The 57,158-nt window shown below is 72.0% G+C and carries 48 protein-coding genes and 1 pseudogene; 31 read left to right on the top strand and 18 right to left on the bottom strand.

Annotation, left to right across the window (positions count from 1 at the left end):
* The first annotated feature begins 121 nt into the window (after positions 1-121).
* Entirely contained in the window at positions 122-634 is a 513-nt protein-coding gene (locus tag ABT342_RS19685) for a DoxX family protein (protein WP_351575072.1), read from the top strand.
* Between the two features lie 521 nt (positions 635-1,155).
* Here the strand turns inward: ABT342_RS19685 and gnd are convergent.
* Entirely contained in the window at positions 1,156-2,598 is a 1,443-nt protein-coding gene (gnd, locus tag ABT342_RS19680; protein ID WP_351575069.1) for an NADP-dependent phosphogluconate dehydrogenase, read from the bottom strand.
* A gap of 276 nt (positions 2,599-2,874) precedes the next feature.
* Between gnd and ABT342_RS19675 the strand changes: the two genes are divergently transcribed.
* Positions 2,875-4,173: a peptidoglycan DD-metalloendopeptidase family protein gene (locus tag ABT342_RS19675; RefSeq protein WP_351575066.1), complete on the top strand. Its 1,299-nt coding sequence runs from the start codon at positions 2,875-2,877 to the stop codon at positions 4,171-4,173.
* On the opposite strand, the gene ABT342_RS19670 is transcribed toward ABT342_RS19675, so the two are convergent.
* The gene (locus tag ABT342_RS19670) at positions 4,054-5,010 is read right to left on the bottom strand and encodes a DMT family transporter (RefSeq protein ID WP_351575063.1); all 957 of its coding nucleotides are present in this window, start codon (positions 5,008-5,010) and stop codon (positions 4,054-4,056) included. The two genes, ABT342_RS19675 and ABT342_RS19670, sit on opposite strands and share 120 nt — an antisense overlap.
* A gap of 171 nt (positions 5,011-5,181) precedes the next feature.
* The gene (locus tag ABT342_RS19665; RefSeq protein WP_351575060.1) at positions 5,182-5,838 is read right to left on the bottom strand and encodes a carbonic anhydrase; all 657 of its coding nucleotides are present in this window, start codon (positions 5,836-5,838) and stop codon (positions 5,182-5,184) included.
* 236 nt (positions 5,839-6,074) lie between these two features.
* On the opposite strand from ABT342_RS19665, the gene ABT342_RS19660 reads away from it, so the two are divergent.
* Positions 6,075-7,595: an SDR family NAD(P)-dependent oxidoreductase gene (locus tag ABT342_RS19660; protein WP_351575057.1), complete on the top strand. Its 1,521-nt coding sequence runs from the start codon at positions 6,075-6,077 to the stop codon at positions 7,593-7,595.
* Between the two features lie 303 nt (positions 7,596-7,898).
* Positions 7,899-8,069 carry a hypothetical protein gene (locus tag ABT342_RS19655; protein ID WP_351575054.1) on the top strand — a complete coding sequence of 57 codons (171 nt, stop codon included), beginning with the start codon at positions 7,899-7,901 and terminating at the stop codon, positions 8,067-8,069.
* 89 nt (positions 8,070-8,158) lie between these two features.
* Here ABT342_RS19655 and ABT342_RS19650 read toward each other — a convergent pair whose 3' ends face one another.
* The 3 genes from ABT342_RS19650 to ABT342_RS19640 are packed head-to-tail and all read right to left on the bottom strand — an operon-like array spanning position 8,159 to position 11,003.
* Positions 8,159-9,595, bottom strand: a complete 1,437-nt coding sequence (locus ABT342_RS19650) for a lipase maturation factor family protein (RefSeq protein WP_351575051.1) — start codon at positions 9,593-9,595, stop codon at positions 8,159-8,161.
* The gene (locus ABT342_RS19645) at positions 9,562-10,140 is read right to left on the bottom strand and encodes a DUF1990 domain-containing protein (protein WP_351575048.1); all 579 of its coding nucleotides are present in this window, start codon (positions 10,138-10,140) and stop codon (positions 9,562-9,564) included. The genes ABT342_RS19650 and ABT342_RS19645 overlap by 34 nt, the downstream gene beginning before the upstream one ends.
* The gene (locus tag ABT342_RS19640) at positions 10,137-11,003 is read right to left on the bottom strand and encodes a YndJ family protein (protein ID WP_351575045.1); all 867 of its coding nucleotides are present in this window, start codon (positions 11,001-11,003) and stop codon (positions 10,137-10,139) included. The genes ABT342_RS19645 and ABT342_RS19640 overlap by 4 nt, the downstream gene beginning before the upstream one ends.
* 180 nt (positions 11,004-11,183) lie before the next feature.
* Here ABT342_RS19640 and ABT342_RS19635 point away from each other — a divergent pair, with 180 nt between their 5' ends.
* From ABT342_RS19635 to ABT342_RS19620, 4 genes are all read left to right on the top strand, one after another.
* Positions 11,184-12,626: a DUF6777 domain-containing protein gene (locus ABT342_RS19635; protein ID WP_351575042.1), complete on the top strand. Its 1,443-nt coding sequence runs from the start codon at positions 11,184-11,186 to the stop codon at positions 12,624-12,626.
* Between the two features lie 75 nt (positions 12,627-12,701).
* Positions 12,702-14,777, top strand: a complete 2,076-nt coding sequence (locus ABT342_RS19630; RefSeq protein ID WP_351575039.1) for a SpoIIE family protein phosphatase — start codon at positions 12,702-12,704, stop codon at positions 14,775-14,777.
* A gap of 109 nt (positions 14,778-14,886) precedes the next feature.
* Positions 14,887-16,248 carry a wax ester/triacylglycerol synthase family O-acyltransferase gene (locus tag ABT342_RS19625; RefSeq protein WP_351575036.1) on the top strand — a complete coding sequence of 454 codons (1,362 nt, stop codon included), beginning with the start codon at positions 14,887-14,889 and terminating at the stop codon, positions 16,246-16,248.
* 327 nt (positions 16,249-16,575) lie between these two features.
* Positions 16,576-17,451, top strand: a complete 876-nt coding sequence (locus ABT342_RS19620; RefSeq protein WP_351575033.1) for an Fpg/Nei family DNA glycosylase — start codon at positions 16,576-16,578, stop codon at positions 17,449-17,451.
* On the opposite strand, the gene ABT342_RS19615 is transcribed toward ABT342_RS19620, so the two are convergent.
* Complete coding sequence (locus ABT342_RS19615; protein ID WP_351575030.1) at positions 17,434-18,033, bottom strand: anti-sigma factor family protein; 600 nt, start codon at positions 18,031-18,033, stop codon at positions 17,434-17,436. The genes ABT342_RS19620 and ABT342_RS19615 overlap by 18 nt on opposite strands.
* A 196-nt stretch (positions 18,034-18,229) precedes the next feature.
* Between ABT342_RS19615 and ABT342_RS19610 the strand changes: the two genes are divergently transcribed.
* The 5 genes from ABT342_RS19610 (at position 18,230) to ABT342_RS19590 (ending at position 23,058) form a co-directional block, all read left to right on the top strand.
* Complete coding sequence (locus tag ABT342_RS19610; RefSeq protein WP_351575027.1) at positions 18,230-19,054, top strand: LytR/AlgR family response regulator transcription factor; 825 nt, start codon at positions 18,230-18,232, stop codon at positions 19,052-19,054.
* A 284-nt stretch (positions 19,055-19,338) separates the two neighbouring features.
* A complete protein-coding gene (locus ABT342_RS19605; protein WP_351575024.1) occupies positions 19,339-19,608 on the top strand; it encodes a hypothetical protein in 270 nt (89 codons plus the stop codon).
* 81 nt (positions 19,609-19,689) lie between these two features.
* A complete protein-coding gene (locus tag ABT342_RS19600; protein ID WP_351575021.1) occupies positions 19,690-20,070 on the top strand; it encodes a hypothetical protein in 381 nt (126 codons plus the stop codon).
* Positions 20,071-20,098: 28 nt separating this feature from the next.
* A complete protein-coding gene (locus ABT342_RS19595) occupies positions 20,099-21,838 on the top strand; it encodes a sodium/solute symporter (RefSeq protein WP_351575018.1) in 1,740 nt (579 codons plus the stop codon).
* Entirely contained in the window at positions 21,838-23,058 is a 1,221-nt protein-coding gene (locus ABT342_RS19590) for a sensor histidine kinase (RefSeq protein ID WP_351575267.1), read from the top strand. The genes ABT342_RS19595 and ABT342_RS19590 overlap by 1 nt, the downstream gene beginning before the upstream one ends.
* 186 nt (positions 23,059-23,244) lie before the next feature.
* On the opposite strand, the gene ABT342_RS19585 is transcribed toward ABT342_RS19590, so the two are convergent.
* The 3 genes from ABT342_RS19585 to ABT342_RS19575 form a co-directional block, all read right to left on the bottom strand.
* The gene (locus ABT342_RS19585; RefSeq protein WP_351575015.1) at positions 23,245-23,823 is read right to left on the bottom strand and encodes a hypothetical protein; all 579 of its coding nucleotides are present in this window, start codon (positions 23,821-23,823) and stop codon (positions 23,245-23,247) included.
* 203 nt (positions 23,824-24,026) lie between these two features.
* On the bottom strand, positions 24,027-24,575 hold the full coding sequence (locus ABT342_RS19580) for a sigma-70 family RNA polymerase sigma factor (protein WP_351575012.1): 549 nt from the start codon (positions 24,573-24,575) through the stop codon (positions 24,027-24,029).
* A gap of 224 nt (positions 24,576-24,799) precedes the next feature.
* Positions 24,800-26,236, bottom strand: a complete 1,437-nt coding sequence (locus ABT342_RS19575) for an amino acid permease (RefSeq protein WP_351575009.1) — start codon at positions 26,234-26,236, stop codon at positions 24,800-24,802.
* Between the two features lie 172 nt (positions 26,237-26,408).
* Between ABT342_RS19575 and lysX the strand changes: the two genes are divergently transcribed.
* The gene (gene lysX / locus ABT342_RS19570; protein WP_351575006.1) at positions 26,409-29,723 is read left to right on the top strand and encodes a bifunctional lysylphosphatidylglycerol synthetase/lysine--tRNA ligase LysX; all 3,315 of its coding nucleotides are present in this window, start codon (positions 26,409-26,411) and stop codon (positions 29,721-29,723) included.
* A 98-nt stretch (positions 29,724-29,821) separates the two neighbouring features.
* Complete coding sequence (locus ABT342_RS19565) at positions 29,822-30,670, top strand: polysaccharide deacetylase family protein (RefSeq protein ID WP_351575003.1); 849 nt, start codon at positions 29,822-29,824, stop codon at positions 30,668-30,670.
* Positions 30,671-30,755: 85 nt separating this feature from the next.
* Here the strand turns inward: ABT342_RS19565 and ABT342_RS19560 are convergent, their stop codons facing one another.
* Positions 30,756-31,418 (bottom strand): class F sortase, encoded by a 663-nt coding sequence (locus tag ABT342_RS19560; protein WP_351575000.1) that lies wholly within the window; start codon positions 31,416-31,418, stop codon positions 30,756-30,758.
* Positions 31,419-31,744: 326 nt separating this feature from the next.
* On the opposite strand from ABT342_RS19560, the gene ABT342_RS19555 reads away from it, so the two are divergent.
* Positions 31,745-32,596: a hypothetical protein gene (locus tag ABT342_RS19555; protein WP_351574997.1), complete on the top strand. Its 852-nt coding sequence runs from the start codon at positions 31,745-31,747 to the stop codon at positions 32,594-32,596.
* A 129-nt stretch (positions 32,597-32,725) separates the two neighbouring features.
* Here ABT342_RS19555 and ABT342_RS19550 read toward each other — a convergent pair whose 3' ends face one another.
* The 3 genes from ABT342_RS19550 to ABT342_RS19540 form a co-directional block, all read right to left on the bottom strand.
* Positions 32,726-33,280, bottom strand: a complete 555-nt coding sequence (locus ABT342_RS19550; protein ID WP_351574994.1) for a hypothetical protein — start codon at positions 33,278-33,280, stop codon at positions 32,726-32,728.
* A gap of 205 nt (positions 33,281-33,485) precedes the next feature.
* Positions 33,486-34,250 carry a bestrophin-like domain gene (locus ABT342_RS19545; RefSeq protein WP_351574991.1) on the bottom strand — a complete coding sequence of 255 codons (765 nt, stop codon included), beginning with the start codon at positions 34,248-34,250 and terminating at the stop codon, positions 33,486-33,488.
* Positions 34,251-34,460: 210 nt separating this feature from the next.
* Entirely contained in the window at positions 34,461-34,973 is a 513-nt protein-coding gene (locus tag ABT342_RS19540) for a hypothetical protein (protein WP_351575284.1), read from the bottom strand.
* Positions 34,974-35,167: 194 nt separating this feature from the next.
* On the opposite strand from ABT342_RS19540, the gene ABT342_RS19535 reads away from it, so the two are divergent.
* The 6 genes from ABT342_RS19535 (at position 35,168) to ABT342_RS19510 (ending at position 41,914) form a co-directional block, all read left to right on the top strand.
* Positions 35,168-36,157 carry an SCO0930 family lipoprotein gene (locus ABT342_RS19535; RefSeq protein ID WP_351574988.1) on the top strand — a complete coding sequence of 330 codons (990 nt, stop codon included), beginning with the start codon at positions 35,168-35,170 and terminating at the stop codon, positions 36,155-36,157.
* Between the two features lie 269 nt (positions 36,158-36,426).
* Positions 36,427-37,239, top strand: a complete 813-nt coding sequence (locus tag ABT342_RS19530; RefSeq protein ID WP_351574985.1) for an SAM-dependent methyltransferase — start codon at positions 36,427-36,429, stop codon at positions 37,237-37,239.
* Positions 37,236-39,407, top strand: a complete 2,172-nt coding sequence (locus tag ABT342_RS19525; RefSeq protein WP_351574982.1) for a putative bifunctional diguanylate cyclase/phosphodiesterase — start codon at positions 37,236-37,238, stop codon at positions 39,405-39,407. Before ABT342_RS19530 ends, ABT342_RS19525 begins: the two co-directional genes overlap by 4 nt.
* Before the next feature lie 820 nt (positions 39,408-40,227).
* On the top strand, positions 40,228-40,563 hold the full coding sequence (locus tag ABT342_RS19520) for an ArsR/SmtB family transcription factor (RefSeq protein ID WP_351574979.1): 336 nt from the start codon (positions 40,228-40,230) through the stop codon (positions 40,561-40,563).
* Positions 40,563-41,303: a cation efflux transmembrane domain-containing protein gene (locus ABT342_RS19515; RefSeq protein ID WP_351574976.1), complete on the top strand. Its 741-nt coding sequence runs from the start codon at positions 40,563-40,565 to the stop codon at positions 41,301-41,303. The genes ABT342_RS19520 and ABT342_RS19515 overlap by 1 nt, the downstream gene beginning before the upstream one ends.
* The gene (locus ABT342_RS19510) at positions 41,300-41,914 is read left to right on the top strand and encodes a methyltransferase family protein (RefSeq protein WP_351574973.1); all 615 of its coding nucleotides are present in this window, start codon (positions 41,300-41,302) and stop codon (positions 41,912-41,914) included. Before ABT342_RS19515 ends, ABT342_RS19510 begins: the two co-directional genes overlap by 4 nt.
* Positions 41,915-42,250: 336 nt before the next feature.
* On the opposite strand, the gene ABT342_RS19505 is transcribed toward ABT342_RS19510, so the two are convergent.
* Positions 42,251-43,162, bottom strand: coding sequence for a LysR family transcriptional regulator (locus ABT342_RS19505; protein ID WP_351574970.1), 912 nt, complete (start codon positions 43,160-43,162; stop codon positions 42,251-42,253).
* 84 nt (positions 43,163-43,246) lie between these two features.
* Between ABT342_RS19505 and ABT342_RS19500 the strand changes: the two genes are divergently transcribed.
* From ABT342_RS19500 to ABT342_RS19490, 3 genes are read left to right on the top strand one after another with little or no spacing between them, the layout of a single operon-like run.
* A complete protein-coding gene (locus ABT342_RS19500) occupies positions 43,247-43,951 on the top strand; it encodes a succinate dehydrogenase cytochrome b subunit (protein ID WP_351574967.1) in 705 nt (234 codons plus the stop codon).
* Between the two features lies 1 nt (position 43,952).
* A complete protein-coding gene (locus ABT342_RS19495) occupies positions 43,953-45,899 on the top strand; it encodes a fumarate reductase/succinate dehydrogenase flavoprotein subunit (protein ID WP_351574964.1) in 1,947 nt (648 codons plus the stop codon).
* 59 nt (positions 45,900-45,958) lie between these two features.
* Positions 45,959-46,705: a succinate dehydrogenase/fumarate reductase iron-sulfur subunit gene (locus ABT342_RS19490; protein WP_351574961.1), complete on the top strand. Its 747-nt coding sequence runs from the start codon at positions 45,959-45,961 to the stop codon at positions 46,703-46,705.
* Between the two features lie 212 nt (positions 46,706-46,917).
* On the opposite strand, the gene ABT342_RS19485 is transcribed toward ABT342_RS19490, so the two are convergent.
* Together ABT342_RS19485 and ABT342_RS19480 are read right to left on the bottom strand one after the other, a co-directional pair.
* Positions 46,918-49,296, bottom strand: a complete 2,379-nt coding sequence (locus tag ABT342_RS19485; protein ID WP_351574958.1) for an ATP-binding cassette domain-containing protein — start codon at positions 49,294-49,296, stop codon at positions 46,918-46,920.
* Positions 49,297-49,384: 88 nt separating this feature from the next.
* Positions 49,385-50,386 carry an MsnO8 family LLM class oxidoreductase gene (locus ABT342_RS19480; RefSeq protein ID WP_351574955.1) on the bottom strand — a complete coding sequence of 334 codons (1,002 nt, stop codon included), beginning with the start codon at positions 50,384-50,386 and terminating at the stop codon, positions 49,385-49,387.
* A 102-nt stretch (positions 50,387-50,488) separates the two neighbouring features.
* Here ABT342_RS19480 and ABT342_RS19475 point away from each other — a divergent pair, with 102 nt between their 5' ends.
* The gene (locus ABT342_RS19475; protein WP_351574952.1) at positions 50,489-50,986 is read left to right on the top strand and encodes a phosphatase domain-containing protein; all 498 of its coding nucleotides are present in this window, start codon (positions 50,489-50,491) and stop codon (positions 50,984-50,986) included.
* 96 nt (positions 50,987-51,082) lie between these two features.
* Here the strand turns inward: ABT342_RS19475 and ABT342_RS19470 are convergent, their stop codons facing one another.
* Positions 51,083-51,316: a dodecin gene (locus tag ABT342_RS19470; protein WP_351574950.1), complete on the bottom strand. Its 234-nt coding sequence runs from the start codon at positions 51,314-51,316 to the stop codon at positions 51,083-51,085.
* Positions 51,317-51,505: 189 nt separating this feature from the next.
* On the opposite strand from ABT342_RS19470, the gene ABT342_RS19465 reads away from it, so the two are divergent.
* The 5 genes and pseudogenes from ABT342_RS19465 to ABT342_RS19445 all read left to right on the top strand — a co-directional run.
* Positions 51,506-52,768 (top strand): extracellular solute-binding protein, encoded by a 1,263-nt coding sequence (locus ABT342_RS19465; protein ID WP_351574949.1) that lies wholly within the window; start codon positions 51,506-51,508, stop codon positions 52,766-52,768.
* A gap of 429 nt (positions 52,769-53,197) precedes the next feature.
* Positions 53,198-54,268, top strand: a pseudogene (locus ABT342_RS19460) (serine hydrolase domain-containing protein); the annotation flags it as partial.
* Positions 54,262-55,497, top strand: coding sequence for a pyruvate dehydrogenase (acetyl-transferring) E1 component subunit alpha (gene pdhA, locus ABT342_RS19455; protein WP_502965580.1), 1,236 nt, complete (start codon positions 54,262-54,264; stop codon positions 55,495-55,497). The pseudogene ABT342_RS19460 and the gene pdhA, both read left to right, overlap by 7 nt.
* Complete coding sequence (locus tag ABT342_RS19450; protein WP_502965577.1) at positions 55,494-56,480, top strand: alpha-ketoacid dehydrogenase subunit beta; 987 nt, start codon at positions 55,494-55,496, stop codon at positions 56,478-56,480. The genes pdhA and ABT342_RS19450 overlap by 4 nt, the downstream gene beginning before the upstream one ends.
* Before the next feature lie 38 nt (positions 56,481-56,518).
* A partial coding sequence (locus ABT342_RS19445) for a biotin/lipoyl-containing protein (RefSeq protein WP_351575261.1) occupies positions 56,519-57,158 on the top strand: 640 nt, incomplete at its 3' end.

Raw genomic sequence — 57,158 nt, 5'->3', positions numbered from 1 at the left:
GCGTTCCTCGTGGGCCCCCGCGGACCCGGTCACCCGGGCGGCCCAGCAACGCTGCGGCAGGGCTCCGCCCGGCGCGGAGAGTGGGAGGCGTACCGGTCACCCCCCACCATCGGGAGAACCCATGACTTGCCTCAACCGGCGCGATCTCGGCCTGCTCGCCCTGCGCGTGGGGACCGGAGCGGTACTCGCCGCCCATGGCACACAGAAACTGTTCGGCTGGTTCGGGGGCAGCGGGCTCGAAGGCACCTCCAGGGCGATGGAGGCCATGGGGTTCCGCCCCGGGAAGCACGCGGCCGTCGCCGCCGGGCTCGGCGAGGCGGGCGGGGGAGCGCTGCTCGCCCTCGGACTGGCCACTCCGGCGGCCGGGGCGGCGGCCGCCGGTGCCATGGCGGGAGCGGTCTCCGTGCACTACCCCGCAGGTTTCTTCGCCCAGGCCGGGGGCTACGAATACCCCGCGTTCCTCGGCTTCACCGCGGCGGCCCTCGGTCTCACCGGTGCGGGCCGCTACTCCCTCGACCATGCCACCGGCCACCGCCTCGACCAGGCGTGGACCGTCGCGGTCGCCTTCGTCGGCAGTGCGCTGGCCGCGGCCGTGGTGCTCAACAAGCGCGCCGCCGAGCAGGAAGAGGAGTAGCCGTACAGCTCGCCAGGGTGCGTCGCCGGGCGTGACTGGACCCGGCGCGCGGGGGCAGGCGCATGGCGAGAACCTGGAGCCGTAGGGCCCCATCGACCCCGGGAGCCTCGTATGACGCAACCGCAGCCACCTCCGCCACCGCCCATCCCGCCCCCGGACCCTCTCGGCCCGCACCCGGGCCCTGCCCCCGGTCCGGTCCCCCCGCCGGAACCGCCCCCCGGCCCTCCGCCGGAGCCCATCCCCAGCCCCCCGGGCCCAGCCCCGGTCCCGGAGCCGGAGCCTTCCCCTCCACCGGGCTGAGGGGGCGCGCCTGCGGCGGGCTTGACTCCCCCTTCGCCCTGCGGGCGTGGGGGGACCCTCAGACGGGCTGGGTTTCCCAGCCCCTCCGGCGTTTGAGGAGCGCGGTCCGGGGCGGAGCCCCGGCGGGGGTTCGGGGCGGAGCCCCCGCAAAACGGGGGCTGGGGCAGAGCCCCAGTTGCGGGAAGGGGCGGGGCGGGGAAAGAAGCCCGCCGCACGCGCGGCTACTCGCTGCGCATCTCCGACCGGTCCCCGCCCCACAGCGTGTGGAACGACCCGTCACGATCCGTCCGCCGATACGTGTGCGCGCCGAAGTAGTCGCGCTGCCCCTGCGTCAACGCCGCCGGCAGCCGCCTCGCCCGCAGCGCGTCGTAGTATGCGAGCGCCGCCGAGAAGCCGGGCGTCGGGACGCCCTGGCGCGCGGCCTCCGCGACCACCGCGCGCCAGTCGTCCTGGGCGGCGCCGATCTCGTCGGCGAACTGCTTGTCGGACAGCAGGCTCGGCAGATCCCGCTGCGCGTCGTACGCCCCGCGGATCCGGTCCAGGAACGCCGCCCGGATGATGCAGCCCGCCCGCCAGATCGAGGCGACCGCGCCCAGGTCGATGCCCCAGTCGTAGGCGTCGCTGCCGGCCCGGATCTGGTGGAAGCCCTGCGTGTACGACACGATCTTCGACGCGTACAGGGCCTGCTCGACCTGCTCGGCGAAGCGCGCCGCGGCCTCCTCGCCGAGTGCCTGCGGCACCGGCCCGGGAAGGCCGCGTGAGGCCTCCCGCAGCTCGGCGTGCCCGGAGAGCGAGCGGGCGAACACGGCCTCCGCGATGCCGGAGACCGGGATGCCGAGGTCCAGCGCGATCTGGACGGTCCAGCGTCCGGTTCCCTTCTGCTCGGCCCGGTCCGCGACGATGTCGACGAACGGCTTCCCGGTCGCGGCGTCCGTATGCGCCAGCACCTCCGCCGTGATCTCGATCAGATACGAGTCGAGCCGACCCGTGTTCCAGCCGCGGAAGGTCTCGGCGATCCGCGCGGGGGAGTAGCCCGCCACCTCGCGCAACAGGTGGTACGCCTCGGCGATCAGCTGCATGTCCGCGTACTCGATGCCGTTGTGCACCATCTTCACGAAGTGACCCGCACCGTCGGGGCCGATGTGCGCGGTGCAGGGGGTGCCGTCCTCGGCCTTCGCGGCGATCTTCTCCAGGAGCGGGCCGAGCGAGGCGTACGACTCCTCGGATCCGCCCGGCATGATGCTGGGCCCGTGCAGCGCGCCCTCCTCACCGCCCGAGATGCCCACACCCACGAAGTGGATCCCGCGTGCGCGCAGTTCGCGCTCGCGCCGCCGGGTGTCGGCGAAGTGCGCGTTGCCGCCGTCGATGATGACGTCACCGGGCTCGAGCAGCGGGGCGAACTCCTCGATCACGGCGTCCGTCGGGTCGCCCGCCTTGACCATGATGACGAGCCGTCGTGGCCGCTCAAGGGCCGCGACGAACTCCTCCGGGCTCTCGGCCGGCACGAAGGAGCCCTCGTCACCGAACGCCTCGACCAATTCGCGCGTCCTCGCGGTGGTCCGGTTGTGCACGGCGACGGTGAAGCCGTTGCGCGCGAAATTGCGGGCGAGATTGCGGCCCATGACCGCGAGCCCGGTGACGCCGATCTGGGCGGTACCACTCATGCGTGTGCTCCAGGAGTCCTTGTGTCGGTGGTGGTGTTCGTCGTGCTCGTCGAGTCGTCGGCAGTGCCCCTCCGCATGGCCAGTATCAATACGGACGGGGGATGGGGGGCGTTCATGGAGAGCGAAGTCGCCCGCGCGGCGCAGGATTCCCGGGTTCCGCCAAATGGCCTCATCTTTACGCCACTTGGCGCCCTGTCCAGCCCCGTCCGAGCCCCTTGTCATGGCCTGTTCCGAGCGTCTAGCTTTGCGGCTGCTGATGTGTTCCAGGGGGGACCTATGACCGTTCGCGGACGTCACCGTCGCTACCAGCCCAGCCGGATCAACCGGGCCTCGCTCACCGTCACGGCGGGCGGTGCGGGCATGGCCCTGCCGCTGATGGGCGCGGGCACGGCGAACGCGGCGTCCGTCGACGTCTGGGAAAAGGTCGCGGCCTGCGAGTCCACCGGGAACTGGCAGATCAACACCGGAAACGGTTATTTCGGCGGGTTACAGTTCAGCCAGTCCACGTGGGAGGAATACGGCGGAACGGCCTACGCCCCGCGTGCCGATCTCGCCGACAGGGACCAGCAGATCGCCGTCGCCGAGAAGGTCCTCAAGGGGCAGGGCCCGCGCGCCTGGCCGGATTGCTCGGTCCGCGCCGGACTGACCCGGGGCGGCGAAGCTCCCGACATCTCACCGCAGGGGCACCCGCAGCGAGGGACCAAGGCCGCACCGGCCGCGCGCACCCAGCAGGCGGCGACCCCCACGACGGTCCCCAACCAGCGCCGCGAGAGCTACACGATCGCGAGCGGCGACTCCCTCTCCGGCATCGCGGCCGCCGAGCGCGTCAAGGGCGGCTGGCGGGCCCTGTACGAGGCCAACCGCGAGGTCGTCGGCGACGACCCCGATCTCATCCACCCCGGCCAGAAGCTGCTCCTGCGGGTCTCGGCGCCGAAGCGGCCCGCGCCCGCGACCCCGCCGAAGGGTTCGGCGCGGCCCCAGAGCCCCCCGAAGTCCCAGCCCTCGAAGTCCCAGCCCCCGAGGTCCGAGGCCCCGAGCACCCGGCCGCCCACGTCTCAGCCGTCCCGGCCGCCCGTATCCCGCGCCCCGAAGCCCACGGCGCAGCCGCGCCAGAAGGCGCGCACCGAGCGCACCGAGCGCACGGCCCGCACCGAGCGCCCCGCCGCCCGCGCAACCTTCAGCGCACCCGTGTCCGCGAGCCCCGGCACCCCCTACCGCGAGGCGGGATCGTCCTGGTCCAGCGGCTACCACACGGGCGTCGACTTCGCGGTGCCCACCGGCACCTCGGTGAAGGCCGTTGCCTCCGGCCGGGTCGTCTCGGCCGGCTGGGCGGGCGCGTACGGCTACCAGATCGTCATCCGGCACACGGACGGCAGGTACAGCCAGTACGCCCACCTCTCGGCGCTCACGGTCCGCGAGGGGCAGCAGGTGAACAGCGGCCAGCGGATCGCCCGTTCAGGATCGACCGGCAACAGCACCGGTCCGCACCTCCACTTCGAGGTGCGCACGGGGCCTGGGTACGGCTCCGACATCGATCCGCTCGCCTATCTCCGGTCGGGCGGTGTCAGGATCTGAACCGCTCCCGCCCGCCGGCGTCCGCTCCATCGTCAGCAGCACCAGCCCGGCGGCGGCGACGGCCGCGCAGGCGAGGGCGACGACCGTGCCCGTGAGGCCGTAGCGGAAGCGCTCCCCGAAGAGCGCGACCCCCACGGCCGCCGCGACGACCGGATTGACCACCGTCACGGTGGCCAGCGGTGCGGCGAGCCCCGCGCCCCGGTACGAGGCCTGGGACAGCAGCAGCCCCAGCGTCGCCAGTCCCGCTATCACCAGCAGACTGGGCAGCAGGCCCGCCACCGAGCCGTCGGACCACTGCACGGCGACGGTCTTCGTGAACACCGAGGCCACCCCGAAGGCCACCCCCGCCGCACCCGCGAGCACCACACCGCGCACCACGGGCCGCCGCACCCGGTGGGCAACGAGGAACAGCGCGGCGCTCGCGCCGAACGCCGCCGCGGCCAGCACCAGCCGTTCCTCCCCGGCCGGGGCTCGGGACTCCGTGCTCCCGGTCAGGGCCAGCAGCCCGGCCAGGCCCACCGTCGCCATCACCGCGCCCCGCCAGGCGGCCGCCCCCGCCCTGCGCCGCACGAACACCGCCGCCATCGGCAGGGCGAAGACCATGGTCAGCGCGCCGAGCGGCTGCACCAGGCTCAGCGGGCCGTACGCCAGCGCCCCGACGTGCAGCAGTCCGCCCAGCCCGTTGAGCACGAGGCCCGTCCACCATCCGGCACTGCGCAGCGGCGCGTACGCCCTGCCGGGCGCGGTGTCGGCCACGCGCTCCTGCACGATCGCCGCGGCCGCGTAGGCGACGGCCGAGACCAGCGACAGAAGCACGGACAGTGCGAGGGAGCTCATGGGCTCAACGATCTCCCTCGCACCGCCCCGAGTCGTCGTCCTTGAGCAGTTACTTGGTCATACTGCCGACGGAGTAGACGGAGCACGGCGTACGACGTGAGGTGTGCGACCCCCGTAGGGGACCCGCAGCGTGCGCCGGGGCGTGCGCCGGAACCGGCACCGAAGTGCCGGTCAGAAAGAGGCGAACCGGACCTTGCCGGTGTCCAGGTCGAAGCGCGCCCCAGCGACCGCGGCGCCTTCGAAGGCATGGTCGGCGGCGAGTGTCCGGCGTACCCGCGCCACGTTCGCCCGCACGGTGTTCTCCACCCAGTCGCCGGGGCGGCCCTGGGTCTCGCGCGCGGAGGGGGCGATGTCGTTCACGACCCTGGCGAGATGGCCGGTCGGGGACTCGCCGGTCCTCACGTGCTCCACCGCGGCGGACACGGCCCCGCACCGCTCGTGGCCGAGGACGAGTATCAGGGGTATGTGGAGCTCCTCGACGCCGTACTGGATGCTGCCGAGCACGGCCTCGTCGAGGGCCTGCCCCGCGGACCGTATGACCAGCAGGTCCCCGAGCCCCTGGTCGAAGACCAGCTCGGGCGGCACGCGCGAGTCGATGCAGCCGAGGACGACGGCGAAGGGGTGCTGGGACACGGCGACGTCGCGCCGCCGGGCGGCGTCCTCGTGCGGATGCCGCTGCACGCGTGCCGCCCACCGGGCGTTGCCGGCCCGTAACCGGGCCAGCGCCTCGTCGGCGGTCGCGGGGCGGGCGCCCGGCGAAACGTGGGGGGTGGCGGGAGTCGCAGCGCGGGCGGAGGGCAGTGCCACGGTCATCGCCGCGGCCGTCATGCCGAGTACTGCTCGGCGGTTTCGAAGATTCACATGGCCCAGGTGATGTCGACCGGACCATGACATGTATCGGATTTGATCGATGCGATACCAGATTTTGATCGAAGCGAAGCGCTTTCGCGACGCAGCGTAGCCATTTGGGTGAGTGCCCGTGGCTGACGTAAAGTTCCGCTTTTGGAAACTTCACGCGGGACTCAGGGCACGCGGGACTCAGGACACAGGGAACGGCAGCGGCGATGACGGTGACACAGGACGGCCCCGGCCAGCAGTGCGGGCCGGGCCAGGAACCGGACCAGGAGTACGGGCCGGGCATCGACCCCGAGCGTATGGCCGTCTGCCTGAGCGTTCTCGAAGAGCTCGACGCGCTCGAGGTCGACCACCCCGACGCGATCACGGTCCGCCGGGCCACCGCCGGGATCTACCGGACCGTGAAGCAGCGCCGCCGCCAGGAGCGCCGCGCCGCCAAGACCGCCAACGACAAGGCCGTCACCGAAGCCACCGCCACCGGCTCCGCGCAGCGCATCGACGACGAGACCGAGGGCATCCTGCCCTCCTCGGTCACGGAGGCCGGCCGGATCGCCGGGATACTCCAGCGCCCGCGCTCCTGCTACGTCTGCAAGACGCGGTACGTCGAGGTCGACTACTTCTACCACCAGCTCTGCCAGGACTGCGCCGCCGAGAACCGCGCCAAGCGCGACGCCCGCGCCGACCTGACCGGCAAGCGCGCCCTGCTCACCGGCGGCCGCGCCAAGATCGGCATGTACATCGCGCTGCGGCTGCTGCGCGACGGCGCCCACACCACGATCACCACGCGTTTCCCCAAGGACGCCATCCGGCGCTTCAAGGCCATGGACGACTCGGCGGACTGGATGCACCGCCTGGAGGTCGTCGGCATCGACCTGCGCGACCCCGCGCAGGCGGTCGCCCTGGCGGAGCAGGTCGCCGAGCAGGGCCCGCTGGACATCCTCATCAACAACGCGACGCAGACCGTGCGCCGCCTGCCCTCCGCCTACGCCGCCCTGGTCGAGGGCGAGAGCGCTCCGCTGCCCGCCGGTGAGCTGCCCGCCCACCACGTGATCGGCGCCTTCAACTCCGGCGCGGTCGGTGATCTCGGAAGGTCGGCCGCGCTGCCCGTCGGCGTCAGCGGCCTGGACGCGCAGAAGGTCGCCGACCTCGCCCTGGTCGCCGGCAACGCCAGCGTCGAGCGGCACCGCGACGGCAGCGCCATCGACGCGGGCGGCCTGGTGCCGGACGTCGTCGACACCAACACCTGGGTGCAGAGCATCGAGCAGATCTCCCCGGTGGAGCTCCTCGAGACCCAGCTGTGCAACTACACGGCACCGTTCATCCTGATCAGCAAGTTGCGGCCGATCATGGCCGAGGCTGCGAGGAAGGCGTCCAGCGGCCGCGCCTACGTCGTCAACGTCTCGGCGATGGAGGGCGTCTTCGGCCGTGGCTACAAGGGCGCGGGGCACCCGAACACCAATGCCGCGAAGGCCGCGATGAACATGGTGACGCGGACCAGCGCCCAGGAGATGTTCCAGACCGACGGCATCCTCATGACCTCCGTCGACACCGGCTGGATCACCGACGAGCGCCCGCACTTCGACAAGCTGCGCCTGGCCGACGAGGGCTTCCACGCCCCGCTCGACCTGGTCGACGGCGCCGCCCGCGTCTACGACCCCGTGGTGCGCGGCGAGGCGGGCGAGGACCTCTACGGCTGCTTCCTCAAGGACTACGCCCCGGGGAACTGGTAGCTCTCACCCGTTTGGCCGTAACCCCCGGGCGCGCAGGGCCGTCCGGGGGTTTCCTGTACCCGATGGGCCGTCACCTCTTCGGGTTTTCCTGTACAGAAACACCCAATGTGACGTACCCCATCGAGCGCGGACGCGCTCATTTGGTTACCCTGGACCGAACGGACGGCCGCCAAGGGCCCACGAAACCCTCCTCGGCCGCCCTGGGACAGGCTCACAACCGCGGCCGCGATCCCGCCCGAGAAACGGCGCCACCGCGACCGGACTGCCCTTGTCCCCCTGTTACGCGACACAAAGGAGTGCGCGGTGACACCCGAAATGACCAAGAACGAAGACCGGCCGGCGGAACGCGGCGATCGGGCCCGGCGGCCCGATGAGCTCGGCAGCCTCGAAGTCTGGGCCAGGTCCGCCCCGATCCGGCTTGCCGGATACGAGGACGACCTCGCGGAGCCGCACATTCTGCCCGGCGTCGACTGAGCGTCCACTGGGCGACCACTCGGCGGGCTGTCGGCCGCTGTGCCCCTCGTACCCCCCGGTTTCCTGACGGACCGGGGGGTACGGCCCGTTCACACGCTCCGCCCGGCCGGAGCGTGCGTCGTGCTCAGCCGGGTCGGCGGCAGGTAGTCACGCAGATAGCGCCGCTGCCACCAGGCGCCCGTGGCCCTCAGCTGCCGCCACGTCGTGTACTCGTAGTGGTAGAGGCGGGCCCGGACGTACAGCGGCGGGGCGTCGGGGAAGGGGTTGCGGCGCAGCAGCCGCAGTGTGTCGGGGTCGTTGTCGAGCAGCCGCTCGACGAAGGCGCCGAACCAGGGGCGGGCGTAGCCGGGGGAGAGCGCCGCGAACCACATCAGCCAGTCCAGGCGCAGATGGTACGGGGCGAACTGGCGGGGCCAGTGTCGGATATCCCCCGGTTTGCCATGGAACTCGTACTCGCGCCACACCGTACCGGCGCGCAGCACCGGCTCGTCCGTGCCCTCCATCACGACCTCCAGCCGGACCCGCCCCACGGTGCCGAACGCGCCGTACGTGTTGACCAGGTGCAGCGGATCGAAGGAACGGTTCATCGCCTGGCTCCTGGAGAGCAGATTGCGCGCCGGGCGGTAGCTGAGGGCCAGCACCAGCACGGTCACCGCGATCACGAGGACCTCGTACCAGAGCGGCGGCGCCGGGAGCGGATGCGGCCCGGCGAGCAGGGAGCCGTCGACGGCGGACAGCGCCAGGACGATCGTCAGCCAGTTCAGCCAGGCGAAGTTCCCCGAGACGACCAGCCAGAGCTGGGTGAGGATGATCAATCCGGCCGCCACGCTCGCGATCGGCTGCGGGGTGAACAGGAGGACCGGCACCAAAAGTTGCGTGACGTGGTTCGCCCCGGCCTCCACCCGGTGCAGCGGGCCCGGCAGATGGTGGAAGAACCAGCTCAGTGGGCCGGGCATCGGCTGGGTCTCGTGGTGGAAGTACAGGCAGGTCAGTCTGCGCCAGCATTCGTCGCCGCGGATCTTGATCAGTCCGGCGCCGAACTCCACCCGGAACAGCAGCCAGCGCAGCAGCCACAGCACCAGCACGGGCGGCCCGGCCCGCTCGTTGCCCAGGAAGATCGCGAGGAAGCCCGTCTCCAGCAGCAGGGATTCCCAGCCGAAGGCGTACCAGGTCTGTCCCACGTTGACGATCGACAGGTACAGCGCCCACAGCACCGCCCACCACAGCATCGCGGTCCACAGCGGAAGGTGATCGGCCGCGCCGCCCACCAGCGCCGCCGCGAGCACCGCCCCGGACCAGGCCATGGCCGCGAAGAACCGGTCGGAGTAGTGGAGTTGGAAGATGCTGGGCGCCCGTCGCATCGGTACGAGGCGTACGTACTCGGGCACCGGGAGCATGCCGCGCGCGCCGATCAGGGCGCGGAACTGGAGAGCGGCGGCCACGAAGGCGACGAGGTAGACGGCGGCCAGCGTCCGCTGGAAGACCAGCCTGCTCAGCCAGTAGTCGGGTGCCGTGAACCACTCCATCGCGGACCTCCGGTACCTCCAGTATCGGCCGGGTTCGCGATCCGCCGCAGCGTGGTGCCGAGCCGGCGGGCGTACAGCCGTTGAAGTACGGGAACGAGGGGTCCGGCGAGCCGCGTGTACCAGCGGGCGGGCCTGCTGAAGGCCATTACGGTGAACCAGACCGAACCGTCGTCCCGGAGCTCCACGACGAAGGATTCCTCGCCGCGCTCCGGATGGCCCACCCGGGTGCCGTAGGCGAAGCCCGTGCGGTCCCCTTCGTACTCCGCCCAGATCACCCGGCACGGGGCCCTGAACCGGAGCGGCCCGAGGCCCAGGGACACCTCGACGGCCGCGCCGGGCTCGGCGTGCGGCGAGGTGGCCCGCACGCGCGCGCCCGTCGCCCGGTGCATGTGGAAGGCGGTGACCGCGGCTCCGGCGGCCTCGAAGGCCGCGCGGCCGCTGCCGATGCGGGTGCGGTGGTGGAGGTGGTGGTAACCGTCGGGGAGCGGGCCGACGCGGGTGGCACCGACTTCCCGGTAGTTGAGTGCGGCAGTGCTGCTCTTCACGCGCTGATCTCCTCGGAGTGTGCGTCCCGGGGCTTGTCCGGTGTCGGCATGTGGGGGGTCAGCCGCCGCCAGGCCAGCATCGAGCAGAGCGCGAAGCCCAGCGCGTTGCCGAGGCCGTGGGTGGCGGCCATCCAGCTCAGGTTCGGATGCGGCAGCCCGGTCGCCTCGCCCACCGCCCAGCTCAGCGCCAGCAGCATCGTCGCCACCAGCACCGCGGCCGACACCGCGAGGAGCCGTCGGGTGAGCGGTCCATCCTGGCTCGTCCGTACGTCACGCCAGGTCAGCAGGCCGACGGCCCACATTCCGGCGGTCAGCACCAGCGCTCCGACCAGTTCGGCCCAGTCGTCGACGAAGTACCCCGCGAGGACCAGCAGGGTGCCGAGCGGCACGCTGAGCGCGGCGAAGCGGCCCGCCGGGCCGTCGGCCGTGCGGCAGACCAGCCCGGCCACCAGTGCGGCGGCGAATCCGGCGTAGTGGAAGTGGGGCACGGTCAGGGCCAGGATCTCCAGATCGAAGCCGAAGAGCCGGTGCCCCGCACGCTCGGCCACCAGCGCGCTGCCGGCGACCGCCGGGGTGACCAGGGCAGTCAGTACGGCGATCTCGGCGGGGTGCAGTGAGCGCGTACGGGCGTACCGGGCCGGGGCGTGCAGGGCGAGCGCCAGGGTGGCGAGCGCGTACGTCGTGGCCAGGGCGGTGGCGAGGGCGCCACGCGGCAGCCACAGCGCGAGCGCGCCCGGGGCGGCGAGCAGCGGCCACAGGTGGCGCAACAGCACCGGACCGGGGTCGCCGATCAGGCGCAGGCCCATCGGCACGATCACCAGCATGCCCAGCATCACGATCACGTTGACAAGTGCGCTGCTCATGCCGGACTCCCTGCTCGAACGCCGCTTGAACGTGTTCAATTCCTTGCGTGAGCCTATGGCAATTCTTGAACGCGTTCAAGTCGCGCGATGGTCCGGGATGAGGCAGAAGAGAGATCAACAAGCGAGATCAACGAGAGAAATCGCTCCGGGCGAAGTCGACCAGGCGGGAGATCGCGGGACATGTCTGCCAACTCACCGATGCGTGGCCGGTATGCCGGCCGAGCGGCACTGCCGGCGGGGCTGTCGGCCGTCGTGCTGCTGACGGGCTGCTCCATCGGCGCCGACGAGGGCCAGGGCGGCGCGTCGCCGTCCCAGCAGGTCCATCTCCAGCCGTACGGCGAACAGGGGCCGGACCCGTTCACCCCGTCGACGGCGACCACCACGGCCGCCATGGGCGTCGCCGGCGGGGGCTCGGGGGGCGACGCGTCCCCCGGGCGGCCGCTGCGCGCGGTGCCGGGTTCCACGCCCGGCCTGTACGGCGGCACCCGTTCGGTCGCGAGCTGCGACGTCGAGCAGCAGATCCGCTTCCTCGCGGCCGACCGCACCAAGGGCCGCGCCTTCGCCCAGGGGGCCGGCATCGGGCAGGAGGACATCGCGGGCTTCCTCCGGGGGCTCACCCCGGTGCTCCTGCGCGCCGACGCCCGGGTCACCGGCCACGGCTACCGCGACGGCGCGGCTCACCGCCACCAGGCCGTACTCCAGGCCGGCACCGCCGTGCTGGTCGACGAGCACGGCTCACCACGAGTCCGCTGCGCCGCCGGAAACCCGCTCGCCCCGCCCGTGGTCGAGGACACGGCGGTGCAGCCACAGGGCAAGCCGTGGAGCGGCTACGACAGCGGCCGGGTCGTCGTCATCACCCGCGCGGCCCAGGCGCTGGACAGTCTCGTGATCGTCGACATCGCGGCCAACGCCTGGCTGGAGCGCAAGAGCGGGACGGACGGCGAGGCGGACAAGAAGCCCGACGTGCCGCCGTCGTACGCGCCGGGCCTGCATGTCACCGAGGCGCCGCGCACCTCCCGGCCCGAGGGCGGGGCGGGCGCCCGTCAGGACGGGTCGAGCCCGAAGCCGGCGCGCCCCGACGGGACGGACGCACGGCCGGACGCGCCGCGCCCGGAGCCGGAGGCCGGTGGCGGATCCGGCGACCTCGACGGAGGCGAGTCACTCGTCCAGCCGGACGAGCAGGGCGGGTCCGAGCCGCTCGATCCGGATGCGCTCGGTCCCGACGCGGAGGAGGGCGGCGAGTCCGGGGCGGACGGCTGGTTCGGCGAGGACGGTGGGGAGGGTGAAGGTGGTGAGGACGGCTGGTTCGGCGAGGGTGACGAGCTCGGTGAGCTCGGTGAGCTCGGTGAGCTCGGTGAGCTCGGTGAGCTTGGTGAGTTCGGCGAGTTCGGCGACGAAGCCGAGAGCGGCGGCGACATCGAGAGCGGCGGTGACGTCGAGGGTGCCGACGGTGGGGACCTTGGTGGAGACCTCGGTGGGGACCTCGGTGCGGACGGTGATTCCGAGGTGTCCGTCGACCAGGCCGATCCCGCCGAAGCCGACGACGCGGGCGATGTCGACGACTCGGGAGACTCGGGCGACGCGGGTGACTCCTCCGACCAGGGTGAGTCCTTCGAGGGCTGAGGGGACGCGGCAGGGGGCACCGCCCCCGCGTTCCACTCGCTCGAAAAATCGGACAAATAATGGCAGAGTGTCACCATGGCTGATCGGGCAGCGGGTGCCGTGTCGCTTCCCGACGACTGGCCCGTCCATCCGGATCTGAGCCTTGCCCTCAACCGCATGGGCAGCTTCGACTGGGACCTCGACACCGGGCTGATGCACCTGGACCAGTCCGCCCTCGATGTGTTCGAGATGGCGGCGGACGAGTACGACGGGCTCCCCGCCACCCTCGCCGCGCGTGTCCCGCCCAGTGAGGCGATACGCCTGGACGCACTGGTGGCGCAGGCCCTCAAGAACGGAAGCAGCGCCTACGGCGCCTACTTCCGTATCCGTTGCCGCGACGGCAGTCTCCGCTGGACCCACACCCAGGGCTCGGTCCGGCGGGACGCCTCGGGCCGTCCGCACCGCATCATCGGCATCGTGCGCGACGCCACGCAGGAGCTCGCCGACTCCAGCGCGCGCATGGAACTGGACGACGAACGCCGCCGCCAGACGAGCGTCGTCGAGAGCACGACGGCCGCCCTCGCCCACGCCAGGACCGTCAGGGACGTCATCGACGTACTGAAGGACTCGCACGGACTGGAGCATCTCGGAGCCACCAGCCTCGTCATGGGGCTGCTGGAATCGGGCGGCAGGATCCATCTCGTCGCGGAGGGGCCGGAGGGCTCCTTCGTGCCCGGCACGCGCTACACCCGGGTCGACGAGCAGTACCCGATGAGCGAGGTCATCCGCACGCTCGCACCCCGCTTCATCGAGTCCAAGGAGGACTTCGCCGAGTCCTATCCGCGGCTGTGGACACACATCGGCAGCCTCGGCATCAACGCGGCCGCGTATCTGCCGCTGATCGCCCAGGCCCGCCCGATCGGAGCACTGGGACTGCTCTATTCCGAGAAGACCGGCTTCACGACCGACGAGCGCAATCTGCTGGTCGCGCTCGGCAGCAGCATCGCGCAGAGCCTCCAGCGCGCCGTCCTGTTCGAGCAGGAGCACGACCTCGCCGAGGGGCTGCAGCAGGCGATGCTGCCGCGCCGGATCCCCGCGGTGCCCGGGGCGCAGATCGCGGTCCGCTACCGGTCGGCCCGGCTCGGCCGGGACATCGGCGGCGACTGGTACGACGTCATCCCCCTGCCCGGAGGACGCGTCGGCGCGGTCATCGGGGACGTCCAGGGGCACGACACCCACGCCGCCGCCGTGATGGGGCAACTGCGCATCGTGCTGCGCGCGTACGCCGCCGAAGGGCACACGCCGGCGACCGTGATGGCGCGGGCCTCCGTCTTCCTCCACGAACTCGACACCGAACGCTTCGCGACCTGTATCTACGCGGAGGCCGACCTGACCACCGGTGTGGTCCAGATGGTGCGGGCGGGTCACGTCGACCCGCTGCTGAGCGACACCGACGGCGAGTGCCGCCGGGTTCCGCTGGAGGGCGGGCTGCCGCTCGGCCTCTCCGCCGAGTTCGGCAGGCTGGAGTATCCGGTGGCCACCGTCGAACTGGACCCCGGGCAGACCCTGTTGCTCTACACCGACGGGCTGGTCGAGCTGCCGGGCGCCGACCTCGACGACGGGATGCAGCTGCTCACTTCCCTGGTCCGGGGCGGCCCGAGGGACCTCCAGATGCTGGCCGACCGGCTGTGCGAGGAGGTCGACGAGCGGGCCGGTGACGACGATGTGGCGCTGCTGCTGCTCCGCCGCCACGGCGCGTACGCACCGCGGGCGGGCGGCCGGCTCCAGCAGCACGTGGCGCAGAACGACCCGGAGGCGCTGAGTTCCGCCCGGCACATGATCCGGGCCGCGGTCCGGGCCTGGGGGGCGGGCGAGAGGTCCGACGAGATCGAGCTGGCCGCCGACGAGCTGATCACGAACGCGCTCATGCACACGGACGGCGGCGCCATCGTGACCGTACGCGTACTGTCGGGACCGGAACGCCGGCTGCGGGTGGAGGTCGAGGACCCGTCCAGCGCGCTGCCGCGCCGCCGGGAGGCGGGCGAGTCCGGGGTGTCGGGGCGGGGGTTGATGCTGGTGGACCGGCTGGCGGACGTCTGGGGTGTGGAATCGCGCGGCAGCGGCAAATGTGTGTGGTGCGAGTTCATCGTCCAGGACCGATCAGCAACCTGATCATTACCAAATGCTAACCGTACGTAACGTAACTGTACTTGACCGTAACCGACCGCAGGCGATTGACTGCATGTCCCTGTGTTCCGGCCTCTAGGACATGAGGACCCCCTTGAGCACTGAGCTTCTGGCACCTCTCGATCTGGCGTTCTGGCACCTCGAGTCCGCCGACCACCCCATGCACCTCGGCGCGCTCGCCCATTTCGCGCCGCCCGCGTGCGGCGAACCGGACGGCCGCGGAGTCGAGGAGATCCTCGAACTGCTCGCCACCCGCGCCGCCGCGATCCCGCGGCTGCGGATGCGGGTGCGTGACGTGCTGCTGCCGGTGGGCGGCGCGGCCTGGGCCGTCGACACGGAGTTCGACGTCCGGCGGCATCTACGCCAGATCCGGCTCCCGGCGGGCGACTTCGCCGCCGGGGCCGCCCGGCTCGCCGGTGAACTGATGGAACGACCACTGGAGCGCGGGCTGCCGCCGTGGGAGATGTACCTCCTCACCGGGGGGCCCGGCGACCCGTTCGCCGTTCTCGTGAAGCTGCACCACGCCCTGGCCGACGGAATGCGTGCCGTCGCGATCGGCGCCGGCATCTTCGACGAGATCGCCGACGCCCGCGCCGCCCGCACGCGGACCGGCCGCGCACGCCGGGGCGGCAGGGCCGGCCGCACGACGGTCGCCGGGCTGGCCCGTGGCCGCATCGAGGAACTGAGCAGGGCCCTCGGGGTCGGCGCCTCCCTCGTCGGCGCGTCGCTCGCGCGCGCGAGCCGGCTCGATCCGCGCGGCGCGGCCGCGCTCATCGCGAGTTCGAGCGGCACGCGCCGGATCGCCACGGCCAGGCTCTCGCTGGACGACGTCCAGCAGGTCCGGCGGGTGGCGGGCGGCACCTCGAACGACGTCCTGCTCGCGATCGTCGCCGGAGCGCTGCGGCGCTGGATGTCCGAGCGCGGTGAGTCCCTGCCGCTCACCGACCCGCGCGCCCTCGTCCCGGTGTCCCGGCGACGTCCCGGCAGTCCGCCCGGCTCCGGGAACCGCCTCTCCGCCTATCTCCTCGGGCTCCCCGTGGCGGAGCCCGACCCCTGGGCCCGGCTCCACACGGTCCGCACCGCCATGGACCGCAACAAGGCCGCCGGACCGCTGCGGGGGCCCGGCGCGGTGGCCGTCCTCGCCGACCAGCTCCCGCCGCTCGCCCACCGCTTCGGCGCGCCGCTCGCCGGGAACGCGGCGCGGATGCTCTTCGACCTCCTCGTGACCAGCGTGCCGCTGCCGCGCTCGGCACTCTCGCTCGGTGGATGCCCGCTCCGCGAGATCTACCCGATGGCGCCGCTCGCCCGTGGCCAGTCGCTGGCGGTCGCGATGTCCACGTACGGGGGCCACGTCCATGTCGGCCTGGTCGCCGACGGCAAGGCGGTCCCGGACGCGGACCGTCTCGCCCACGCGGTGGAATCCGAACTGGCGTCCCTGGTGGCCCTGATCCGGTAACCCGGACGGGGGCGCCTGCGGCGGGCTTGTTCCCCTACCCGCCCCTTCCCGCAACTGGGGCTCCGCCCCAGCCCCCGTTGCGGGGGCTCTGCCCCCGAACCCCCGCTCCTCAATCGCCGGAGGGGCTCCTACGGAGCCCGTCTGGGGGCGACCCCCACGCCCGCAGGGCGTAGGGGGAGTTTGAGGACACGGCCGGAGGCCGTACGGGGGGCTGGGGGCTTGCCCCTAGTTTTCGGGAAGGGGCGGGGTCGGGAAAGAAGCCCGCCGCAGGCGCCCCCCAGTAATCACCACCCTGCGGCCCCCCTCCCCGTGCGGCACGCTGGAGGCATGCCGGAGCTGCCAGAGGTCGAGGCGCTCAGAGAGTTCCTCGACAGCCACCTCGTGGGCAAGGAGATCGCCAAGCTCCTGCCCGTGGCGATCAGCGTGCTCAAGACGTACGACCCTCCGCTCACCGCCGTCGAGGGCGCCGAAGTCGTCTCCGTACGCCGGCACGGCAAGTTCCTCGACATCGCGACCGACACGAGGGACCACGAGGAGCTGCACCTCGTGTTCCATCTCGCGCGGGCCGGGTGGCTGCGGTGGAAGGACGTCCTTCCGTCCGGCCCGCCCCGGCCCGGCAAGGGCCCGCTCGCGCTGCGCGCCGCACTCACCGGTGGGGACGGGTTCGATCTGACCGAGGCGGGCACCACCAAGCGGCTCGCCGTGTATCTCGTACGGGACCCCGCCGACGTGCCCGGCATCGCGCGGCTCGGGCCCGACCCGCTCGCGGACGGGTTCGGGCGGGAGGAGTTCGCCGGGCTGCTCGCCGGTGAGCGACGGCAGATCAAGGGCGCGCTGCGCGACCAGAGCCTGATCGCCGGGATCGGCAACGCCTACAGCGACGAGATCCTGCACGCCGCGCGGATGTCGCCGTACAAGCTCACCTCGAAACTCACCGACACCGAGATCACCGCGCTGTACGAGGCGATGCGGAGCACCCTCGCGGAGGCCGTCGAGCGCTCGCACGGCCTCGCCGCCGGAACGCTCAAGGCCGAGAAGAAGAGCGGCCTGCGCGTGCACGGCCGTACCGGCGAACCCTGCCCCGTATGCGGCGACACGATCCGCGAAGTGTCCTTCCACGACTCGTCGTTGCAGTACTGCCCCACCTGCCAGACCGGCGGAAAGCCGCTCGCCGACCGCCGTTTGTCACGGCTGCTGAAATGACACCAGTCGTTCGCCACCGACCGTACGGACCTCCAGGTGGTCGATCTCCTCGGGCCGCAACGCCGTCCCCGCCTCCATCCCCAGCGGCTCCTCGTTCCCGGCCGATGTCCACGTGGCGACCGGATAGTCCCGGCCGTCCCTGCCGACCACGACCAGCTCACACGTCTGCGCACCGGGCACCCCGCCCAGCCGCAGCGTCACCTCCGTGCCCCAGTCCGTCCCGCGCAACGACACCGCCCCGGAGGCCCGTTCGGGGCCGTCGAGCACCACCGTGGCGACCGGCAGCGCGACGATCAGCGCGGCGGCCGCCGCCACAAGCCGCAGCCGGCGCCGGGCACCGCGCCGCCGTCGTACCGCGACCCCCTCCAGCAGCCGGTCCAGCAGCCGCGGCGACGGACGGGCCTCGGGCCGCCCCGGTCCGGCGAACGAGGACAGCGCCGAGGCGACCGGGGTGAACTCCGCCAGGCGCACCGCGCACAGGACGCACTCCGACAGATGCTCCTCGAAGCGGAACGCGTCCGCGGGAGTGAGGACCCCCAACGCATAGGCGGCGACATCACGGTGCCGCTCCAGCAGATCCATGGGGCATTCCTCGATTCGCGTGGTGCGTACGCACGTGCCGTGCCGTGCCGTACTGTGCCGTTCTGTTCCGTGTTGCCGTCCCGTCGTCGTGAAGTACGCAGAAAGACCCTTCCGTACTCATCGGTCGACGGCGGAAGTGTTTCGTTCGTCGGACAATCCGTGGCCCTGTACGGCCCCCGCCCCTACACTCCGCACCATGCTGCGCGTACTGGCCGTCGACGACGAGAAGCCCGCTCTCGAGGAGCTGCTGTACCTGCTGAGGTCCGACCCGCGCGTGGGCAGTGCCGAGGGAGCCACCGACGCGACCGAGGCGCTCCGCCGCATCACCCGGGCGCTGGAGGCGGGACCCGGTGGCGCGGAGGCCATCGATGTCGTCTTCCTCGACATCCACATGGCCGGGCTCACCGGGCTCGACATCGCCAAGCTGCTCGCCGGTTTCGCCAGGCCGCCGCTCATCGTCTTCGTCACCGCGCACGAGGGCTTCGCCGTACAGGCCTTCGACCTCAAGGCCGTCGACTACGTACTCAAGCCCGTCCGCCGGGAGCGGCTCGCCGAAGCCGTCCGCCGGGTGACCGGACTGGTGGCCGCGCCCGCCACCGGGGCCGTGCCCGAACCCGCCGCCGAGCCGCACCCCACGCCCGCCGGATCCCCGGTGACGGAGATGCCCGGATCCGCCGACGGGACGGCCTCCGAGCAGATCCCGGTGGAGCTCGGCGGCGTCACCCGGTTCGTCGCGATCGACGACATCGCCTACGTCGAGGCCCAGGGCGATTACGCCCGGCTGCACACGGCCGACGGCAGCCACCTCGTCCGGATCCCCCTGTCCACACTGGAGGAGCGCTGGGCTTCGCGTGGATTCGTCCGTATCCACCGCAGTCATCTCGTCGCCCTCGGCCGTATCGAGGAACTGCGCCTGGACGCCGGGGCGACCACCGTCCGGGTCGGCACGGCCGAGCTGGCGGTCAGCCGCCGCCACGCACGCCAGCTGCGCGATCTGCTGATGCGCCACGCCAGGGGCTGAGCGTCCGGGGCTGAGCGTCCGGGGCGGGGCGCCAGGGACTGGGCGTCAGGGGCTGAGCGCCCGCGGCCGGGCGCCAGGAGCCGAGCGCCGTGGACGAGCGCCGGAGGACGCCCGCCGAGGCGCCCGGGGAAGGCCGATCACGACGGTCCGGAGTGCCGACCGTTCGCCGCACACGACCGACCGCTCGGCGCTCCGGCCGGGCCGTACGGCGATGGGCAGTCCGTTCGGTTCGTTGTGCCCCCTTCGCCCCGCATACCCTTGATCCGCAAGGGAAAAGGGGCCTGATGTCCGATATCGAAGCGCTGCTCAAGGAGCTCAGCGGTCTTCAGCCGATCCGGCCGTCGAGCCCGGGTGACGTCACCCAACTGCTCGTCAGGGCGAAGAGTGCAGCCGGTCGCTGGGCGGATGTGCTGTACGAGATCCAGGAGTCGACCCAGGGGCTGGTCGGTGCCCGAACCGAGGCGGCCCTGGAGGCCGCGTTCCGCAGGGCCGAGCAGTCGTACGTCGAGCTGGAGATCGCGCTCGCCGACTGCGGGCGGAAGCCCAGCAGCTGACGAGGTCTGTTCCGGCCGACCCGCTCTGCGTAGACTCCAGCCGCCGATCAAGTCCGCCGAGAGATGCGGGAGTGGACGACGATGTCTGCAGACCAGCCACCCCGCCGTGAGGTCGTCACGGGGGTACCCCGCGCCGCCCGCCGCAGGGCCGGGTACGCACCGGCCCGCTCCGAGATCAGCGAGCAGACCGCGCTCGGCAGTGTCTACGTACGCTCCCTGATGCGCAGCCAGCTGCGTGCCGCGCTGTGCGCCCTGGGCGCGCTCGCCCTCATGGTCGGCAGCCTTCCGCTGCTGGTCGCCTTCCCCGCCGCAGTCCTCGGCTCCTTCTCGTCGCCCGAGCCGTTCCTCTGGGTCGTGCTCGGCGTCGTCGTCTATCCCGTGATGTGGCTGATCGCCCGCTGGTACGTCCGTCGTGCCGAGCGCAACGAACACGACTTCACCGGACTCGTCGAAAGCCGTTGACGGTGCGGGCGAAGGACAAGGACCCGAAGTGAACCAGACCTACGCGGTGGCGGCCGTGGCCGTGGTCGTCCTCGCGACGGTGCTCATCGGCGCGCTCGGCCTGCGAATATCGCGGACCACCTCCGACTTCTACGTCGCCTCACGCACCGTCAAGCCCGGCCTGAACGCCGCCGCGATCAGCGGCGAGTACCTCTCCGCCGCCTCCTTCCTCGGCATCGCCGGACTGGTGCTCCTCCAGGGCCCCGACATGCTCTGGTACCCGGTGGGATACACCGCCGGCTACCTCGTCCTACTGGTCCTGGTCGCCGCCCCGCTGCGCCGCTCGGGGGCGTACACCCTCTCCGACTTCGCCGAGGTCCGCCTCGAATCGGCCCCCGTACGGCGCCTCGCCAGCCTCTTCGTCGTCGGCGTCGGCTGGCTCTACCTGCTGCCGCAGCTCCAGGGCGCGGGCCTGACCCTGGAGATCATGACCAGCGCACCCGACTGGGTCGGCGGGCTCGTCGTCGCCGTCGTGGTGACCGGCGCGGTCGCCGCCGGCGGCATGCGGTCCATCACCTTCGTCCAGGCGTTCCAGTACTGGCTCAAGCTCACCGCGCTGCTGGTGCCCGCCCTGTTCCTGGTCGCCGCCTGGCTGGGCGACGACGCGCCCCGCGCACGGTTCGACGCGCCCACCGTCTTCCGCGAGCACGCGGTCGTGACGGTCGACGACACCGTACGCGTGGAGCTGGACCAACCGCTGACGCTCACCGTCTCCGGCACGGTCGACGGCGCCCGGCACGACGAGCGCCCCGTCACCCTCGACGAAGGCATGCACCGCATCGAAGCCGGCACCGTCCTCGCCTTCCCGAAGGGCGTCGAAGTGCCGCAGCGGTCGGCCGGCGGGGACGACCCGGTCAGCTGGTCCCAGCCGCTGGCGGGCGGGCGCGACGGCTACCAGCTGTACGCGACGTACGGCCTGATACTGGCGACGTTCCTCGGCACGATGGGACTGCCCCACGTCGCCGTCCGCTTCTACACCAGCCCCAACGGCCGTGCCGCGCGCCGCACCACGCTCGTCGTACTCGGGCTCATCGGCGTGTTCTATCTGCTGCCGCCCGTGTACGGGGCCCTCGGCCGGATCTACGCGCCCGAGCTCGCCCTCACGGGCCACGCCGACGCCGCCGTGCTCGTCCTGCCGGGGCGGATCATCGGCGGGGTCATGGGCGACCTGCTGGGCGCGCTGCTGGCGGGCGGCGCCTTCGCCGCGTTCCTGTCCACCGCCTCCGGGCTGACCATGTCCGTGGCCGGCGTGCTCACCCAGGACGTCCTGCCCTCGCGCGGCGTACAGCACTTCCGGCTGGCGACGGTCATCGCCATGGCGGTGCCCCTCGCGCTGAGCGTCATGGCCAGCAACGTGCCGGTCGCGGACGCCGTCGGACTCGCCTTCGCCGTCTCCGCCTCGTCGTTCTGCCCGCTCCTGGTGCTGGGCATCTGGTGGCGGCGGCTCACCCCGCCGGGCGCGGTCGCCGGGCTCGTCACGGGCGGCGGGGCGGCGCTGGGCGCGGTCCTCGCGACCCGCGCAGGGCTCGCTCCCGAAGGCTGGCCGACCACGCTGATGGCCTGGCCCGCCGTGTGGTCGGTGCCGCTGGGCTTCCTCACCATGGTGCTGGTGTCGCTCGCGACGCCCCGTCACATCCCTCCCGGCGCCACCGCGATTCTCGCGCGCCTGCACCTGCCGGAGGACCTCGTCGGCCGCACCCGGTCCGCCCAGTCCGAAGGAGCCGAATGATGAACGCCATGGCGGTGGCGGTGCTCAGCGCCACCGGGGCCGTCCTGCTCGCCGCGGGCTTCGCACTCGGCCGGCTGACCGCACGCCGCGCCCCCCGGCCCGACCTGGAGCTCGGCACCCCCGTCGAACGGGCCACCTTCCACACCCTGCACACCGCCTCGCTCGCCGCGCCCCCGCTGCGCGCCGGACTCACCGAGGACACGGCCCGCAAGGCGGCCCGCCGGCTGCGCTCACTGCTGGGCACCGAGGCGCTCTGCCTCACCGACCGGGAGACCGTGCTCGCCTGGGACGGGCTCGGCGGCGACCACCACGAGGAGCGGGTGATGCGGCGGGTCGCCGGGGTGCTGGACTCCGGGCGCAGCCAGAGCATCCGCACCGGCTGCGACGACGTGGACTGCCCGCTCCAGTGGGCCGTGATCGCCCCGCTCACCGGCGAGGACGGCGTACTGGGCGCGCTGGTCGCCTACGGTTCCACGGAGTCGGCGGTTCTCGTACGCGCCGCCACCGAGGTCGCCCGCTGGGTCTCCGTCCAGCTGGAACTCGCCGAGCTCGACCGCTCGCGCACCCGGCTCATCGAGGCCGAGATCCGCGCCCTGCGCGCCCAGATATCCCCGCACTTCATCTTCAACTCGCTCGCCGCGATCGCCTCTTTCGTGCGGACCGATCCCGAGCGGGCACGCGAGCTCCTGCTGGAGTTCGCCGATTTCACCCGTTACTCCTTCCGCAGGCACGGCGACTTCACGCACCTGGCCGACGAGCTCCGCTCCATCGAGCAGTACCTGGCGCTCGCCGGAGCCAGGTTCGGCGACCGGCTCACGGTGACCCTCCAGGTCGCGCCGGAAGTGCTCCCCGTGTCCCTGCCCTTCCTCTGTCTCCAGCCGCTCGTCGAGAACGCCGTCAAACACGGTCTGGAGGACTCCCGGGGCGAGTGCCGCGTCTCCATCTCCGCTCAGGACGCGGGCTCCGAGGCGGTGGTGACCATCGAGGACGACGGCGTCGGGATGGATCCGGCGGAGCTGCGCCGCATCCTCGCGGGGGAGTCCACCAGGCCCACCGGCATCGGGCTGTGCAACGTGGACGAGCGGCTGCGGCAGGTGTACGGCGACGACTACGGCCTGGTCATCGAGACGGGCATCGGTGCCGGGATGAAGATCACGGTGCGGCTGCCCAAGTACCGGGCGGGTGTGCACAACAGCGTGGCGCGGCAACACGGCTTCTGATCAGCGCCGAAGGGCGCTGTGCCGTGGGACGGCAGGGCCCAGGAACGGCACCGTGGGACGGCAGGGCCCAGGAACGGCACCGTGGGACGGCAGGGCCCAGGAACGGCACCGCGTGGGTCGGGACCGGGTGCGGACAGCATTGCATGGGGAGGGACAGCACCGCGTCGGCAGGTCGGAGCCGGCAGGTCAGAACAGGTGCATGGACAGATGCCCCAGCGGCAGCCCCAGCCGCCAGGCGGGCGTCCACACCTGCACCGACTCGTCCACGGACAGCGGTGCCGGGTGGGCGGGCGGAGCCGACGGAGCCGGCTGCCCCGGCCGCGCGGGTCGCGCCGGGTTGCGGGGTCCCGGGGTACCCGGTTCACCGAGGTCGGCGAGGTCGCCCAGATCGGCGGCGAGCAGTTCCGTGCTCTCCAGCCAGCGCCAGGCCTTGCCGGCGAGCGCGAGATCGGGGCCCGCGGCACCGTCCCGCGCCCGGTCTGCCAGCCGCTCGCGCACCCACTCCTGCCAGGGGTGGCCGTACTCGGTTCTCAGGAGCCACTCGTCGAGCCGGGGCAGCGCCTGGCTCCCCTTGGGGCCACCGGTGCCGTGGCACAGGTAGACGGTCAGGGCGAGCGTGTCCCGGCCTGCCCGGTACTCCAGTGAGCCGCTCTTGACCAGCCGGCCCGCGCGCAGTATCTCGTCGGCCGTGAACTCGGCGCACAGCCAGGCCATGGGGACCGCAAGTCCGCCTCCGCCGGTGCCGTTCGTACCCTCGGGCAGCACTCTCTCCACCTTCTCCCGGACGTGCTCGGTGCGTGTCTCGACGACGAGCCTCCTCCGGGAGACGCGTCTCCGGGTCCCTCTTTACTCAACTCGAGCGCCTGGTCGCCAATCGGCGGAGTGCCTCCGCGTGGCCCGAGGGGGACCGGAGCCCCGATGGGGCATCAGGGTCTGAAGTGACTGCTCAAACGGCTCATGAGGGCTGCTCAGGCGGCGGTGGACACCGTGGTGCGGCTGTAGCCGGGCAGCCACCGGGCCATGGCCCGCAGCGCGTAGTACGAACGCGACTTGACCGTTCCCGGCGGGATGCCGAGCACCTCGGCGGCCTCGCCCACACTGCGGTCGTGGAAGTAGATCTGCTCCAGCACCTCGCGGTGCTCGGGGCTGAGCCTGCGCACCGCGGCCCGTACGTCGAGCGCTGCCACCGCGCTCTCGGTCACGTCCGCCGAATCCGGCGTCATCGCGAGGATGCCGTCACCGATCTCGGTGGGCCGGGCCATCCGGGAGCGGCGCGCGTCGATCGCGAGGCGGCGGCCCACCGTGAAGAGCCAGGGCCTGATCGACTCGTACGGTCCGTCCAGTGTCTCGGGGTGCTGCCAGGCCTTCACCAGGGTCTCCTGGAGGAGGTCCTCGGCACGCTGCCGGTCACCGTAGGTCAGGCCGAGGAGGAAGCTCAGCAGGGCGGGACCGTGTTGGCGCTCGAGATCGGCCAGGGCACGCTCGTCGGTGGTGGCCGTCGCCGTCGCCGTTGCCATCGTCGGCATCCTTTCCGTGCACTTCTGATCTGAGAACTCGCTGCTACGAGCCGTATCCGAACGCATCAGGGAAGGAAGCGACAGGCGTTGTCACGAGGTGTGCGCCGAGCGGTCGCACGAAGCGGCGAGCGTGCGGCCGGTTGTCGGTGAACGGTCATTGATCCGTCCGTGAGCGGTCGGCCGGGCCGTGCCTCGCGGCCGGCCGCTCACGGACGGAAAGGGGGTCAGGGAGCGGATTGCCCGTCCCGCGCGGGCGGCGTCTTCGCCAGCTTCGAGTTCCGGTACGAGTAGCCGAAGTAGATGACGAGGCCGATCAGGAGCCACACCGCGAACCGCAACCACGTCTGCCACGTCAGGAACGTGATCAGCCAGATCGAGAACACGACACCGAGCGCCGGCACGAAGGGCATGCCCGGACAGCGGAACGTCCTCGGCAGGTCCGGCTCGCGGTAGCGCAGCACGATCACCGCGGCGCACACCACGACGAACGCCAGCAGGATGCCGATGTTGGTCAGCTCCGCCGCCTCGCCGATCGGCAGGAAACCGGCGATCAGCGCCGACCCCACCCCGACGATCCACGTCACCCGCGTCGGCACGTGCCGCGTCGGATGCGTCTTCGCGAACCAGTGGGGCAGGAGCCCGTCCCGGCTCATCGAGAACCACACCCGGGTCACGCCCAGCATGAACGTGAACATCACGGTGAGGATGCCGATGATCGCGCCGACCGCGATGACATTGGCCAGCCCGGGGAGCCCCACCGACTTGAACGCGGTGGAGAACCCGCTCTCCGGGTCGATCTCCGTGTAGTTCTGCATGCCCGTCAGCACCAGGCACGCCAGCACGTACAGCACCATCGAGATCCCCAGCGAGTACAGGATCGCCTTCGGCATGTGGCGCGTGGCGTCCCTGGACTCCTCCGCCGCCGTCGACATCGCGTCGTAGCCGAACACCGCGAAGAAGACCGTCGCCGCACCCGTGAACGCCCCGCTGACGCCGAACGGGAAGAACGGGGTGTAGTTGTCGGTGTTGATGTGGAAGAAGCCGACCACGATCACCAGCAGCACGACCAGGACCTTCAGCACCACCACGACCGTCTCGAAACGGGCCGCGCTCTTGATGCCGAGCGTGAGCAGCCACGCGATGAACAGGCACAGCAGCGCCGCGAACAGATCGATCTCGTGCCCCTCGCCCGTCCCCGGCGCGCCCAGCATCCAGGCGGGCAGCGGCGCCCCCAGCTCGGCGAGCAGGAAGTTGAAGTACCCGGAGATGCCGATCGCGACCACCGCCACGATCGCCGTGTACTCCAGCAGCAGGTCCCAGCCGATGAACCAGCCCGCGAGTTCCCCGAGCACCGCGTAGCCGTACGTGTACGCCGAACCCGCCTTCGGGATCAGCCCGGCGAACTCGGCGTACGAGAAGGCCGCGGCCGCGCTCGCCACGCCCGCGATCAGGAACGAGACGAGGACCGCGGGCCCCGCCGTGTCGTGCGCGACCGCCCCGGCGAGCGCGAAGATACCTGCGCCGATGATGCCGCCGACGCCGATGGCCGTCAGCTGCCACAGGCCCAGTGTCTTGGTCAGTTGTTCGCCCGGGGGGCCTTCCTCGATCAGTTCGATGGGCTTGCGGCGCAGTACGCCCTGTCCCATACGGAGCCCTGCCATGAGTCACCTCTCCGCGGACTGCTGTCGGCCAATGGCGGCTCATGATGGATCAGGGGCGGCGGCGAGGAAAGACGACATGCGGCGTTCGGAGCCAAGGATTCCGCATGAGTCGCGCGGCTCCGGCACGGGCGCCGAGAGGCGGCGCGGCGAGGGTCTCCCTAGAGTGCGGAACATGAGTGTCGGCGTGGACAAACGGGACAAGCGGTCAGAGGCCCACAGCGGCTTCACCACCAGGGTGCCCGACGCCTTCGCGATGTTCTTCGCACTGCTCGGGGTCTTCTGCGCCCTGCTCGCGCTGATCCCGCCGCTGCGCGCGCTGCTGCGCCCCGTCGCCCTCTTCCTCGACCAGGTCGCCGTACCCGTCAGCGCCAACCTCGCCTACGCCGTCTTCCTGCTGCTCCTCGCCGCGGCCATCGGCGCGCGCAAGAAGGCGGCGTGGTGGCTGGTGGTCGTCTACCTGGCACTGGTGCTGATCGCCGACGTCCTCGCATCGGTGCTCGACCCCGACTGGATCTGGATCCCCAGCCTGGCTGTCTGCGTCGCGGCCCTGACGGTGCTGATCGTGGCACGCCGCGAGTTCTACGCCCTGACCCGGCACGGCGCGCTGCGCCGGGCGCTCCTCGTCCTCGTCGTCGGGCTCGCCGCGGGTGTGCTGCTCGGCTGGGGTCTCATCGAGCTCTTCCCCGGCACCCTCGTGCCCGAGCAGCGGCTGCTCTACGCCGCCAACCGGGTGCTCGGCGGCCTCGTCTCCAGTGCCCAGTTCGACGGAACGCCACCCCGCCCGCTCTTCTTCTTCCTCGGCCTGTTCGGCGCCCTCGCCCTGCTGGCCTCCGCCGCCACCCTCTTCCGCTCCCAGCGCATGGAAGCCGCCCTGCACGGCGACGAGGAACCACGCATCCGCGCCCTGCTCGGCGCGTACGGCTCCCAGGACTCGCTCGGCTACTTCGCCACCCGCCGCGACAAGGCCGTCGTCTTCTCACCCACCGGCAAGGCCGCCGTCACCTACCGCGTCGAGGCCGGGGTCGCGCTGGCCAGCGGCGACCCCGTCGGCGACAAGGAGGCGTGGACCCCCGCGATCGAAGCCTGGCTGGACGTCGCCCGCCGCTACGCCTGGGCGCCCGCCGTCATGGGCGCCTCCGAGGACGGCGCCAGGACCTACGCCCGCTCCGGGCTCGGCGCCATCCAGCTCGGCGACGAGGCGATCCTGTACGTCGACCGCTTCGACCTCGGCGGACGGGACATGCGGGTCACCCGGCAGGCCGTCGGCCGCGTCCGCAGACTCGGCGCCACCGCCCGGATCCGGCGCCACTCGACGCTCGGCGACGAGGAGATGGAGCGGATCATCGGCCGGGCCGACGCCTGGCGCGACACCGAGACCGAACGCGGCTTCTCCATGGCCCTCGACCGGCTCGGCGACCCTGAGGACGGCGACTGTCTGCTCGTGGAAGCCCTGAACGCCGACGGCGAGCTCATCGCGCTGCTCTCCTTCGTGCCCTGGGGCCGCGACGGGATCTCGCTCGACGTCATGCGCCGCGACCGGGACACCGCGCCCAACGGCATCATGGAGTTCATGGTCGCCGCGCTGTGCGACGAGGCCCCGCAGCTCGGTGTCCGGCGGATCTCCCTCAACTTCGCCGTCTTCCGCTCGGCCTTCGAGGAAGGCGCCCGGATCGGCGCCGGTCCCGTGCTCCGGCTCTGGCGCAGGCTGCTGCTCTTCTTCTCCCGGTGGTGGCAGCTGGAGGCCCTCTACCGGTCGAACGTCAAGTACCAGCCCGCCTGGTACCCGCGCTTCCTCTGCTACGGCGACGCGGGCTCCCTCGCCCGTGTCGGCCTCGCGTCCGCGATCGCCGAGGGCTTCGTCTCCGTACCGAGCCTGCGAAAGCTCCGCGGCAAGGGCCGCCCGCGTCCCGGCGCAGGGCCCGTCGCCGGCACCGAAGGGCTGCCCCCGATCGACGCCCTGGAGCTGGCCGGGCCCGACACCGTACGCCCCATGGGGGAGCGCAGACTGCCCGAGCAGGTACGGGTGCGCCACCGCAAGCTGGAGCGGCTGCGCGAACGGGGCGTCGACCCCTACCCGGTCGGCGTCGCCGCGCGCACCGGCACCCTCGCGGTGATCCGCTCCGCGTACGCCTCGCTCGCGCCCGCGGCCCGCAGCGGCGACCGGGCGACCGTCGCCGGGCGCGTCATGGCCGTACGCGACTTCGGCGGCGTCGTCTTCGTGGTGCTGCGCGACTGGTCGGGCGACCTCCAGGTCGCGTTCACCCGGGAGGAGTCGGGGCCCGCCGTGCTCGCCGCCTTCACCGCGGACGCCGACCTCGGCGACCACATCACCGCCACCGGCGAGATCGGCGCCAGCGACCGGGGCGAACTGACCGTCTTCGTCACCGACTGGCAGCTCACCGCCAAATGCCTGCGTCCGCTGCCGGACAAACGCCGGGGCCTCGCCGACCCCGAGGCCCGGGTCCGCCGCCGCTATCTCGACCTGGTCGCGAGCCCCGACGCGCGCAGTGTCGTACGCGCCCGCTCCACCGCCGTCCAGGCGCTGCGCCAGGGGCTGCTCGACCGCGGGTTCCTCGAGGTCGAGACCCCGATGCTCCAGCAGATCCACGGCGGCGCCAACGCCCGCCCCTTCACCACCCACATCAACGCCTACGATCTGGACCTCTATCTGCGCATCGCCCCCGAGCTGTTCCTGAAGCGGCTGTGCGTGGGCGGCATGGAGAAGGTCTTCGAGCTGGGCAGGACCTTCCGCAACGAGGGTGTCTCGTACAAGCACAACCCCGAGTTCACGATGCTGGAGGCCTACCAGGCCTTCGCCGACTACGACGTGATGCTCGACCTCACCCGCGAGCTGATCCAGGGCGCCGCGGTCGCCGCGTTCGGGTCGGCCGTCGCCCACAAGACGGGCCCGGACGGCACGCTCGTCACCCACGACATCTCCGGGCCCTGGCCGGTCAAGACCGTCTACGGAGCGCTGTCGGAGGCGCTCGGCGCACACGTCGACGCCGACACGGAGGAGGACGCTCTGCGGCAGCTGTGCGACCGGGCGGGGGTGCCGCACTTCCCCGACGACACCCGCGGCGACGTCGTCCTCGAAATGTACGAACGGCTGGTCGAGGAGAAGACTCAACTCCCCACCTTCTACAAGGACTTCCCGACCGATGTCTCCCCGCTGACCCGCCAGCACCGCCACGACGCGCGGCTCGCCGAACGCTGGGACCTCGTCGCCTTCGGTACGGAACTGGGCACCGCCTACTCCGAGTTGACCGACCCGGTCGAGCAGCGCCGACGGCTCACCGCCCAGTCGCTGCTGGCCGCGGGCGGCGACCCGGAGGCCATGGAACTCGACGAGGACTTCCTCGACGCCCTGGAGTACGCGATGCCGCCGACCGGCGGGCTCGGCATCGGGGTCGACCGGCTCGTGATGTTCCTGACCGGCCTGACCATCCGTGACACGCTGCCGTTCCCCCTGGTACGCCGCCACTGACGCGTCAGCCGACGCCGGTCGCTCGTCCCATCGGGTGCATTCGGCCACGGCGGCGTGTCGCCGCCGCCCGTGGGCCGTCGCATGTGCGGCCATGACACATGGAGAAGGATCACATGCTGCCGGGGCGCCGGACGGTGCTGCGCATCGCCGCCTGCACCGCAGCCGCCGCCGCACCCCTGTTCGCCCCGGAGCGGCCCCGGACACCCCTCCGGCCGACGGCCGCGCCCCCGGCGGCGGGCCCGGAAGCGGCGGGGGCGGCGGGAGCGGGGGCGGGGAGCGACGCGTCCGCGTACCGGCTGCGGCCCATGACGGCGTTCGAGCCCGCCGGCCTGACCAGAGCGCGCCCCGCGGTCCGGCAGCGGCCCCTGCTGAGCCTGCCGGCACTGGGCCACTCCGTGGTGCTGACCTTCGACGACGGCCCCGACCGCCGCTACACCCCGGACATCCTGAAGATCCTGCGCGAGCACCGCGCACGGGCCATGTTCTTCGTCTGCGGGGAGATGGCCGTGCGGGGAGGGGACCTGCTGCGCGCGATGGCCGACGAGGGCCACATCGTGGGCAACCACTCCTGGTCGCATCCGCTCGTCCCGAGACTCGCCCCGTCGCGCATCCGCGACGAACTGGGCCGCACCAGCGAGATCATCGAGCGGAGCACCGGAAGCGCACCGCGCTGGTACCGGGCGCCGTACGGGGCCTGGAACCGGCTCTCGTTCGAGATCGGCGCCGAACTCGGCATGGAGCCCCTCGCCTGGACCGTCGACACCCTCGACTGGCGCGAGCCGGGCACCGGCTCCATCGTCGCCCGCGTCATGGCCGGGGCGCGGCCCGGCGCCGTCGTGCTCTCGCACGACGCGGGCGGTGACCGTTCGCAGAGCGTGGCGGCGCTGCGCCGCTATCTGCCCCGGCTGCTGGAGGCCGGATACGGGATCGGCGTTCCGGCCCGCTGAGGCGGGCGGGTTCGTACGGCCGTTCCGGCCCGCCGGAGCGGGCCGGTGGCTCTCGTACGACCGGGCCGGCCGGCCCGCGTACCCGTCAGACGGCCTTGACCATCCGGGCGAACACGACGACGTTGCCGGAGTAGCCGCCCGACTCGGTGTAGCCGCCGCCGCAGGTGATGACCCGCAGCTCCGGCACGCCGTTGTCGCCGTACACCTCGGCCCCGGGGAACGCGTCCTTCGCGAACACCTCGACGCCGTACACCTCGAACACCGCGATCCGGCCGTCCAGGCGGGTCACATGGATCTGGTTGCCCTTCCGCAGGGTGCCGAGGCCGTAGAAGACCGCGGGACCGGTGGCGATGTCGACATGACCGACGATCACCGATGTGCCCTGCTGGCCCGGCGAGATGCCGTTCTGGTACCAGCCGGCGAGATTGGCTTCCTGCGGCGGGGGAGTGTCGATCCAGCCGTTCCGGTCCAGCCCCACCTCGACCGCCGGGGCGTCCACCCTGAGCGACGGGATGGAGATCCGGGACGCGGGGGAGTACGGGAGCGGCTCGACGAGGCCCGTGACCACGGGCGGAACGACGCCCTGGCCGCTGTCCACCGAGGCGGCGGCCACCGGCTGGGGCGGCCCCTCCCCGCCGTCGATGCCGTTTCGCATCATCGCCGCGCCTGTGAGCATGACGAGAGCAAGCACCCCCCAGGGTGAGGGCAGCCGCACTCCGCGCTGCCGGCCGCCGTCGTACTGGCCCATGGTTCTTCCGGACTTCCCGGTTCTCCGAACTCGCCGCATGGGCGCACGCTAAGCGCACCCGGTGGCGGCCGCGACCGGGGAGGGGCGAACGGGTGGTACGGCCACTCGGGATAACCCATACGAGTACATAGGCATACAAAATCTCTGACGGTCTGTGACCTGCGACTCCGTCAGATCCGGGGGCGCGGGTACGGCGTGTCGCCTCACCGGGGTGGCCCAGCGCCGAAGTGCGACCCATGTGCGCGCCGGTGAGTGTTCGTCATGGAGGGCGTACTCGTCCATTTCCGGAGCACCGTTCCGGGGCGTCTTCCGATGGAGGTTCAACGATGCGTGCTTCACGCGCTTTCGCGGTGGCCGCCACCGCATGCGTCGCGGCCGTCGGGCTCTCCGCCCCGCAGGCAGTGGCCACCACGACCGGAGGCAATCATGGTCCGACCGATATCCGGCTCTTTCCCAATGCGGTCCACCCGGGCTCCACCCTGACCGTCCTGGTGAGGGGGTGTGTACGCAGCGGCAGGGTCACCTCCAACGCGTTCCCGACGGCCAATCTCTCCCCGCTCCGCGGTCGCGCCGGAGCTTTCGGCGACCGATTCGACGACCGTTTCGACGACCGCCGATTCGACGACCGGCGTTTCGGCGACCGGGACTTCCCGGACCGCGGCTTCGGTGACGACGGCGACGACCGGGTCAACGGCGACACCCTCCAGGGCGACCTCGTCCAGGGGGACGCCACCACGGCCGACGACGGCAAGGCCTTGACCCGCAAGGCCGAGCCGGGCAAGACCTCGACCGGCAAGACCGGGACCGGCACGGCCGACGACGGCAAGGGCGGTGAGGGCGGCGAGGGCTTCGGCGGTGACCGCGGCTTCTTCCCCGACCGCGGTTTCCTCGGCGACCGCGGCCGCTTCGACGGGCCCGTGTCGATCGCCACCGCCCGGATCTACAACCACGCGGTGCCGGGCCGGTACCGCCTCGCCGTCCGCTGCGACCGCAGCAACCGCATCGCCGTCCGCAGCTTCCGCGTGCTCAGCGCACGTGGCGCGCAGGGCGGTCTCGGCGGCTCGATGGCCCCCTCGGACAAGGAGATGGCCATGGGTGGCGGTCTCGTCGCCACGGCGGCCGTCGGCGGCGCTGCCTTCATCGTCCGCCGTCGGCGCCTGAACGGCGGCGAGGTCTGACCGGCCGAACCTCCCGGTCGGCCCGAACCGCCCGTCGCCCCGAGTCCTGGCCCAGGACTCGGGGCAACGGGCGTGGGGGTGTCCGGCCGACCTTGCCGGGCTCCGGCCTGACCGGCCGGACCCCCCTGGTCAGTGCATACGGTTTCCCGACCGGCGGCGTACCAGGTAGAAGGCCCCGCCCGCCGCGGTCAGCACGAGCACCGAGCCGGCCGCGATCTCAAGGGCGTTCAGCTTCCCGATGCTGCCGCCGAGACCTCCCTTGACGCCCTGGACGGGCGGCACGGTGGTGGTCGAGCGGATGGTCGGGGCGGCGGTGCCGCCCGCGATGGTCAGATCGGTCGTACCCGTCTGGCCGTTGCAGGTGAACGCGACCGAGTAGACGGCTCCCCGCCGGGCGTCCGCGTCGACCGTCGCCGAGGCGCTCATACCCGGCGCGATGGTGACGGTGTCGAAGATGCCGGCAGAGGCCGTGGCGGTGGTGGTGCAGCCGGAAACGGTCAGTCTCACCTGCCCGCCGGGTGCGACGGTCGACGGTGAGACGGAATAGGAGAACGGCGCCCTGCGCGCGGCGCTGCCGGCGCCGGCGCCGCCGTCAGCGGGCGTGGCCGTCGCGAGGGGAGTGGACAGAGCGAGGGCGGCGGCCGCTCCCAGCAGAGCGGCGGACGCGACGGGTATCGCGCGCATGGTCAATCCTCCGGGTCCCCGAGGAGCAGCTGCGGAACGGGTTTCCACAAAGGCGGGAAATGCACCTCGATGCCGGAAACGCTAGGAGCGCACTATCACACCCGCGATCGCAGTCGGGCGAATGGGGCACGCATGTCCCCCGAGCGGCGCACAGGCGTGTCGCCGGGGCCCGCCGCCGGGGGTGTTCGCGCCCATTCGCCCATGGTCACTCGCGGGACTGCGGGAACAGGTCGATGAACGGGTCCGCGGTGGCCGAGATACCCCGGCCGAACGGCGCGTCGAAATCCCAGATGAGGAAGAGCAGAAAGGCGATCAGGGCACTGAACAGTCCGGCGAGGAGCAGTTCCCGGGGTGTCCGGCGAATCTGGAGCGTAAAGATCAGGCCAACGGTTACCAGGGCGCCGGTGATCAGGCCGAACCACACCACGCCGGGCATGGTCGCCTCGATGCCCTGCCCCCGGGCGCCCCGGGCGTCGTCCGCGGCCGCGACCTGATCCACCAGCGGCTGGTACGCCTGCCCCTCGTGGTCGTTCTTCGGGACGTAGTCCGTGACATCGCGCCGGACCCGCTCCAGCAGCTGGGTGCCCTCGTCGGTGAGGGTGGCCTCCTCGACCATGGCGCGCCACTCGTCGTTCACCACATGGGTGACATAGGCGTCGACGTCGTCCCGGATACGGGTGCGGACCTCGGCCGGGTAGACCTCGGCGCGGGCGTACACCTCGTGCAACGCCTGGGCCTCGTGGCGCACCGAATCCTGGGCGGCGCTGCGCGCCTCCCAGACTCCGGCGATGGCCAGACCCAGCACGATCGCGTACACCACGCCGATCATCATCGTCATGTACTCGATGACGTCCGGGGTCTCCGAGGGGTCGTCGTCATCGCCGATCCGGCGGTTGTTGATGACGGTGATGGTCAGGACGACCGCGCACGCGGCGGCCATCGCGATCGTCAGTACGACCCATTCCGACATGGGGATCCTCCGGGGCTAGGGCCTGTCTTTCGGATCAGGCCGGATCAGGGAGCGGGGTCTGGTGCATGGGGTCTCCCCAGGCCCGCAGGGCCTAGGGGACGCATCGCAAGGCGGAGGAGGGAATCGACGCGGAGCGTCGGTGACCGACGACAACGCAGCGAGGTGCGGTGCCAGGGCACGCGAGCCCGGCATGATCTGAAAGGCAGACCCTCAGCTGGAGCGGGGACGCAGGAAGGCGGCGGCGAGTACCGCGGGGGCGGTCACGAGGAGGGTGAGCGAGACCAGGGACGGGCCGCTCCGGGGTTCCTTGCGCTGCGGGCTGCGGTAGTGGGGGAGCGCGACCGGGGTCGGTGAGGGGGGCTTCGGCCGGGCGCTCGGTGAGGGGGGCGGCTCCGGCGCGGGTGGCGGTGGCGGTGGTGGTGGCGGGGGAGGAGGAGCGGGCTCGGGCTCGATCCGCGGGGGCGGGGGCGGGGGCGGCGGCGGTGGCTCCGGTGGCGGTGGCGGAGGTGGCGGTGGCGGGGGAGTCGGCGTCGGCGTGGGCGACGGCCCCGCCGTGCAGTGGGCGCTGCCCGCGATCGCGACGGCCGAGGTCGAGCCGTCCTCGGTGATCGAGGCGTACGAGCAGTTGTCGGCAGCGGCGGGCACCGGGGCCGCCAGCAGCCAGGCGAGTGCGGCGGCCGCCAACAGCCGCCCGACGAGCGATCCGTACACGCCGATGAGCATGATCCGCGGGTGACTCCCACACGCCCGAACGGGGCTCGATTCGCCTGATAGTGGGGTTGTCGGCCGTTCGGGTTTGCGGTCCCGGAAGATTTTTCCGGATCCCGTTGAACAGATCGGGCCGGTCCCCTCGTACATAGGGACATGAACGGCGCACCTAGGCGCCACAACAGGCTCAGGCCCCCACGGGAGTTGACATGAATACCTGGCGGAACGCCTCGCTCGCGGTGACTGCGGCGGCTGTACTCGCGCTGACGACGGCGTGCGGTCAGGAGCAGGGCACGGCAACACCCAATGGTCAGGCGGTCGGTGCGGCCGCCCCGGCCCAGCAGCCGGCGGCCGGTGACTACGGCTCCGGGTCCGGGTACGGAGCCGGCTCCGGCGCGGCGAGCGCCCCCAAGACGGCGGGCCAGCTCTCCGTCCTGGAGAGCAAGAAGCTCGGCAAGGTCCTCACCGACAGCGAGGGATTCACCCTTTACCGCTTCGACAAGGACACCGCCAGCCCGGCGAAGTCGAATTGCGAAGGCGAGTGCGCGAAGATCTGGCCCGTCGTGGCCGCCGGATCCGTCACGCCCGCCCCCGGCACGGACGCCTCGGTGATCGGCGAGGTGACCCGGGCCGACGGCACCAAGCAGCTCACCATCGGCGGCTGGCCGATGTACCGGTACGCCAAGGACACCAAGCCCGGTGACACCAACGGCCAGGGCGTCGGCGGCACCTGGTTCGCCTCGGCCCCCGACGGCAAGAAGGCCGCCCCGGGCGGCGCGGACGCGGGAGCGGGCGCCGACGCCGGAGCGGACAAGGGCGAACCCGCCGACCTGGCGGGCCTCTCCGTCCGCAAGGACCCCAAGCTCGGCGACATCGTCGTCGACAAGAACGGCATGACGGTCTACCGGTTCAAGAAGGACTCCGCCTGGCCGATGAAGACGGCCTGCACCGGCCCCTGCCTCGACAAGTGGCCGGTTGTCGCCCCTGTCGACAAGAACGACATCGAGGGCATCACCGTTTCCAAGAGGGGCAACGTCACCTTCAACCGCCCCGACGGCATCAAGCAGCAGACCATCGACTGCTGGCCGATCTACACCTTCGCGGGCGACTCCAAGCCCGGTGACACCAACGGCCAGGGCGTCGGCGGCACCTGGTACGCGGTCTCGCCCGCGGGCAAGCTGGTCGGAGCGCCCGAGTAGACCGCCCGGGATCCGGCGGGCGACGCCGCGCCCCCGATCCCGGCCGGTCGGTCTGTGTCCCCACACGCGCCCCGGCCCACCACCGGCCCGTCGTCACACCCCCCCAGGGTGACGGCGGGCCGGCCGCACGTGCTGCTGTCGTGTGACCAAGAACGGACCGCTAATTTCCGTTTCTGCTCGCTCTCTTGGCGGGCGATCAGTAGCCTCAGCTCGAACACCGGCCATGGCCATGGCCGTTTACCCCCTGTGGCGACTTGCTGGAGACATCAATGGAGCGTCCCGCCTGGGCCCCGCCGGGCATCGACATTTCGGTGCCGAGCGTGTCCCGAATTTACGACTACTACCTGGGCGGCTCGCACAATTTCGAGGTCGACCGTGAAGCGGCCCGCAAGGCCATGGAGTTCATGCCGGGCCTTCCCAAGATCATGCAGGCCAACCGGGCCTTCATGCGCCGCGCCGTTCGCTACGCAGCCACCGAGGGCATCACCCAGTTCCTCGACATCGGCTCCGGCATTCCGACCTTCGGCAATGTCCATGAAGTGGCCCAGAAGGCCAGCCCGGAAGCCCGTGTCCTCTACGTCGACCACGACCCGGTCGCCGTCGCGCACAGCCAGTCGGTGCTGGCGGGCAACGACAACACCGCGATAGCCGCGGCCGACCTGCGCAAGCCGCACGACATCCTCAACAGCCCCGAGGCCGCCCGGCTGCTCGACTTCGACCGGCCCGTCGCCCTGCTCCTCGTCGCCGTCCTCCACTTCGTCGAGGACGCCGACGACCCCCGCAGCGCCGTGGCCGAGCTGCGCGACGCGCTCGCGCCGGGGAGCCTGCTCATCCTCACCCACGCCTCGTACGAGGGCGTTCCGGTCTCCGAGGAGCAGGCGGGCGGCGCCGTCGACGTCTACAAGAACATCCGCAACCCGCTCGTCATGCGCTCGCGCGACGAGGTCGCGCGCTTCTTCGACGGATTCGAGATGGTCGAACCCGGACTGGTGTCGCCGCCCGTGTGGCGGCCCGAAGCCCCGGCCGAGCAGGAGGACCCATACGCCTTCTCCGGCTTCGCAGGGGTGGGGCGCAAGGCGTGAAGGTTCCGTCGCAGGCCGTGGGATCCGCGGCGGACCCCGACGGCCTCGAAGGCAGGCTCAGACGGTTCGCGACCATCTGGAGCCGGGCGATCTTCCCGGTGACGGCCACGTCGTTGACACGTGTCGAGTTTGAAGAGCATCTCCTGCCGCTGGCACGGCTGTTGAGCGACGCGCTGCACGCGCGCCCGTTCGACTCCGGCGCCGCCCAGGGGGTCGGGGCCGCCCTGGTCGAGGCGCACTGCACCGACCCCGACGCGCTCAGCCGTACGCTCGGCGTCGTCGACGCCTATCTGGTCCTGTACTGCGGAGCAGGGGACCTGCCGGCCGAGGAGAGCCGGGCGCGCTGTGCCCGGCTCCAGCACGCGCTCGCCGCGGGCTTCGCGCACGCGCTGCGCGAACGCACCCTCAGCGAGCAGGAGGCCATCGCGCGGTCGGCGCTCACCGCGCGCAGCGACGCCATGGAGGCCCTGCACGCCACCGAGACACGCTTCAAGGCGGTGTTCGAGGGAGCGGCCGTCGGGATCGGGATCGCCGACCTCGAAGGCAACGTCCTGGAGGTCAACGACACGCTGACCCGGATGTTCGGCGGGCTGGAGCACCACGTCCGCGGGCGGAAGGTCAGCGAGTGGGCGCACCCCGAGGACCGGCCGGGCGTCTGGGACCTGTACGGCGAACTCGTACGCGGCGAACGCGATCACTTCCGGGTCGAGAAGCCCTTCTACCGCAACGACGGCACGGCGCTGTGGACCAATCTCACGGTGTCGCTGCTGCGGGACGCGGAGGGCCGGCCGCAGTACTCGCTGGCCCTCATGGAGGACACCACCGAGCGGCGGCTGCTCAATCTCCGGCTGCGCTACGAGGCCACGCACGACGCGCTCACCGGGCTGCCCAACCGCACGCTGTTCTTCGAACGGCTGGAGAAGGCCCTGGCCGCCGGGGACGGGACGCGTTTCGGGCTGTGCTACCTCGACCTCGACGGCTTCAAGGCGATCAACGACAGCCTCGGCCACGCGGCCGGTGACCGGCTGCTCGTCGAGATCGCCGACCGGCTGCAGAGCTGCGCCACCGCGCCCGGCGAGATGGTGGCCCGGCTCGGCGGCGACGAGTTCGTGGCGCTGACCACGGGGCCGGACACCCAGCACGAGGTGGGCGAGCTCGCCGCCCGGATCCTCTCGGTGCTCGCCTCACCGGTCACGCTCGACGGACGCGAGATCAGTGTGCGGGGCAGCGTCGGCATCGTGGAGGGGCCCGCGGGGGAGCGGACCGCCGCGGAGGTGCTGCGCAGCGCCGACATCACCATGTACCGGGCCAAGTCGGCGGGCGGCAACCGCTACGAGCACGCCGACCCCGAGGCGGACGCCCGCGCGATCACCCGGCACGGGCTGACCACGGCGCTGCCGACGGCCCTGGAGCGCGGTGAGTTCTTCATCGAGTACCAGCCGCTGGTGCGCCTCGGTGACGGCAGCGTGCACGGGGCGGAGGCGCTGGTGCGCTGGTGCCATCCGCAGCACGGCGTCCTGGGTCCCGACCGGTTCATCCCGCTCGCCGAGCACACGGGCCTGATCGTTCCGCTGGGCCGCTGGGTGCTCCAGGAGGCCGTACGCCAGGCGCGTTTCTGGCACGAGCAGGCCCCGCTCGATGGGAGTGCCCGGCCGCTGCGGATCAACGTCAACCTGTCACCGACGCAGCTGCACCACCCCGGGCTCGTCGCCGACACCGTGGACGTCCTGGAGCGCTCGGGGCTCGAACCGGGGGCGCTGTGCCTGGAGGTCACCGAGTCCGCGCTGATCGGCGCGGACGAGGACCTGCTGAAGCCCCTGCGGCAACTGGCCGAGATGGGCGTCGACATAGCCCTCGACGACTTCGGTACCGGGTACTCGAATCTGGCCAATCTGCGGCGGCTGCCGGTGAGCGTGCTCAAGCTGGACCGCTCCTTCACCCAGGGCATGCAGCAGCATCCGGCGGACCCGGTCGACATCAAGATCGTCGAGGGGATCGTGTCGCTGGCCCACAGCCTGGAGCTGGCGGTGACGGTGGAGGGCGTCGAGACGGGCGCGCAGGCGGAGCAGCTCCGTGAACTGGGCTGCGACACGGCCCAGGGCTGGTACTACGCCCGCCCGGGGCCCCCGGACCGGCTCCACGCACTGTCGCTGGCGGACGCGGTCTGACCGACAGCGCCGGGTCCCTGCGGGGCCGTCTGACCGTACAGCGCAGGGTCCCTGAGGGGCTGTCCGACCGCGCGGCACGGGATCCCTGCAGGGCGGTCCGATCGCGCGGCATCTGACCGCGCGGCACGGGATCCCTGCGGCGCGATCCGACTCACGGCGCCCGGGTCCCTTCGGTCGGCGGTCCCTGGGCCGGTGCGGGCAGGCGATGGTGAGCCCGGCCTCCGGCCGGGCTCGCGGTGTACCCACCCGCACCAACCGTGCCGGTGAGCGGGTGGGTGCGGGCCCCGGGGGTGTCCGGTGGGTCGGGCTGGGCTCGCGCGCCCTGGCACCGCACCGCGCCTCGCCGCCTTGGCGTCGGTCACCGACTGCCCGTAGCCCTTCGGGCACGGGGCCCCCGCCGAAGGCAGGGGGAGTACCCCCATTGCGTCGATTCCTCCCCCTGCCTTCGGCGGGGGGACCTCCGCCTCCACCTTCGCCTTGCGATGCGTCCCCTGCGTCCTACGGGGCTGGCGGCACCCCATGCACCAGACCCACCAGACCCTCCCCCTCGCACGCGGGAGAAACAGATCCGGGAATCCGGGCCGGTTCGCCGCTGAACCAGCCGCGTTCCTGGGCGCGTTGGCGGCCGGCGCCACTCCACACGGCCGGGACTGACCAGGAGAACGACGCGAGCACCGGCGGCGATCCGGCGTCGCGGCCACAAGACGCGCGGTCGCGCAGCAGGCGGGCTCGATCGCCGGACCCGGAACCTGTGCCGACCGATGGCGCGCGCGACGATTCAGGCTTTCCTGAATTCAGCCATCTGTGTATCGTCAGTGGTGTGCTGACTCTCGCTACCGACATCGAGGCTCTGGCGCGGTTCGGCCGTGCCCTGGCCGACCCGATCCGCTGTCGCATCCTGCTCGAACTGCAGCAGGGACCCGGCTACCCCTCCGACTTCGCCGACGCCCTGGGGATCTCCCGTACCCGGCTGTCGAACCACCTGGCGTGCCTGAGGGACTGCGGCCTGGTCGTCGCGATCCCGGACGGCCGCCGCACCCGCTACGAGCTCGCCGACGCCCGCCTCGGGCACGCGCTGGAGGACCTGCGGTCGGTGGTCCTGGCCGTCGCGGCCGACAAGACGTGCCTGGACGCGGAGACGAAGGGCTGCTGCTGATGAGCGTCACAGCGCTGGGCCCGCCGCCCGCTCGCCGGGACGCGCTCGCGCGGCGGATACGGTTCCTGGCCGCCGCGACGATCACCTACAACGTGATCGAGGCGATCGTCGCGATCACCGCGGGCACGGTCGCCTCGTCGACCGCGCTGGTCGGCTTCGGCCTGGACTCGGTGATCGAGGTGTCCTCCGCCGCCGCGGTCGCCTGGCAGTTCTCCGCCCGTGACCACGCGGCGCGTGAGGCGCGGGAGAAGACGACGCTGCGGATCATCGCGGTCTCCTTCTTCGCGCTCGCCGCTTACGTCGCCGTCGACGCGATCCGCACGTTGACGGGTACGGGCGAGGCGGAGACTTCGGTGCCGGGCATCGTGATCGCCGCGCTGTCGCTCGCGGTCATGCCGTTCCTGTCGGCCGCGCAGCGCCGCGCCGGCCGCGAGCTGGGCTCGGCCTCCGCGGTCGCCGACTCCAGGCAGACCCTGCTGTGCACCTACCTGTCCGCCGTCGTTCTGGCCGGCCTGGTCCTCAACGCGACCCTCGGCTGGTCCTGGGCCGATCCGATCGCAGCCCTGGTGATCGCGGCCGTGGCGGTGAAGGAAGGCATCGACGCCTGGCAGGGCGAGGGTTGTGCCTGCGGACCCGCACCCACGCCGACCGCGCCGACTGCCGGTGCGGCGGCGAGTACCTGCGGCACGGGCGGCGACGCCTGCTGCTCCACCGACAACAAGACAGGGGAGACGACATGACAGCGTGGGCCTGGTCAGCACTGGCTCTGTTCGCCGGATGGGCGGTGACCGCGTTCGGCATCCGGGCGGCGGTCCAGGCACGCCGTACCGGCGACGCGGGCTTCCGCGGAATCTCCGGCCGCCCCGGATCCGCCTCCTGGTGGGCGGGCATCCTGTTCGTCCTCGCGCTGCTCGGCGGCGCCGCGGCCCCCATCGCCTCGCTCGCCGGCCTGCCGGAACTGCCCGGCACGGAGGCGCTGGTGCTGCGGGGGGCGGGGCTGGTGATCACCCTCGCCGGGATCGCCGCCACGCTGGTGGCACAAAGCGCGATGGGCGCCTCATGGCGCGTCGGTGTCGACGCCGGCGAGCGGACATCCCTCGTCACCTCCGGGCTGTTCGCCGGCGTGCGCAACCCGGTGTTCACCGCGATGACCGTGACCGCGACCGGCCTGGCGCTGATGGTGCCCAACGCCGTCGCCGTCCTCGCCCTGGCCGCCCTCGTGGCCGCGGTCCAGATGCAGGTCCGGATCGTCGAAGAGCCCTACCTCCAAGCGGTTCACGGCGCGGCGTACAGCGACTACACGGCCAGGGCCGGACGGTTCCTGCCCGGTATCGGTCGCCGTACGGCCTGACCCGTCGGGGGAGTTGGCGGGCGGGACGGGATGTCCGGACGGCATCGCGGTCGTGCTCGTCCGCTCTGCCCGGCGCCCCGGCCCGCCGTCGCCGCCCTCATGGCCGGTGCACTGCTCGCCTGTGCCCACCTGATGTGGGGCCCATCGGCTTCGAGCCCATCCGGGACGTGGCCGAGGACGACGGCAGCACCACCCGCGTGCTGACGCGCCGTCCGGTTCCACCCGGCAGGTCCTCACGCGGCGGGCGGGCGTGAGCGGACCTCTGGCTCGGCGGCCGCAGCGGTAGGCGGTCGATCAGGTAGCCCTGGCGTCACGGGCCGGCTCTGCGGAGCCCCGTCACGCGTCCGGGCCCGGGTCCGTGGGCGACGCCGCGCGGGTGCGCAGCAGCATCCGCTGGAGCTCACGCGCCGCCCGCGGCGGCGCCACATCGCTGCGGTGCGCCAGCGCGATCGTGCGGCGCAGGCCGGGCCGGGCCAGCGCCGTGACCCGCAGGTCACGGCCCGCCCGCGTCGCCACCATGCGCGGCACCACCGCCACGCCCAGGCCCGCCCGCACGAACCCGAGCACCGCGTCCATCTCGCCGCCCTCCACGGTGAACGAGGGCTCGAAGCCCTCGGCCCGGCACGCCGCCACCGTCAGCTCCCGCAGGTCGTATCCGTGCCGGAACATCACCAGCGGCTGCCCCTGGAGATCCGCGATCCGCACCGGCCGCCGCGGCGCCGCCGCGGCGGCGGAGGACACCACGACCAGGTCCTCCTGGAGCAGCTCCACCGTCGTCAGGGCCGGCGACGGCGTCGGCAGCGGCAGCACCACCAGCGCCAGATCGAGCGCGCCACGCGCCAGCTCCCGTACGAGATCGTGCGAGCCGCCCTCCTCGATCAGCAGCCGGATCCCCGGATGAAGATCGTGGAAGGCGCGGAGCACGTCCGGCAGCAGCCCGGTGCACAGGCTCGGCGTCGCCCCGAGCCTGATCCGTCCGCGCTGCAGCTGCGCCAGCTCCTGCACCTCGTGCCGGGCGGTGTCCGCGTCGGCCAGGATCCGGCGCGCCAGCGGCAGGAGCGCCTCGCCGGCGTCCGTGAGCGCGATATTGCCGCGCGCCCGGCTGAAGAGCTCCGCCCCGAGCTCCTTCTCCAGCGCCCGGATCTGCTGCGACAGCGACGGCTGCGCGACATGCACCCGCTCCGCCGCACGCGTGAAATGCCGGGTCTCGGCGACGGCCACGAAGTACTGGAGCTGCTGGAACTGCATGCTGCCCACGATAGGCGATGGCTATCGACATGAGCCGGACCATGTCTTGGACCTCTCAGCCACTCCCGCCCTACCGTCGTGGGCATGGCTCTGGCAACGCGGACGGACCGACGACCGTCCCTCACGCGCACGCTCTGGCGCTCGACCGTCGGCAAGAAGACGGTCATGGCCGTCACCGGCCTGATCATGCTCGGCTACCTGGTCGCCCACATGTTCGGCAACCTCAAGATCTTCTTCGGCCCGGGCGACTTCAACGCGTACGGCCACTGGCTGCGCACCATGGGCGAGCCCTTCCTGCACTACGAGTGGGCCCTCTGGATCGTCCGCGTCGTGCTGCTCGCCGCCGTCGTCCTGCACGGCGTCTCGGCGTACCAGCTCAGCCGCCGTGACATCAAGGCGCGCCCCACCGCGTACGTCCACAAGCGGCGTCGCGCGAGCTACGCCACCCGCACCATGCGCTGGGGCGGGATCATCCTGGGCCTGTTCATCGTCTGGCACCTGCTGGACCTGACCACGCTGACCGTCAACGAGAACGCCCAGCCCGGCCACCCGTACGAGAACGTCGTCGCGACCTTCTCCACCCCCTACGGCAACGCCGTCTACATCACCGCGATGCTCGCCCTCGGCCTGCACGTCCGGCACGGCTTCTGGAGCGCCGCCCAGACCCTCGGCGCGGGCAACGCGAAGCGCGACCGCATTCTCAAGACCGCCGCCAACGCCCTCGCGCTGGTACTGACGGCGGGCTTCATCTCCGTACCCGTCGCCGTCATGACCGGAGTGGTGAGCTGACATGAGCTTCCTCGATTACGAGACCGGCGCGCCCATCGCCGACACCAAGGCGCCCGCCGGCCCCATCGCCGAACGCTGGGACCGCCGCCGCTTCGACGCCAAGCTGGTCAACCCGGCCAACCGCCGCAAGCACACCGTCATCGTCGTCGGCACCGGACTGGCCGGCGGCTCCGCCGGCGCGACCCTCGCCGAACAGGGCTACCACGTCGTCCAGTTCTGCTACCAGGACTCCCCGCGCCGCGCCCACTCCATCGCCGCCCAGGGCGGCATCAACGCGGCCAAGAACTACCGCAACGACGGCGACTCCATCCACCGGCTCTTCTACGACACCGTCAAGGGCGGCGACTTCCGCGCCCGCGAGTCGAACGTCCACCGCCTCGCCCAGATATCCGTCGAGATCATCGACCAGTGCGTCGCCCAGGGCGTCCCCTTCGCCCGCGAGTACGGCGGCCTCCTCGACACCCGCTCCTTCGGCGGCGTCCAGGTGTCGCGGACGTTCTACGCCCGCGGCCAGACGGGACAGCAGCTCCTGCTCGGCGCGTACCAGGCCCTGTCCCGGCAGATCGCCGCCGGAAACGTCGAGATGCACCCCCGCACCGAGATGCTCGACCTGATCGTCGTCGACGGACGGGCCCGCGGCATCGTCGCCCGGGACCTGGTCACCGGAAAGATCGACACCTACTTCGCCGACGCGGTGGTCCTGGCGTCCGGCGGCTACGGCAACGTCTTCTACCTGTCGACCAACGCCATGAACTCCAACGCGACCGCCGTCTGGCGCGCCCACCGGCGCGGCGCGTACTTCGCCAACCCCTGCTTCACCCAGATCCACCCCACCTGCATCCCGCGCACCGGCGACCACCAGTCCAAGCTGACGCTGATGAGCGAGTCGCTGCGCAACGACGGCCGGATCTGGGTCCCGAAGGCGAAGGGCGACACGCGCCCCGCCCACCAGATCCCCGAGGACGAGCGCGACTACTACCTGGAGCGCGTCTACCCCTCCTTCGGCAACCTCGTGCCCCGGGACATCGCCTCGCGCGCCGCCAAGAACGTCTGCGACGAGGGCCGCGGCGTCGGCCCCGGCGGCCAGGGCGTCTACCTCGACTTCGCCGACGCCATCCGGCGCATGGGCCGGGAGAAGGTCGAGGAGAAGTACGGCAACCTCTTCGACATGTACGAGCGGATCACCGCGGAGAACCCGTACGAGGTGCCGATGCGGATCTACCCCGCCGTGCACTACACGATGGGCGGCCTCTGGGTCGACTACGACCTCCAGACCACGGTCCCCGGACTCTTCGCCATCGGCGAGGCCAACTTCTCCGACCACGGCGCCAACCGGCTCGGCGCGTCCGCCCTCATGCAGGGCCTCGCCGACGGCTACTTCGTCCTCCCGTCCACCATCAACGACTACCTCGCCCGCAACCCGCACCAGGACGCCGTCGACGAGAGCCACCCCGCCGTGGCCGAGGTGCTCGCCGAGACCGAGGACCGGCTGAATCTCCTCCTCTCCGTCGACGGCGACCGCACCCCCGACTCGTTCCACCGGGAACTGGGCGAGCTGATGTGGGAGTTCTGCGGAATGGCCCGCACCGACGAGGGACTGCGCAAGGCCCTCGACCGGATCCCGCGGATCCGCGAGGAGTTCTGGCGCCGCATCAAGGTCCCCGGCACCGGCGAGGAGTTCAACCAGTCGCTGGAGAAGGCCAACCGCATCGTCGACTACCTGGAGCTCGCCGAGCTCATGTGCCTCGACGCGCTGAACCGGTCGGAATCCTGCGGAGGCCACTTCCGCGAGGAGTCCCAGACCCCGGACGGCGAGGCCGCGCGCCGGGACGAGGAGTTCTCGTACGCCGCCGCCTGGGAGTTCGGCGGCACCGGCGAGGCGCCCACCCTGCACAAGGAAGACCTCGTCTTCGAGTACGTCCACCCCACCCAGCGGAGCTACGCATGACTGCAATCTCCCGGGGGGCACAGAGCCCGACAGCGGCTTCGCCGCGGGCCGTACCCCCGATGTCACTCAACCTCCGCGTCTGGCGTCAGAAGAACGCCGACGCTCCCGGCGCCATGGCCACCTACCGGGTGGACGGCATCTCCCAGGACATGTCGTTCCTGGAGATGCTCGACACGCTCAACGAGGAACTCATCCTGCGTGGAGAGGACCCCGTCGCCTTCGACCACGACTGCCGCGAGGGCATCTGCGGCGCCTGCTCGCTCGTCATCAACGGTGACGCGCACGGCCCCGAGCGCACCACCACCTGCCAGCTGCACATGCGGTCGTTCAAGGACGGCGAAACCATCGACGTCGAGCCGTGGCGTGCCTCCGCCTTCCCGGTGGTGAAGGACCTGGTGGTGGACCGGTCGGCGTTCGACCGGATCATCCAGGCCGGCGGCTACATCTCCGTCCCGACCGGCGCCGCCCCCGAGGCACACGCCACCCCGGTCCCCAAGGCCGACGCCGACTCCGCCTTCGAGCACGCCGAGTGCATCGGCTGCGGCGCCTGCGTCGCGGCCTGCCCCAACGGCTCGGCGATGCTCTTCACCTCCGCCAAGGTCAACCACCTCAACGTGCTCCCGCAGGGCGCGCCGGAGCGCGAGACCCGGGTCCTCGACATGGTGGCGCAGATGGACGAGGAGGGCTTCGGCGGCTGCACCCTGACCGGCGAATGCGCCACGGCCTGCCCCAAGGGCATCCCGCTGCCGTCCATCGCGGCGATGAACAAGGAGTGGCTGCGCGCCACCCGGAAGGCCGGCCGGTAGCAACGCCTACCGGCCGCGCGCCGACCTCGCCGGGTGCGGTGCGGGCGGTCACCCGCCGTGCAGCGGCCTTGCCAGGTCCGGTGCGGGCGGTCACCCGCCGTGCAGCGCCCTTGCCAGGTCCGGTGCCGTGCGGCTGCCGGCGGTGCGGCGGCTTCGCCGGGTGCGGGCGGTTTCCGGCGTGCGCGCCGACCTTCCCGGGTGCGCGTGTGCGGCTACCGGCCGTGCAGCGACCTCGCCAGGTACGGTGCCGTACGGCTGCCGGCCGCCCGTGCCACCTCGGCCGGGCTTCCGGCGGCGACGATCGTGCCGCCCTCGGTGCCGCCGCCGGGCCCCAGGTCGATCACCCAGTCGGCGGCCGCGACCACGTCCATGTCGTGCTCGACGACCACGACCGAGTGCCCCGCGTCGACCAGGCCGTGCAACTGCCGCATCAGCACCTCCACATCGGCGGGATGCAGCCCGGTCGTCGGCTCGTCCAGCACGTACAGGGTGTGGCCGCGGCGCACGCGCTGAAGCTCGGCGGCGAGCTTGATCCGCTGCGCCTCGCCGCCGGACAGCTCCGTCGCCGGCTGGCCGAGCCGCAGATAGCCGAGGCCGACGTCGAGCAGCGCGCGCAGGCTGCGTACGGCCGCGGGGGTGTCCGAGAAGACCTCCGCCGCGGCCTCCACCGTCAGGTCCAGGACCTCGGCGATGTTCCGTCCGTCGCGGCGGACCTCGAGGGTCCGGGGGTTGTAGCGGGCACCGTGGCAGTCCGGGCAGGGTGTGTACGTGCTGGGCAGGAAGAGCAGCTCGACGGAGACGAACCCCTCGCCCTGGCAGGTCTCGCACCGGCCGTCCGCCACATTGAAGGAGAAGCGCCCGGCCTTGTAGCCGCGTGCCCGGGCCTCGTCGGTGGCGGTGAAGAGCTTGCGTACGACATCGAAGAGTCCGGTGTACGTGGCCAGGTTGGACCGGGGCGTCCTGCCGATCGGGCGCTGATCGACCGTCACCAGCCGTTCCACGCCCGGAAGTTCCTCGGTGATCGAGCCTGCCAGCGTCGACTTCCCGGAACCCGACACGCCGGTGACCGCCGTGAACACGCCGAGCGGCAGCCGGGTCGTCAGACCCCGCAGGTTGTGCCGGGTGACCGGCCCCAGCGTGAGGTGCCCCGACGGCGTGCGCGGCTCCCGTACGACAGGGGAGGAGTCCGGGGAATCCCCGCCGAAGAGGAAGCGCCGGGTCGCCGACTCCGCCACGTCCGCCAGCAGCTCGGGCGGGCCGCTGTGCAGCACCCGACCGCCGTGCTCACCCGCCCGCGGCCCCACGTCGACGAGCCAGTCCGCGTGCCGCACCACATCCAGATGGTGCTCCACGACGAACACCGTGTTGCCGCTCGCCTTCAGCCGGTCCAGGACGACCAGCAGCGCCTCCGTGTCGGCCGGATGCAGACCGGCGGACGGCTCGTCGAGCACGTACACGACGCCGAACAGACCGGACCGCAGCTGCGTCGCCAGCCGCAGCCGCTGCAGCTCACCGCTGGAGAGTGTCGGAGTGGCGCGGTCCAGGCTCAGATAGCCGAGCCCCAGCTCGGTCACGGTGCCGATCCGCGCCAGCAGGTCGCCCGTCAGCACCCGCGCCGTCTCGTTCCTCCCGTTCCCCCCGTCCTCCCCGTCCGCGCCGCCGCGCAGGACCTCGGCGAGCGCGGTCAGCGGCAGCGCGGCGAGCTCGGCGATCGTCCGCCCGGCGAAGGTCACCGCGAGCGCCTCCGGCCGCAGCCTGCTGCCGCCGCACACCGGGCACGGCTCACTGCGCAGGAACCGCTCGGCCTTCGCCCGCAGGGTCGGGCTCTTCGAGTCCGAGAAGGTGTGCAGGACATAGCGCCGGGCGCTCATGTACGTGCCCTGGTAGGGGCGCTGGATACGGCCCGCCTCCCGTACCGGATGGACCGTCACCACCGGCTGCTCGTCCGTGAACAGGATCCAGTCGCGGTCCTTCCGCTCCAGCTCGCGCCACGGCCGGTCGACGTCGTACCCGAGCGTGTCCAGCACGTCCCGCAGGTTCTTGCCCTGCCAGGCACCGGGCCACGCCGCGATGGCCCCCTCCCGGATCGACAGGGCCGGATCGGGGACCAGCAGCTCCTCGCCGGTCCGGTGGATCCGCCCGAGCCCGTGGCACTCGGGGCAGGCCCCGGCCGCCGTGTTCGGCGAGAACGCGTCGGAGTCCAGCCGCTCGGCCCCCCGCGGGTAGTCGCCCGCCCGCGAGAACAGCATCCGCAGGGAGTTCGACAGCGTCGTCACCGTACCGACGGAGGACCGGGACGTGGGGGAGGAGCGGCGCTGCTCCAGGGAGACGGCCGGCGGCAGTCCGGTGATCTCGCCGACCTTCGGCGCGCCGACCTGGTGGATGAGCCGGCGCGCGTACGGGGCGACGGACTCGAAGTAGCGCCGTTGGGCCTCGGCGTAGACCGTGCCGAAGGCGAGCGAGGACTTGCCCGACCCGGAGACCCCGGTGAAGACGGTCAGCGCGTCTCGCGGGATGTCGACGTCGACGTTCTTCAGGTTGTGCTCGCGGGCGGCGCGGACGCGGATGTACGGATCGTGAGGGTCGTGCATACGCCCACCCTAGGAACTGAACCGGCCGGGCGGCCCCCGCGGCCCCGCCGAGGTCCGTCCCGCACCCGGGACCGACCGCGCCGGGCCGTCAGTCCGTGAGCCCCGCCACCCGGGCGAGACGCCGGAAGGAGTCCAGCAGCCCTTCGCGGTCGTACGTGCTCGTCGTCACGAGCACCTCGTCCGCGCCGCTGTCCTTGATCACGGCCTCCAGCGCGTCCGTGACCTGCTCCTCCGTACCGTGGATCTGGCCCCGCAGCGCGGACTCGTAGAACTCCCGCTCCTTCGCGGTCATCGGCCGTTCCTCGATCGACCCGGCCGGTTCGAGGGGCGGAAAGGTGCCGTGGGTACGGGAGTACGCCAGCGACCAGGCCTCCGGTATCAGCAGTCGGCGGGCCTCCTCCTCGCTGCCCGCGACCGCGACCGTGCCCGCCACGACGACGTACGGGCGCTCGGCCCACGGGGACGGCCGAAAGCCGCTGCGGTAGCGGTCCACGGCCCGCAGGAGCTGCTCCCGGCCCTTGAGGTCCCCGACGACCAGGGGCACACCGGCCGCGGCGGCGATGCCCGCCCCCTCCCCGGTGGCCAGCACGAACGGCGGGACTCGCAGCCCCTCGGAGGGGCGGGCGCGCACCTGCGGGTGCGTCCCGTCGAAATAGGCAAGCAGCTCGGCGAGCTGCCCGGCGAAGTCCTCCGCGTCCCCCTTGTCCCGGCCGAGCGCACGCCGCACCCCGTCGGTGAAGCCGACCGAACGGCCGAGCCCCATGTCGATCCGCCCCGGGAAGAGGGACTCCAGCACGCCGAACTGCTCGGCGACCACGAGCGGTTGGTGGTTGGGCAGCATCACCCCGCCGGTACCCACCCGGATCGCCGAGGTGGCGGCCGCGACCGCCGCCGCGAGCACGGTCGGCGCGGAACCGGCGACGCCGGGGACACCGTGGTGCTCGGAGACCCAGAAGCGGTGGTAGCCGAGCGCCTCCACCTCCCGCGCGAGGCGCACGGTGTCGCGCAGCGCCTGGGGGCCGTCGTGCCCCTCGCGGGTGCGGGAGCGGTCCAGGACGGAGAACCGGGTGGAAGCGATCACTGAGGTCACACAGGGGTCAACGTCTCCGCGCCATGATGATTCCCGCCCGGCCCCGGCCTTCCTGCCGCCGGGCCCGCTTCCTCTCACCCGGCGCCTCTTACGCTTGGGCCCGTGACGCAGACGACGCAGGCCGGCATCCCCCTGGCCGTATTCGACCTGGACGGGACCCTCGCCGAGACCGGCCACCGCCAGCACTTCCTGGAACGAAGGCCCCGCGACTGGAACCGCTTCTTCGCCGCCGCCCCCGACGACACACCGCTCGCCGAGGGCCTGCGGATGGCGGCCGAGGCGGCCGAGGACTGCGAGGTCATGTACCTCACCGGCCGTCCCGAGCGCTGCCGCGCGGCCACCGTGGAGTGGCTCGAACGGCACGGCCTGCCCACCGGGCGCATCTGGATGCGCCGCAACGACGACCGCAGGCCCGCCCGGACGACCAAACTCGAGATCCTGCGGCGTCTCGGCCGCTCCCGGGAGATCCGGATGCTCGTCGACGACGACGAGCTGGTCTGCGACGCCGCAGAGCGGGCGGGGTTCAGGGTGGTACGGGCCCGCTGGGCCGGTACGTCCCAGGCGATGAAGGACGCCCAGCAGCGCGAGGGTCGTACCTGACCTTGAGGACCTTGAGGACCTTGAGGACCTTGAGGACCTTGAGGACCTTGAGGGTCCTGAGGGTCCTTGAGGTCCTGGAGGTCCTGGGGGCGCGAGTCAGGCTCCGCCCCCCTCCCCCTCCGCGTTCTCCAGCCGGAAACCGACCTTCAGACCGACCTGGTAGTGCTCGATCTCCCCGTCCAGGATGTTGCCGCGCACCTGGGTCACCTCGAACCAGTCGAGGCCCCGGAGCGTCTGGTTGGCGCGGGCGATGCCGTTGCGGATGGCCTGGTCGACTCCCTCGTGGGAGGTGCCGACGATCTCGGTGACCCGGTAGGTGTGATGGGACATGGGTGCCGCGCTCCTCATCGCCGTTTCGATGGTTCCTCTCCACGGTGCCCCAGCACGGAGCGGTCCGCGAGGCGTCGGGGGTTGACCACCCGATTGGTCCATACCAAAATCCAGCCAACGCCCGCCCGAACTCCGTTCGCTCCCCCACGTCGGGTCGATCCCCAGTGCCCTCACGCAAAGGTGCCCCACGTGAAGAACCGGATCCTGGCCCGCACGCTCGCGCTCGTGTGCGCGACCGTCATCGCCACCGCACTCGGCGGCTGCGGAATGCTGCCGGGCGGCGGCCCGGACAGCCGGACGGTCACGATCTGGCTGATGAAGGACAGCGTCTCCGACGAATTCCTCGACCGGTTCGTCCGCGAGTACGAGGACACGCACCCCGGCGTCGAACTGGACGTCGTCTTCCAGGAGTGGACCGGCATCGGCGCGAAGGTCACCGCCGCGCTGCGGGGCGAAGGGACGCCCGACGTCGTCGAGGTCGGCAACACCCAGGTGGCCCAGTACGCGGAGGCCAACGGACTGCTCGATCTGACCCTGGAGGCCCTCCGCGACCTCGGCAGCGACCAGTGGCTGCCCGGCCTCGCCGCGCCTGGAGCCGTCAACGGCAGCCAGTACGGGATCCCCTGGTACGCCGCCAACCGCGTCGTCGTCTACAACAAGGACCTCTTCGCGGCGGCGGGCATCGCGCAGCCCCCGAAGACCCGCACCCAGTGGATCAAGGCCACCCGGAAGCTCAACAGCGGGGGAAACCAGGGCATTTACCTCTCCGGTCAGGACTGGTACACGCTGGCCGGCTTCATCTGGGACGAAGGCGGAGACCTGGCCGTCGAGAACGCCGGGCGGTGGGAGGGTGCGCTGCACACCCCCGCCGCGCTCCGGGGCATGAAGTTCTACCAGCAGCTCCAGGCCCTCGGCGACGGCCCCGAGAACGCGGACGAGGAGACACCGCCGCAGGCGGGAGTCTTCGCGAGGGGCGATGTCGCCCAGATCATCGCGACCCCCTCGGCGGCCAGGGCCATCGAGAAGGAGAACCCCGCGCTCAAGGGAAGACTGGGCTTCTTCCCGATCCCGGGGAAGACCGCCGGGAAACCCGGCGCGGTCTTCACCGGAGGCTCCGACCTGGTCATCCCGAAGAAGACGGACGAGCGCGGCGCGGCGATCGAGGTCGTCAAGGCCCTCGCCGGTGAACGCTGGCAGACCGACCTCGCCAGGACCATGAGCTACGTCCCCAACAAGAGCACCCTCGCCCCGGCCGTCGTCGGCCAGGAGGCCACCGCCGCGATGGCTGCGGGAGCGGCGCAAGGCCGGGCGACCCCCAATTCCCCCGAGTGGGCGGCTGTCGAGGCCCAGAACCCGATCAAGCCCTACATGACCGCGGTGCTCCAGGGCGGGAACGCGGGGCGCGAGGCGAAGCGGGCGTCGGACCGCATCACCACCACGCTGTCGGGCTGACCGGGGGCGCCGCCCCGGACCCGCCGGGACGCTTCCCGTGCTCCGGCCGCGGGCCTTCTCCCCGCCCCGCCCCTTCCCGCAGTGTCGATTTGCGGCTCCGCCGCGTGGGGGGGCAAGCCCCCAGACCCCCGTACGGCCTTCGGCCGTGTCCTCAATCTCCCCCTACGCCCTGGCGGGCGTGGGGGGACCCCCAGACGGGCTGGCAAATCCAGCCCCGCCGGCGATTGAGGCGCGGGGGTTCGGGGGCAGAGCCCCCACGCGGCGGAGCCGCAAATCGACACTGCGGGAAGGGGCGGGGCGGGGAGAAAGCCCGCCGCAGGCGCCCACCCACCCCGCCGGCCACGCCCTCGCCGCACCCGCGACTTCAGGCCGGCCCACGGCCCACGGGCCATACCCCCAACACCTCTCGCCGAACGGAGCACACCCACCATGCCCGCACCCACCCGAACCACCGTCAACGGCCACGTCGCCCCCGGATTCGAAGCCGTCCGGGAGGAGTTCGCGCGGAACTTCGCCGAGCGCGACGACAACGGGTCCGCCGTCGCCGTCACTCTCGACGGAGAGCTGGTCGTGGACCTCTGGGGTGGCACCGCCGATTCCACCACCGGGCGGCCCTGGACCCCCGACACCCTTCAGTTGATCTTCTCCGGCAGCAAGGGCGTCATGGTCACCGCCCTGCTGCTGCTCGTCGACCGGGGAGCCGTCGAGCTGGACGCCCCGGTGGCCCGGTACTGGCCGGAGTTCGCCGCCCACGGCAAGGCCGGGATCACCGTGCGCGAGGTGGTGACGTTCACCGCCCGTATGCCGGCCGTCGCCGCGCCGCTCGCGCAGGGAGACATCAGCGACCCCGAGGCGATGGCCAAGCTGCTCGCCGACCAGGCGCCCGAGGGCGACCCGCGGGCCGAGGGCATCCTCTACGGCCCCTACGCCGCGGGCTGGATCGTCGGTGAGATCGTCCGGCGCGTCGACGGCCGTCCCCTCGACGCCTTCTTCGCCGAGGAGATCGCCCGCCCGCACGGCCTCGACATCCACTTCGGCATCCCCGAGGAACTGAACGGCCGTATGGCGCGCACGGAGTACGGCTCAGGCTTCCGCGAGCAGTTCGCCGGGTTCTTCACCAGCGGCGACCCGCTCACCCAGCGGATCTGGCAGAACCCCATCCCGTTCCCCGAGGACGAGGAGACCTGGAACCGCCCCGACCGCCGCCACTCCCTCATCCCCGCCGCCAACGTCATCGGCTCCGCGCGCGCCTTCGCGACGTTCTACGGAATCCTCGCCGCCGACGCCATGCGGCCGGACGGCGAGCAGCCGAAGATCCTCTCGCGGCGGCTGCTGGACGAGGCCCGCGCGCCGTACGTCCAGAAGACGGACCAGCTGATCGACGTGCCCATGGTGTACGGCGGTGGCGGCTACCGGCTGCGCACCAACCCCCGTCCGGGCCCGGACGGCAACTCCTTCGGCCACGACGGTGCCGGCGGCTCCGCGAACCAGGCCTGGCCGCGCGTCGGCGTCGGCATCTCGTACGTCATGAACCGGCTCATCGCGCTCGGCCCCGACGACAAGCGGGCCTCCTCGCTGGTCAAGTCCGTCGCGCAGGCGATCACGGACCTCGGGATCGGAGAGAAGATATGACCGCGTCCACCACGCTGTTCGTCCAGCTGCTGACCCCCGAGGGTGAGCGCGTCGAGCACCCCGACTACGCCATCGACCTGAGCGCGGACGAACTGCGCGGGCTGTACCGCGACATGGTCCTGGCCCGGCGCGTCGACACCGAGGGCGTCACCCTCCAGCGCCAGGGCGAACTCGGCCTGTGGCCCTCACTGCTGGGCCAGGAGGCGGCGCAGGTCGGCTCGGCCCGTGCGCTGCGGGACGAGGACTACGCCTTCCCCAGCTACCGGGAGCACGGCGTGGCGCTCTGCCGGGACGTCGACCCGCTGAACCTGCTGGCCCTCTTCCGGGGTGTCAACAACGGTGCCTGGGATCCGGACGAGCGCAACTTCCACCTCTACACGCTGGTCATCGGCTCACAGGCGCTGCACGCCACCGGCTATGCGATGGGCGTCGCCAAGGACGGTGCGAAGGACGGCGCGGAGAGCGCGGTGATGGCGTACTTCGGCGACGGTGCCACCAGCCAGGGCGATGTCAGCGAGGCGTTCAACTTCGCGGCGGTGTACGACGCGCCGATCGTGTTCTTCTGCCAGAACAACCAGTTCGCGATCTCCGAGTCGAACGAGCGCCAGACCCGCGTCCCGATCCATCAGCGGGCGCAGGGCTTCGGATTCCCGGGCGTCCGGGTCGACGGCAACGACGTGCTCGCGTGCCTGGCGGTGACCCGGTCCGCGCTGGAGCGGGCCCGCCGTGGCGAGGGCCCGACGCTGGTCGAGGCGTTCACGTACCGGATGGGCGCGCACACGACCTCCGACGACCCGACCCGCTACCGGGACGCGGCCGAGGTCGCCGAGTGGGAGGCGAAGGACCCGATCCTGCGGTTGCGGACCCATCTGGTGGGCGAGGGCTTCGCCGACGAGGCGTTCTTCACCGCGGTGGAGGCCGAGGGCGAGGCGCTCGCGCGGCGGGTGCGCGAAGGGGTGAGGGCCATGCCGGATCCGGGGCCGATGGCGATGTTCGAGCACATCTACGCCGACGGGCACGCGCTGGTGGCGGAGGAGCGGGACGAGTTCGCCGCCTACCGGGCGACGTTCGCGTTCGCGGAGGAGGGGGTCCGGTGAAGGTGAAGAGCACGACGCTCGGGAAAGCGCTCAACGAGGCGCTGCGCGCGGCGCTGGACGCCGACCCCAAGGTGCTGGTGATGGGTGAGGACGTCGGCCGGCTCGGCGGAGTCTTCCGGATCACGGACGGGCTGCAGAAGGACTTCGGCGAGGGGCGGGTCATGGACTCCCCGCTCGCCGAGTCCGGCATCGTCGGGACCGCGATCGGGCTCGCGCTGCGCGGCTACCGGCCGGTGGTGGAGATCCAGTTCGACGGTTTCGTCTTCCCCGCGTACGACCAGATCGTCACGCAGCTCGCGAAGATGCACGCACGGTCGCAGGGCCGGGTCCGGCTGCCGGTGGTCATCCGTATCCCCTACGGCGGTGGCATCGGCGCGGTCGAGCACCACAGCGAGTCGCCGGAGGCGCTGTTCGCGCATGTGGCGGGCCTGAAGGTGGTGTCCCCGTCGACCCCGGCCGACGCCTACTGGATGCTGCGGCAGGCCATCGAGAGCGACGACCCGGTGATCTTCTTCGAGCCGAAGCGGCGGTACTACGAGAAGGGCGAGCTCGCACCGGAGGTCGCCCCCGTCCCCGGCGAGCTGCACACCGCCCGGGTCCTGCGGCCCGGCACGGACCTGACGCTGGTCGGCTACGGACCGACGGTCCGTACCTGCCTGGACGCGGCGGCCGTCGCTGCCGACGAGGGCCACTCGGTCGAGGTCGTCGACCTGCGGTCGATCTCCCCGATCGACTTCGCCACCGTGCGCGATTCGGTGGCCAGGACGGGCCGGCTGGTCGTCGTGCACGAGGCCCCGGTCTTCTTCGGGGCGGGCGCGGAGATCGCCGCCCGCATCACGGAGCGGTGCTTCTACCACCTGGAGGCCCCGGTGCTGCGCGTCGGCGGCTTCCACAGCCCGTACCCGCCCTCCCGTCTGGAGGAGGAGTACCTGCCGGGACTGGACCGGGTGCTCGACGCCGTCGACCGCTCGCTGGCGTACTGAGCGTACTGAGGAGCTTTGTCGTGATCCGTGAGTTCAAGATGCCCGACGTGGGCGAGGGCCTGACCGACGCCGAGATCCTCCGGTGGTACGTGCGGCCGGGCGACACCGTGACCGACGGTCAGGTGGTCTGCGAGGTCGAGACGGCGAAGGCGGCCGTCGAGCTGCCGATTCCGTACGACGGCGTCGTGCACGAGCTGTGCTACGGCGAGGGTGCGACGGTGGACGTCGGCGCGCCGATCATCACGGTGAGTGTCCCGTCGGAGCCGGACGACGCGCCCCGGCCTTCGGGAGGCGGCGATCCGGGATGGGGCGCGCGGTCCCTGGCGGGTGGCGATGCGGGACGGGTCCCCGCGCCTGCGGCCGAGGGCGGCTCCGGTGGTGTCGCCGAGGCGGCGACGGGCCGTCAGCCCGTCCTTGTCGGCTACGGCGTGGCCGAATCCCCGACGAAGCGCCGCCCGCGCAGGCGCGCCGAGGGCGCGGTCACCGCGCCGCCCCCGACACACGGACCCGGTGCCGAGCCCGCCACCCGGACTGCCGCTGGGGAAGGGGCGGGGGTCGCACCCCCTGCGGCCACCCGCCCGTCGGCGAAGCCGCCGGTGCGTAAGCTCGCCAAGGACCTCGGTGTGGACCTGGCGACCGTGGTGCCGAGTGGGCCCGACGGGATCATCACCCGCGAGG

This window comes from Streptomyces sp. NPDC000410 (assembly GCF_040300305.1).
Classification (GTDB): Bacteria; Actinomycetota; Actinomycetes; order Streptomycetales; family Streptomycetaceae; genus Streptomyces.
This window is presented reverse-complemented; position numbering and strand designations above follow the sequence as displayed.

Coding starts and splice junctions, on each gene's coding strand:
- ABT342_RS19685 (WP_351575072.1), top strand. CDS start 122: ATGACTTGCCTCAACCGGCGCGATCTCGGCCTGCTCGCCCTGCGCGTG.
- ABT342_RS19490 (WP_351574961.1), top strand. CDS start 45,959: ATGTCACTCAACCTCCGCGTCTGGCGTCAGAAGAACGCCGACGCTCCC.
- ABT342_RS19560 (WP_351575000.1), bottom strand. CDS start 31,418: ATGGGCCAGTACGACGGCGGCCGGCAGCGCGGAGTGCGGCTGCCCTCA.
- ABT342_RS19660 (WP_351575057.1), top strand. CDS start 6,075: ATGACGGTGACACAGGACGGCCCCGGCCAGCAGTGCGGGCCGGGCCAG.
- ABT342_RS19620 (WP_351575033.1), top strand. CDS start 16,576: ATGCCGGAGCTGCCAGAGGTCGAGGCGCTCAGAGAGTTCCTCGACAGC.
- gnd (WP_351575069.1), bottom strand. CDS start 2,598: ATGAGTGGTACCGCCCAGATCGGCGTCACCGGGCTCGCGGTCATGGGC.
- ABT342_RS19635 (WP_351575042.1), top strand. CDS start 11,184: ATGTCTGCCAACTCACCGATGCGTGGCCGGTATGCCGGCCGAGCGGCA.
- ABT342_RS19530 (WP_351574985.1), top strand. CDS start 36,427: ATGGAGCGTCCCGCCTGGGCCCCGCCGGGCATCGACATTTCGGTGCCG.
- ABT342_RS19580 (WP_351575012.1), bottom strand. CDS start 24,575: ATGGCAACGGCGACGGCGACGGCCACCACCGACGAGCGTGCCCTGGCC.
- ABT342_RS19495 (WP_351574964.1), top strand. CDS start 43,953: ATGAGCTTCCTCGATTACGAGACCGGCGCGCCCATCGCCGACACCAAG.
- ABT342_RS19600 (WP_351575021.1), top strand. CDS start 19,690: ATGTCTGCAGACCAGCCACCCCGCCGTGAGGTCGTCACGGGGGTACCC.
- ABT342_RS19540 (WP_351575284.1), bottom strand. CDS start 34,973: ATGCTCATCGGCGTGTACGGATCGCTCGTCGGGCGGCTGTTGGCGGCC.
- ABT342_RS19630 (WP_351575039.1), top strand. CDS start 12,702: ATGGCTGATCGGGCAGCGGGTGCCGTGTCGCTTCCCGACGACTGGCCC.
- ABT342_RS19470 (WP_351574950.1), bottom strand. CDS start 51,316: ATGTCCCATCACACCTACCGGGTCACCGAGATCGTCGGCACCTCCCAC.
- lysX (WP_351575006.1), top strand. CDS start 26,409: ATGAGTGTCGGCGTGGACAAACGGGACAAGCGGTCAGAGGCCCACAGC.
- ABT342_RS19665 (WP_351575060.1), bottom strand. CDS start 5,838: ATGACGGCCGCGGCGATGACCGTGGCACTGCCCTCCGCCCGCGCTGCG.
- ABT342_RS19500 (WP_351574967.1), top strand. CDS start 43,247: ATGGCTCTGGCAACGCGGACGGACCGACGACCGTCCCTCACGCGCACG.
- ABT342_RS19555 (WP_351574997.1), top strand. CDS start 31,745: ATGCGTGCTTCACGCGCTTTCGCGGTGGCCGCCACCGCATGCGTCGCG.
- ABT342_RS19590 (WP_351575267.1), top strand. CDS start 21,838: ATGAACGCCATGGCGGTGGCGGTGCTCAGCGCCACCGGGGCCGTCCTG.
- ABT342_RS19485 (WP_351574958.1), bottom strand. CDS start 49,296: ATGCACGACCCTCACGATCCGTACATCCGCGTCCGCGCCGCCCGCGAG.
- ABT342_RS19610 (WP_351575027.1), top strand. CDS start 18,230: ATGCTGCGCGTACTGGCCGTCGACGACGAGAAGCCCGCTCTCGAGGAG.
- ABT342_RS19505 (WP_351574970.1), bottom strand. CDS start 43,162: ATGCAGTTCCAGCAGCTCCAGTACTTCGTGGCCGTCGCCGAGACCCGG.
- ABT342_RS19545 (WP_351574991.1), bottom strand. CDS start 34,250: ATGTCGGAATGGGTCGTACTGACGATCGCGATGGCCGCCGCGTGCGCG.
- ABT342_RS19535 (WP_351574988.1), top strand. CDS start 35,168: ATGAATACCTGGCGGAACGCCTCGCTCGCGGTGACTGCGGCGGCTGTA.
- ABT342_RS19615 (WP_351575030.1), bottom strand. CDS start 18,033: ATGGATCTGCTGGAGCGGCACCGTGATGTCGCCGCCTATGCGTTGGGG.
- ABT342_RS19550 (WP_351574994.1), bottom strand. CDS start 33,280: ATGCGCGCGATACCCGTCGCGTCCGCCGCTCTGCTGGGAGCGGCCGCC.
- ABT342_RS19510 (WP_351574973.1), top strand. CDS start 41,300: ATGACAGCGTGGGCCTGGTCAGCACTGGCTCTGTTCGCCGGATGGGCG.
- ABT342_RS19515 (WP_351574976.1), top strand. CDS start 40,563: ATGAGCGTCACAGCGCTGGGCCCGCCGCCCGCTCGCCGGGACGCGCTC.
- ABT342_RS19675 (WP_351575066.1), top strand. CDS start 2,875: ATGACCGTTCGCGGACGTCACCGTCGCTACCAGCCCAGCCGGATCAAC.
- ABT342_RS19575 (WP_351575009.1), bottom strand. CDS start 26,236: ATGGCAGGGCTCCGTATGGGACAGGGCGTACTGCGCCGCAAGCCCATC.
- ABT342_RS19565 (WP_351575003.1), top strand. CDS start 29,822: ATGGAGAAGGATCACATGCTGCCGGGGCGCCGGACGGTGCTGCGCATC.
- ABT342_RS19650 (WP_351575051.1), bottom strand. CDS start 9,595: ATGGAGTGGTTCACGGCACCCGACTACTGGCTGAGCAGGCTGGTCTTC.
- ABT342_RS19605 (WP_351575024.1), top strand. CDS start 19,339: ATGTCCGATATCGAAGCGCTGCTCAAGGAGCTCAGCGGTCTTCAGCCG.
- ABT342_RS19640 (WP_351575045.1), bottom strand. CDS start 11,003: ATGAGCAGCGCACTTGTCAACGTGATCGTGATGCTGGGCATGCTGGTG.
- ABT342_RS19670 (WP_351575063.1), bottom strand. CDS start 5,010: ATGAGCTCCCTCGCACTGTCCGTGCTTCTGTCGCTGGTCTCGGCCGTC.